This is a genomic window from Kamptonema sp. UHCC 0994 (genome assembly GCF_029167235.1).
Taxonomy (GTDB): domain Bacteria; phylum Cyanobacteriota; class Cyanobacteriia; order Cyanobacteriales; family Microcoleaceae; genus Kamptonema.
Window position 1 is genome coordinate 1 of record NZ_JARFTR010000271.1, and the last position, 57671, is coordinate 57671.

49 protein-coding genes are annotated in these 57671 nt (G+C 43.7%); 22 read left to right on the forward strand and 27 right to left on the reverse strand.

The features are described 5' to 3' along the window. Positions 1-273: 273 nt before the first annotated feature. From PY364_RS23470 to PY364_RS23495, 6 genes are all read right to left on the reverse strand, one after another. Complete coding sequence (locus PY364_RS23470) at positions 274-1023, reverse strand: hypothetical protein (protein ID WP_275526828.1); 750 nt, start codon at positions 1021-1023, stop codon at positions 274-276. A 426-nt stretch (positions 1024-1449) separates the two neighbouring features. Beyond that, positions 1450-2430, reverse strand: a complete 981-nt coding sequence (locus PY364_RS23475) for an LD-carboxypeptidase (protein WP_275526830.1) — start codon at positions 2428-2430, stop codon at positions 1450-1452. 207 nt (positions 2431-2637) lie between these two features. Beyond that, the gene (gene map, locus PY364_RS23480) at positions 2638-3399 is read right to left on the reverse strand and encodes a type I methionyl aminopeptidase (protein ID WP_275526832.1); all 762 of its coding nucleotides are present in this window, start codon (positions 3397-3399) and stop codon (positions 2638-2640) included. 17 nt (positions 3400-3416) lie between these two features. After that, positions 3417-4490, reverse strand: coding sequence for a glycosyltransferase family 4 protein (locus PY364_RS23485; protein WP_275526834.1), 1074 nt, complete (start codon positions 4488-4490; stop codon positions 3417-3419). Between the two features lie 65 nt (positions 4491-4555). Then, the gene (locus PY364_RS23490; RefSeq protein WP_275526836.1) at positions 4556-5935 is read right to left on the reverse strand and encodes a glutamate-cysteine ligase family protein; all 1380 of its coding nucleotides are present in this window, start codon (positions 5933-5935) and stop codon (positions 4556-4558) included. A 77-nt stretch (positions 5936-6012) separates the two neighbouring features. Beyond that, a complete protein-coding gene (locus PY364_RS23495) occupies positions 6013-7302 on the reverse strand; it encodes a HEAT repeat domain-containing protein (protein ID WP_275526838.1) in 1290 nt (429 codons plus the stop codon). Positions 7303-7405: 103 nt separating this feature from the next. Here PY364_RS23495 and PY364_RS23500 point away from each other — a divergent pair, with 103 nt between their 5' ends. Next, positions 7406-10324 carry a pentapeptide repeat-containing protein gene (locus PY364_RS23500; RefSeq protein WP_343278653.1) on the forward strand — a complete coding sequence of 973 codons (2919 nt, stop codon included), beginning with the start codon at positions 7406-7408 and terminating at the stop codon, positions 10322-10324. Between the two features lie 107 nt (positions 10325-10431). On the opposite strand, the gene PY364_RS23505 is transcribed toward PY364_RS23500, so the two are convergent. Next, entirely contained in the window at positions 10432-11256 is an 825-nt protein-coding gene (locus tag PY364_RS23505; RefSeq protein WP_275526840.1) for a hypothetical protein, read from the reverse strand. 73 nt (positions 11257-11329) lie between these two features. Here PY364_RS23505 and PY364_RS23510 point away from each other — a divergent pair, with 73 nt between their 5' ends. The 6 genes from PY364_RS23510 to PY364_RS23535 all read left to right on the forward strand — a co-directional run bounded on the left by PY364_RS23510 (position 11330) and on the right by PY364_RS23535 (position 15709). Continuing rightward, positions 11330-11674, forward strand: coding sequence for a hypothetical protein (locus tag PY364_RS23510; RefSeq protein WP_275526842.1), 345 nt, complete (start codon positions 11330-11332; stop codon positions 11672-11674). A 251-nt stretch (positions 11675-11925) separates the two neighbouring features. Then, a complete protein-coding gene (locus PY364_RS23515) occupies positions 11926-12891 on the forward strand; it encodes a tetratricopeptide repeat protein (protein ID WP_275526844.1) in 966 nt (321 codons plus the stop codon). Between the two features lie 83 nt (positions 12892-12974). Then, complete coding sequence (locus PY364_RS23520; RefSeq protein ID WP_275526846.1) at positions 12975-13232, forward strand: hypothetical protein; 258 nt, start codon at positions 12975-12977, stop codon at positions 13230-13232. A gap of 286 nt (positions 13233-13518) precedes the next feature. Next, positions 13519-13956, forward strand: a complete 438-nt coding sequence (locus tag PY364_RS23525; protein ID WP_275526848.1) for a hypothetical protein — start codon at positions 13519-13521, stop codon at positions 13954-13956. A 160-nt stretch (positions 13957-14116) separates the two neighbouring features. Continuing rightward, positions 14117-14722, forward strand: coding sequence for a DUF1517 domain-containing protein (locus PY364_RS23530; RefSeq protein WP_275570131.1), 606 nt, complete (start codon positions 14117-14119; stop codon positions 14720-14722). 81 nt (positions 14723-14803) lie between these two features. Continuing rightward, positions 14804-15709: a hypothetical protein gene (locus PY364_RS23535; RefSeq protein WP_275570132.1), complete on the forward strand. Its 906-nt coding sequence runs from the start codon at positions 14804-14806 to the stop codon at positions 15707-15709. Between the two features lie 231 nt (positions 15710-15940). Here PY364_RS23535 and PY364_RS23540 read toward each other — a convergent pair whose 3' ends face one another. The 5 genes from PY364_RS23540 to hetR all read right to left on the reverse strand — a co-directional run bounded on the left by PY364_RS23540 (position 15941) and on the right by hetR (position 21284). After that, positions 15941-16462, reverse strand: a complete 522-nt coding sequence (locus PY364_RS23540; protein ID WP_275570133.1) for a hypothetical protein — start codon at positions 16460-16462, stop codon at positions 15941-15943. 203 nt (positions 16463-16665) lie between these two features. Continuing rightward, positions 16666-17028, reverse strand: coding sequence for a hypothetical protein (locus PY364_RS23545; RefSeq protein WP_275570134.1), 363 nt, complete (start codon positions 17026-17028; stop codon positions 16666-16668). 179 nt (positions 17029-17207) lie between these two features. Continuing rightward, a complete protein-coding gene (locus PY364_RS23550; RefSeq protein WP_275570135.1) occupies positions 17208-18317 on the reverse strand; it encodes a saccharopine dehydrogenase NADP-binding domain-containing protein in 1110 nt (369 codons plus the stop codon). Positions 18318-18475: 158 nt separating this feature from the next. Then, a complete protein-coding gene (crtO, locus tag PY364_RS23555; protein WP_275570136.1) occupies positions 18476-20164 on the reverse strand; it encodes a beta-carotene ketolase CrtO in 1689 nt (562 codons plus the stop codon). A gap of 217 nt (positions 20165-20381) precedes the next feature. Next, complete coding sequence (hetR, locus tag PY364_RS23560; protein WP_275570200.1) at positions 20382-21284, reverse strand: heterocyst differentiation master regulator HetR; 903 nt, start codon at positions 21282-21284, stop codon at positions 20382-20384. A 362-nt stretch (positions 21285-21646) separates the two neighbouring features. On the opposite strand from hetR, the gene PY364_RS23565 reads away from it, so the two are divergent. Continuing rightward, positions 21647-21778 carry a hypothetical protein gene (locus tag PY364_RS23565; protein ID WP_275570137.1) on the forward strand — a complete coding sequence of 44 codons (132 nt, stop codon included), beginning with the start codon at positions 21647-21649 and terminating at the stop codon, positions 21776-21778. A gap of 166 nt (positions 21779-21944) precedes the next feature. Here PY364_RS23565 and PY364_RS23570 read toward each other — a convergent pair whose 3' ends face one another. Both PY364_RS23570 and PY364_RS23575 read right to left on the reverse strand, forming a co-directional pair. Beyond that, a complete protein-coding gene (locus PY364_RS23570) occupies positions 21945-22124 on the reverse strand; it encodes a hypothetical protein (RefSeq protein ID WP_275570138.1) in 180 nt (59 codons plus the stop codon). Positions 22125-22156: 32 nt separating this feature from the next. Further along, complete coding sequence (locus tag PY364_RS23575) at positions 22157-24133, reverse strand: TonB family protein (RefSeq protein ID WP_275570139.1); 1977 nt, start codon at positions 24131-24133, stop codon at positions 22157-22159. Between the two features lie 422 nt (positions 24134-24555). Between PY364_RS23575 and PY364_RS23580 the strand changes: the two genes are divergently transcribed. Continuing rightward, positions 24556-25209, forward strand: coding sequence for a MotA/TolQ/ExbB proton channel family protein (locus tag PY364_RS23580; protein WP_275570140.1), 654 nt, complete (start codon positions 24556-24558; stop codon positions 25207-25209). Beyond that, positions 25193-25594 carry a biopolymer transporter ExbD gene (locus PY364_RS23585; RefSeq protein ID WP_275570141.1) on the forward strand — a complete coding sequence of 134 codons (402 nt, stop codon included), beginning with the start codon at positions 25193-25195 and terminating at the stop codon, positions 25592-25594. The genes PY364_RS23580 and PY364_RS23585 overlap by 17 nt, the downstream gene beginning before the upstream one ends. A gap of 419 nt (positions 25595-26013) precedes the next feature. Here the strand turns inward: PY364_RS23585 and PY364_RS23590 are convergent, their stop codons facing one another. Then, positions 26014-26241, reverse strand: a complete 228-nt coding sequence (locus PY364_RS23590; protein WP_275570142.1) for a hypothetical protein — start codon at positions 26239-26241, stop codon at positions 26014-26016. Between the two features lie 278 nt (positions 26242-26519). Continuing rightward, complete coding sequence (locus PY364_RS23595) at positions 26520-28427, reverse strand: FAD-dependent oxidoreductase (RefSeq protein ID WP_275570143.1); 1908 nt, start codon at positions 28425-28427, stop codon at positions 26520-26522. A 179-nt stretch (positions 28428-28606) separates the two neighbouring features. Between PY364_RS23595 and PY364_RS23600 the strand changes: the two genes are divergently transcribed. From PY364_RS23600 to PY364_RS23650, 11 genes are all read left to right on the forward strand, one after another. Beyond that, positions 28607-29653, forward strand: a complete 1047-nt coding sequence (locus PY364_RS23600; RefSeq protein ID WP_275570144.1) for a zinc-dependent dehydrogenase — start codon at positions 28607-28609, stop codon at positions 29651-29653. A 417-nt stretch (positions 29654-30070) separates the two neighbouring features. Then, entirely contained in the window at positions 30071-30598 is a 528-nt protein-coding gene (gene cysC / locus PY364_RS23605) for an adenylyl-sulfate kinase (protein WP_275570145.1), read from the forward strand. A 42-nt stretch (positions 30599-30640) separates the two neighbouring features. Next, positions 30641-32194, forward strand: coding sequence for an SLBB domain-containing protein (locus PY364_RS23610; RefSeq protein WP_275570146.1), 1554 nt, complete (start codon positions 30641-30643; stop codon positions 32192-32194). A 126-nt stretch (positions 32195-32320) separates the two neighbouring features. Next, positions 32321-34642 carry a tyrosine-protein kinase domain-containing protein gene (locus PY364_RS23615; RefSeq protein WP_275570147.1) on the forward strand — a complete coding sequence of 774 codons (2322 nt, stop codon included), beginning with the start codon at positions 32321-32323 and terminating at the stop codon, positions 34640-34642. Between the two features lie 276 nt (positions 34643-34918). Further along, positions 34919-35248 carry a hypothetical protein gene (locus PY364_RS23620; protein WP_275570148.1) on the forward strand — a complete coding sequence of 110 codons (330 nt, stop codon included), beginning with the start codon at positions 34919-34921 and terminating at the stop codon, positions 35246-35248. Between the two features lie 86 nt (positions 35249-35334). Further along, positions 35335-37371 carry a hypothetical protein gene (locus tag PY364_RS23625; RefSeq protein ID WP_275570149.1) on the forward strand — a complete coding sequence of 679 codons (2037 nt, stop codon included), beginning with the start codon at positions 35335-35337 and terminating at the stop codon, positions 37369-37371. A gap of 2 nt (positions 37372-37373) precedes the next feature. Further along, the gene (locus PY364_RS23630) at positions 37374-38042 is read left to right on the forward strand and encodes an OmpA family protein (RefSeq protein ID WP_275570150.1); all 669 of its coding nucleotides are present in this window, start codon (positions 37374-37376) and stop codon (positions 38040-38042) included. After that, entirely contained in the window at positions 38039-39526 is a 1488-nt protein-coding gene (locus PY364_RS23635; RefSeq protein WP_275570151.1) for an EH signature domain-containing protein, read from the forward strand. The genes PY364_RS23630 and PY364_RS23635 overlap by 4 nt, the downstream gene beginning before the upstream one ends. Before the next feature lie 336 nt (positions 39527-39862). Next, positions 39863-41230, forward strand: coding sequence for an NAD-dependent succinate-semialdehyde dehydrogenase (locus PY364_RS23640; protein WP_275570152.1), 1368 nt, complete (start codon positions 39863-39865; stop codon positions 41228-41230). Between the two features lie 97 nt (positions 41231-41327). After that, complete coding sequence (locus PY364_RS23645) at positions 41328-41525, forward strand: DUF2283 domain-containing protein (RefSeq protein ID WP_007357323.1); 198 nt, start codon at positions 41328-41330, stop codon at positions 41523-41525. A gap of 29 nt (positions 41526-41554) precedes the next feature. After that, positions 41555-43192, forward strand: coding sequence for an acetolactate synthase large subunit (locus tag PY364_RS23650; RefSeq protein ID WP_275570153.1), 1638 nt, complete (start codon positions 41555-41557; stop codon positions 43190-43192). A gap of 159 nt (positions 43193-43351) precedes the next feature. On the opposite strand, the gene PY364_RS23655 is transcribed toward PY364_RS23650, so the two are convergent. The 10 genes from PY364_RS23655 to PY364_RS23700 form a co-directional block, all read right to left on the reverse strand. After that, positions 43352-43492, reverse strand: a complete 141-nt coding sequence (locus tag PY364_RS23655; RefSeq protein ID WP_275570154.1) for a hypothetical protein — start codon at positions 43490-43492, stop codon at positions 43352-43354. 1 nt (position 43493) lies between these two features. Beyond that, the gene (locus tag PY364_RS23660) at positions 43494-46826 is read right to left on the reverse strand and encodes an EAL domain-containing protein (RefSeq protein ID WP_275570155.1); all 3333 of its coding nucleotides are present in this window, start codon (positions 46824-46826) and stop codon (positions 43494-43496) included. Positions 46827-47112: 286 nt separating this feature from the next. Further along, positions 47113-47703: a CPBP family intramembrane glutamic endopeptidase gene (locus PY364_RS23665; RefSeq protein ID WP_275570156.1), complete on the reverse strand. Its 591-nt coding sequence runs from the start codon at positions 47701-47703 to the stop codon at positions 47113-47115. A 193-nt stretch (positions 47704-47896) separates the two neighbouring features. Further along, entirely contained in the window at positions 47897-48970 is a 1074-nt protein-coding gene (locus tag PY364_RS23670; RefSeq protein ID WP_275570157.1) for a DUF3326 domain-containing protein, read from the reverse strand. After that, positions 48967-49176: a hypothetical protein gene (locus PY364_RS23675; RefSeq protein ID WP_275570158.1), complete on the reverse strand. Its 210-nt coding sequence runs from the start codon at positions 49174-49176 to the stop codon at positions 48967-48969. The genes PY364_RS23670 and PY364_RS23675 overlap by 4 nt, the downstream gene beginning before the upstream one ends. Before the next feature lie 52 nt (positions 49177-49228). Beyond that, on the reverse strand, positions 49229-49552 hold the full coding sequence (locus PY364_RS23680; RefSeq protein ID WP_275570159.1) for a 2Fe-2S iron-sulfur cluster-binding protein: 324 nt from the start codon (positions 49550-49552) through the stop codon (positions 49229-49231). A 219-nt stretch (positions 49553-49771) separates the two neighbouring features. Then, on the reverse strand, positions 49772-51067 hold the full coding sequence (locus PY364_RS23685; protein ID WP_275570160.1) for a CO2 hydration protein: 1296 nt from the start codon (positions 51065-51067) through the stop codon (positions 49772-49774). Positions 51068-51153: 86 nt separating this feature from the next. Continuing rightward, a complete protein-coding gene (locus PY364_RS23690) occupies positions 51154-51309 on the reverse strand; it encodes a hypothetical protein (RefSeq protein ID WP_275570161.1) in 156 nt (51 codons plus the stop codon). Positions 51310-51338: 29 nt separating this feature from the next. Beyond that, positions 51339-52829 (reverse strand): NADH-quinone oxidoreductase subunit M, encoded by a 1491-nt coding sequence (locus tag PY364_RS23695; RefSeq protein ID WP_275570162.1) that lies wholly within the window; start codon positions 52827-52829, stop codon positions 51339-51341. Between the two features lie 196 nt (positions 52830-53025). Further along, on the reverse strand, positions 53026-54891 hold the full coding sequence (locus PY364_RS23700) for an NAD(P)H-quinone oxidoreductase subunit F (RefSeq protein ID WP_275570163.1): 1866 nt from the start codon (positions 54889-54891) through the stop codon (positions 53026-53028). A 365-nt stretch (positions 54892-55256) separates the two neighbouring features. Here PY364_RS23700 and PY364_RS23705 point away from each other — a divergent pair, with 365 nt between their 5' ends. Continuing rightward, complete coding sequence (locus PY364_RS23705; protein ID WP_275570164.1) at positions 55257-56207, forward strand: DUF4214 domain-containing protein; 951 nt, start codon at positions 55257-55259, stop codon at positions 56205-56207. Positions 56208-56279: 72 nt separating this feature from the next. Here the strand turns inward: PY364_RS23705 and PY364_RS23710 are convergent, their stop codons facing one another. After that, positions 56280-57458, reverse strand: coding sequence for a GTPase (locus PY364_RS23710; RefSeq protein WP_275570165.1), 1179 nt, complete (start codon positions 57456-57458; stop codon positions 56280-56282). Positions 57459-57671: the final 213 nt, after the last annotated feature.

Here is a 57671-nt window from a genome sequence, read left to right on the forward strand (position 1 = left end):
AAACTCCTTGTAACGCCGCCCTCTGGGCGGTAAACATACCGCCCAGAGGGCGGCGTTACGTGATTCGTGCGTAAGTCCTGTTGTATAGCAACAGCCAAGGAGGCTAGGACATTCTGAATTCATGAAACCGTTCGGCTGAGCGCTCACGGCGAAGCAATTGATTCTATTCCCTTCTCCCCTTCTCCCCTTCTCCCCTTCTTCCCTTCTTCCCTTCTTCCCTTCTTCCCCTAGCCCCTAGCCCCTAGCCCCTAGCCCCTAGCTATAATTGTCTATCTACCTGCTAATGCAGACCCCGCCTACAGACACCCGGCATCGTTCCCTGGGGTCTTCCGCCGTAACAGAGTCTAAATCTTTAGTGCGAGAATTGTAATTATAATCCCCAGCAGGGATCGCACGAGTCGGTTGAGCGCAATGGGTGGACTCGTCACGATCTTCACTAAACGTTACCCTGACCATAGTACGCCTCAAACGGCAGTCCAAAGGTCGCAGTCCAAACTCATCTTCTAGAAACTTTTCTCTGTCATCGCGACTGTTATCTCCCCGATTGTTCCGGCTATTTCTAGTATCGCGATCGCGATCGCCATCAATACCCGAAACTTCTAATGTATATCTACTATTACGGGAAGCATCTTTAGCTAATACCAGTAGTTTATAATCGCCAGATCTGGGTATGCGATAGGTAAAAGAATTCTCTTGGGAATAAGCCAATTGTTTGTTACTATCTGCATGAAACAGAACTAACACCGGAGAAAATCCACCTCTGTCCATATCTAAATTAATTTCAATTTCATCTCCGGCCTCAGCGCTAAAAGTGTACTCTTGACCGCGCAATTGCTCTAAAGGAGTGCCGGGACTCCACATATTCCGAAAGCGGTAGGTAGGAGAGTTGCTGCGAATTACGCCATCGATAGGATCGTTATTCCGCACTTCTTCGGCCCCAGCGCTTGAGGAAATGCCTGTTAGCGCCATGCCTGCAATTAATACGCTTGCAGCAATACTACTGAAAAATTTACGTCCGTTCATAGAGCCTCCAAACAGGGAAAATCTCTGCCTTTTATTCGCCTGCATCTCAATTTATAATCTAGTTTCAGTCTAATTTAGTTACTACAGTGTTTACCTCCCTCAACCGGGCTATTTACGCAATGAAAATTAGAGAAGTAAAGTTATAATTTCTAGCCATAATTTGGTCGGTGGGCGCTGCCATAATACCAAATCCGGGTTAGTCATCCCCTTTATTAGTAATTCTGTCGTCATTGCGAGCCAAGCGCAGCGCGTCAAGCGAAGCGCAGTTGCGAGGAACGAAGCAAGCCCGAAGCAATCGCAGAGACTAGGCGATTGCTTCGCTTGGCTCGCAATGACAATCAAGGGGGTAGTAAACCCGGATTTGGTATAATTTATCTCCGCAGCGATTGATATTATTCATTGGCAACGCCCACCCTACGTTCAATTCTAGCCGCAACTTAAAACTCCAGAGTCAGCGTCAAGCTGAGCGGGTATTCCCACAGGTAGAGCAGCATTGGGGCCATCGTGGCCGAAGGGTAGGTTAGAGACAATAGGAATATTTAAGTCCGCAAGGCGATCGCGCAATACTTCTTCAACGGTAAAACTAAGAATATCAGGAGTTGCCTCACAGCGGCTAAATCGCCCTAAAGCAATACCTCGAACACCTGAAAAAGCCCCCATCATCCGCCACTGAGTCAACATCCGATCGATCCGGTAAGGGGCCTCAGTAACATCTTCAAAAGCGAGAATTACATTGGTTAAATCCGGTTGATAGGGAGTTCCCAATAGGTGAGTCGCAACAGTAAGATTTGCCGGCAATAGCACGCCTGTCGCTCGTCCGCCGCCCCAACCTTTACCCTGTAAAGGTTTTAAAGCTCTGCCTTCCACTAAGTCAAACAATCGCTCAATAGACCAGTCTGGCTCAGAGGCCAAAGTTGTCAACAGCGGGCCATGAACTCCCCAAATGCCAAGATGAGCGTGATTCCAAAGTAAAGCCGTAATGTCAGAAAAGCCTATCAACCATTTGGTAGTTGGTAATTGGTAATTGGTAATTGGTAATTGGTAATTGGTAATTGGTAGTTGGTAATTGGTAGTTGGTAATTGCTCACCATCTCCCCGTCTCTCCTGCTCCCCTGCTCCCCATCTCCCCATCTCCAATAAGCGAGTGCTGCCATAACCGCCTCTAGCACAAAGAATTGCACGACATTCTGAATCTTTGAGAGCATCAGTAAGTTGGCGGAGGCGGGTGTCATCGGTGCCGGCTAAATAACCCCAGCGGGAGTCGAAACCGGGGGTAAGTTCAACTCTATAGCCGCGCGATCGCCAAATTTCAACACCTTTATCAAAAGCTTCAAATTCTCGCAAACAACCACTCGGAGCAATTACCCGCAATAAATCTCCCTCTTGCAGCCATTTTCTTTCACTCATATAGCAATTTTCAAGTAGGTACTACATTTAATTAGCAATTAGGACTTTATTAACTGTTATACCAATTATGCAAAGTAATTAACGTAACGCCGCCTTCTAGGCGGTAAAGAAACCGCCTAGAAGGCGGCGTTACAGATACTTTTGCGTAAGTCCTGCATTAGCAATTAGCAATTAGCCATTAGCCATTCCTACAAAGATTGCCATATATCAAGGCAAAGTTAGAATTTCAACACCAGATGCAGTAACAGCTACAGTATGCTCAAATTGAGCGGTAAGTTTACCATCTTGGGTGACAGCAGTCCAACCGTCATCAAGGATCTCAACTTCCCAAGTACCCTCATTAATCATCGGCTCAATCGTAAATACCATCCCTTGTCTGAGACGTTTACCTGTCCCCCGTTTGCCATAGTGTAAAATTTCTGGCACAGTGTGGAAAATGCGATGAATTCCGTGCCCTGCGAAATTCTGCACTACAGAAAATCCTTCAGCTTCAGCATATTCTTGGATAGCTGCGCCTATGTCACCGATGCGAGCTCCTGGCTTCACTTCCGCAATTCCTCTTCTGAGACATTCCTCTGTTACTTCTACCAGTTTCTTTGTTTTCGGTGCAGGTGTTCCTACAAAAAAAGTTTTAGAAGTATCACCATGAAAACCTTCAACAATTGGCGTTACATCGATATTGATAATATCGCCTTCTTTGAGAATTTGTTTAGAATTGGGGATGCCATGACATACTACTTCATTGACGCTAGTGCAGATAGATTTAGGAAATCCCTTATAGCCTAATGGTGCACTTTTAGCGCCATGAGCTAAAGTCCAGCGTTCCGCTTCGTCGTTAAGTTCTAGAGTGCTAACTCCTGGTTTTACCATCGGTTCGAGATGGTTAAGAAGTTCCGCCGCTAAGCGTCCGGCGTTACGCATTTTTTCCAATTCTCTACTCGATAAAAGCACTAAAGTATCACTTGTCATAGTTGTTTTTTCCTTGATTAATGCTTAGCCAACTTTGAATCTAAAATAGATTTGAACCAATGTTCAAAACGCGATCCTAAAGCTTCTAGTGAATATTCTGCCTCTGCTTGTTGTCGGCAAGCGCGGCGGTTAATCTCATCTAAACGCGCGATCGCACCTACCAATCCATCTACACTATCAGGTTCCACCAAAAACCCCGTCTGTCCATCTCTAACAATTTCCCCAGGGCCGCCTCGACTGTAGGAAATTACTGGCACTCCGCAAGCTAAAGCTTCGATCGCGACATTCCCGAAAGCTTCCACCCAGCGCGGTGTCATCAATAATGCTTTGCACTTACCGAGTTCGGCTTGTAGTTTAGCTGTTGTCAGAAATCCTAAATATTCTACCGGAGCTTGGGGGTAATCTGCACAAATTTTCTGCCAGTAATTTTCATCTTGGATTTTGCCCATAATTTTTAGGGGAATGCCAGTAATTTGAGCTGCGGCCACTGCATCTTCTAAACCTTTTTCGGGAGCAATACGACCTAACCATGCTAATTGAAATTCAGGTTGAGAGCAGAATTGGTACAAAGATAAGTCAATCCCGCTGCCCAAACATTTACACTCGCTAGCAAAAGGAAATGTTGCGGCTTGTGCTTCTGTGTAGACTCCTATTGTACCTGGAAATTGACTTGCTATTTGTCCGGCTATTCGATCTATTGTATCAGAGAGGGAACCCATGCTGATAAAATGAGCTATGGGAGTAATAAAAAATGGTGTTAAATAAAACGGCAACCAATCATAGGCAAAGTTAACGATTAAATCGTATTCAGCTTGATTTTTTCTCGCATATTCCCACATATTCGCGAGGACAGAATCTCCTGGCATCACAATAGGAATATTGCGGTCTAAGGTTTGGGCTGGGATCTGGAGTTCTCCCGCAATTTCGATGACGGTAATTTTTCCTAAAACAGAACCCATAGGAGCTACTACGTCTATTTTCATGCCACGTTGGTGCAATTCAAAGGCTATGTTTAATACAGTTAGTTCTACGCCGCCGCCTAGTCCCGAACCGAGCGGGCCGACTGATGTTGACATTAATAATAGTTTCATACAATTGGGTGATTGGTAATTGGTAATTGGTAATTGGTAATTTCGAGTTAAAGACACTTAAATGTTCAGCATTTAATTGTTAAATAGTCTAGTAGCATCTCCATTCCACGATCCTCAAAAATCCTACTTGCATCATCCCCTGGAGAGCAATATTCTCTACATCTGAAATCAAGTTTGGACAAATATTGTTCATACATTTGGAAACTATCTTTGGGAATTTTTGCGAGTAAGTCTAGTCCGATTTCTCCAAGATTCTTACCATTAATACTTTGCCTCAACCCATTATTTTGTGCGGCAATTACAGCAGATTTTACATCTTGGTACGTCCATAGCGAAGCATATTCAGATATTGATTCTAAATTTTCTATAATTAGATAACTAAATATCATCCAACTCAATTCTTCTTCATTACTTTGCATGGCGATCGGGCGCACTTCTAAAATCATATATTCTATGAGTTCTAGCAGTTTTTCATCGTTGTTTGAATGCACCGCACTCACTAAATCTGCATATTGAATTTCTGGATAAAAATTAAACTTTAAACGGAAATCCGGCCAATATAAGTATATAGCTAATTTTAAATCTTCCAACTCAATTTTTTGCTGAGATAATATACCATCCAAACTATAAAAATAAGCAGATTTCTCATTGATAAATTTGTTGGTTGTCAAAGACATATCTTGAGGATATAGATTCCTACCATCCCGGATTATTTCAAATAGAGAAACACTCCAGGTTCGGTTAATATAGTCACACAAACTTAGATAGGGTTTGATCGTTAATCCGCTCCTACAGTACATTCTTCCCCTAGCTATTTTTAAGTAGGCATAAAAACGCTGGCTTTTGTATGGCAGCTTTTTGCTGGCAGCTATAGAATCATTTGCACTTGCAGCCCACAAAAATGCTAGTAGCTGTAAAAATGTATTGGTAATCTCAAGAGTTTTTTCCTTAGAAACTTGAAAGTTAAATTGAACCGAACATATTCCGGGAAAGTTCTGAAAAATCCATTCTTTAGAGTCTTCTTCAATCATATTCTTCCAGATGATGTGATGACCCTTCTTGGATATTAAATCCTGAAGTTGAGCCGATATTGGTTGAGTGCCATAACCAAGTACCTTAAGATGATTATTTTTGATCTTTGGTAACAACACAGAAGACTTGAAATCATGCCAATATTTTATTGCTTCATCAATGGAATTTACTGGTGCTAAAGCAACTTCAAGGGTACATACTCCAACATCAGTGCTAACTACTTCCAATCCCTCAGAAGTTTCTCTACCTACACTTATTAAAGCTTCTGTATTTGGATCGAATTTTTTACTCCACCCCTGTTCTGAAAAATCCTGTAATAGCTTTTCTACATCATCAAAGCCAGCAGCTAAACCATCTTGCTGAACCAAAGGCATTTCTAACTCAAGACCAATTTTTTTAATTAGTTTGTTCATTATGTAACTCTCGTATTTTTGTTGTGGTTGTACACTTTAGCAAATAGTCGAGACAGCCTTAGCGATTGCTATAATAGCTAGCTATCATCTGAGTTATTGTCAGTTAAATTGGTGAAATTTGACCGAGAGGGTCTGTCATTTCCAGAAATAGGACGATTGCGGTTTAATTGAGTTAATGCCCAACGGGCTGTTTCCTGAACTTCTACATCGGGATCGTCGGCGGCACGTTGCAATAAGTGGCTAACTTGATTGAATAACTCATAAATCCGCGTTAGATCCCGAATGGCATTTTTACGGACTTCGGCGTTTTCATTTTGTAATGATATCAGCCAAGCGCGATTCATGGGTTTGAGAGTTTTAATGCCGATTTCTGACAAACTTGACAAAATTAAGCTGTGCTGCTTGGAGTCTGAGTTAAGTAACAGATTCACTAAGGGGCCAATGGCTCTAGAATCTCCTCGATACCCTAGTTCCCAAATTGCTTTATGCCGTTTGGTGGGATGGGGGTGAGCTAAATCTTTGATCAGTTGGTCAATAAGATTAATTTTAGTTGGATCTGAGGTTTCTTCAACAAAAATATTTGCTGTATGATTAAATGGCTCTGTGGGATTGAATTTTTCCGAAAAGCTCACATCAGGATCGCTGTAGCTTTTACTATGATTTCCTGGGGAAAAAGCCCCTGAATTGTCATCCGGGATCGCTGCTTCGGATTCGCTATCGTCAGGATCGACGATCGACGATGAAGGACGATCCGAGTTGTTGATCGCGCGATTCCTTGGTATTGCAGAGGTATAGGGTGGCGGATAAATTCCATTGGCTGTATTCGGAAAAACGGCCTCCTCTGGGTCATCTTGAGAGTTGTTTCTGAGTTGATTTCTTTGAGGCTTGCGTTTGCGAGCGATCGCGACTTTTCGCTGCAAATTCTCAGATTCACCGCTACTAACAAGTTTGAGCAAAATAAACACTGCCGCACCTGTTACTAAAAATGCTGCCAAACTCAATAGAAATAAGCTCCGCTGCCTTAGCAGAACCCGAATTATGGCACTTACTGATTTAGGAATTCGAGAATTAGAAGAGTTAGTTTTTTCTTGTTTGGGAGCTGGAGTAGGTTTCCCTTTATTGGGGGTTGAGGTAGGTTTTGGTTGCCCAGGAGAAGGCTCCTGAGCGGCAACAGAGGCAATCGCGAAGACAATCGCTTGCGAATTGATAATTATGCCCTGAGTCCCGTCAGCCGCACTTGCGGAGGTGGGAATTTGATTGTACAAACCTGTAGAGGAGCGATCGCTCCCTCCCCTGCTCGGAGTAGGGGCAAAGCTTAGACAGACAATGCAAGTAAGTAAACACAAACTGGAGCGGTAGTGCGCCATAAGACTCAATCGGGGTTTTGAGGGGCAACGCCGCGTGACGGGCTTTGGTGTAACCTTGAGCTAGCTCAATCCTAGCTGCTATGCACCCAACTAACTAACGAGCGTGAAACGATATAGAACAGTGGCGGTTGGTAAGAAAGTAGAATGCAGAAAGTTTATTACCACTGAGCCGCTGGGGAAAAGTGGAGAAACGGCTGAACAAAAAGTTTGGGATGCCGCCCGCCTTGCCTTTGCCGATCGCGACTGCATTGCCTACTGGCGCTATCCTATTTTTTCTAAGGTAGGCGAGTTTCGTAAAGAGCCTGATATTCTCATTGCTGATTTGAAACTGGGCTTAACTATTATCGAGGTCAAGTCGATCGTAATTGACCAAATTGTAGCGATTAATGGTCACAAATGGGAATTCCAAAATTTTTACACTACTGGTGGCAATCCTTATCAGCAAGCTGAAAATCAATTATTTGCAATTCTTGGGTACTGCGATCGCGAAATGGCTCTGCGCGATCGTGTCAGGGGGCGCGCGATCGTTGCTTTGCCCCTAATTACTCAGCATCAATGGCACGAAAAACAGTTTAACAAACTTCCGAGTTGTCCGCCGATCATTTTTAAAGACGATCTCGAAAGCGATTTAGGATTGGGGACTAGAGACTGGGAACTAGGGACTGGGGAAGTGGGAATTTCTTCCCGTGCAAAACAATCGCTAATTCAGATAATTGAACAAATCACTCCAGTTATTAAGGGAAATAAACTTAGCGACGAACAGTGGAAACTATTGCAAGCTGTCATCAGCGGCACGCCGATTTTTCGTCCGCCCCCTCGAAAATTTTATTTAGGAAAAACGAGAGCATCTGGAGAAGAATCAAATTCTATAATCCACAATTCACCCTCTTTATCTCTTCTTGTTAAAGGCGAACAGAAAACTTTAAATCCTATCCCTCGCGCAGAAGTTTTAGCCAAATTACAAAATCAGTTATTAACACTAGATTTACAGCAAGAACACATCGGCAAAGAAATTCCTCCAGGGCCGCAAAGAATTAGGGGCATTGCTGGCTCAGGCAAAACAGTTTTGCTCTGTCAAAAAGCGGCTATTATGCACTTAAAGCACCCAGATTGGGATATTGCCTTAGTATTTTTCTCCCGCAGTTTATACGAAACAATTATCGAAATACTGGATAAATATTTGCGTCGATTTAGTTATGGTGAAATCGGATATAACCAAAATAATGCAAAGTTACGAGCTTTCCATGCTTGGGGTGCAAAAAATCAACCGGGACTCTACAGCACTCTTTGCCGAGCAGCAGGAGTCTGGTCTTTGAGCGTTAACGATACTGAATTTCAGCAACCCAATGAAGCTTTAGCTTATGTTTGCAGTCATTTATTGAAATCGGCAAAAATTCCTCAAATATTTGATGCGATCTTGATTGATGAAGGTCAAGATTTGATTGTAAACGATGAATTAAAGTTTGAGGGTAAACAGCCTTTTTATTGGATGGCATACCAAGCTTTACGACCTGTAAATTCTCCGATGATTTCCCCAGAAATAGGCGGATTTTTTAGTTCAGATTTACGGCGCTTAATTTGGGCTTATGATGAAGCCCAAAGTCTTGAAAGTCTAAATATTCCAACTGCAAGCGAGTTATTTGGCGACGATTTAGGACACTTGGTCAGTGGCGAGTATGGCAACGGTATTAAAAAGACTGAAGTTATGCACAAATGCTATCGCACTCCCGGCCCAATTCTGACAGCGGCTCATGGTATTGGGATGGGTTTGTTACGGTGGGAGGGAATGCTAACTGGCATTACTCGCGTTGAAGATTGGGAAGCGATTGGCTATGAGGTAATGGGGGATAATTTAGCAATGGAAAACTTGGAAGATTTAACAGATAATTCATCAATTATTGGCACAAATAATTTATCGATTGACAAATTTAAAAATGGTCAAAAAATCACTCTTTACCGCCCTTCTAAAAATTCTCCAAATCTAGTCCCTGAGTTGTGGGGAAGTCCAGTTTTAGAGTTTCAAGCTTATCATTCTCGCATCGAAGAATTGACAGCGCTTGCCGATAATATTCTCTATAATTTAAAGGTGGACAGTCTTCGACCTTCGCGGGAAATTTTGGTAATAGTTTTAGGCTCTAGTTTTGAAGCAATGGAACTAGAAACCTATGTTGCTAATTTCTTGATGGAACGAGGAATTGATGTCTATATTCCTAGTACGCCAGAGTGCAATATTTTGAAGCCAGATAAAGAAAGTCGCGATCCAAATCGCTTTTGGTGTGAAGGCGGCGTAACCGTGTCTCGGATTCATCGCGCTAAGGGAAATGAGGCTGATATGGTGTATGTTATTGGCTTTGATAATGTAGCTAAAGATGAGAGTAATTTGAGTTTGCGAAATCAGTTATTTGTAGCTCTAACTAGGGCAAAAGGTTGGCTAAGATTGAGCGGTATTGGTGCTTATCCAATGTATGAGGAAATGTGGCGGGTGATGGAGAGTGGGGATACTTTTAGTTTTACTTTTAAGCGCAAGCCAAAGCGAGAGATAAGTGTTACAGATACCGGGGAAATATTGCGCCGCTATGGGGATGGAGATAGAAATTTTCAAGGGATAAATTTGGCTGGTGTGGAGTTAGTGGGGGTGAATTTACAGAATGCCAATTTGATTGGTGCTAATCTTCAGGATGCCGATTTAAGGAATGCTAAGTTAGATGGTGTAAGGTTGGTAATTGCTAATTTGAGTGAGGCGGATTTGAGTGGTGCTAGTTTAAGGAAGGCGAAGTTGGTCGGGGCAATTTTAAATGATGTACAATTGAATCATGCTGATTTAAGTCGGGCGGATTTAAGTGATGTTCAGTTGATGAATGGGCAGTTAGTTGGTGCTATTTTGAAAGAGGCTAATTTGAGTGGTGCCGATTTAAGTGGGGCTAATTTACAGGGTGCTAATTTAGAGGCAGTTAATTTTAGTGATGTAAATTTGACGGGGGCGATTATGCCGGATGGAACTATTTTTAGTGGTTTTATCTAAAAGGAGTTGATATGAACTTACGACCAAAAACAACAGCGATGCCTGCGGCTGGCTTCGCCTACGCGCCTTGGGAAAGGAAGGGCGATCGCACAATACCTACAAAAGAATTAAAGCTGGCTGATAAACTCATCCAGAGTCGTACAAGTCCAAGCTTGGCGAAGCAACGCCCGCAAATTTTCAGGCGTTAACCCCTCACCCTCAAGTTTTGGGTTTACCTCTGGTGGTACAGAGTTAAACCTGACTTCTAAGGCATCGAAAATAGAAGTTTTCAAGGCTTGTTTTTGTCCTTTTTCTACTCCTTGTTGAATGATATCCTGATAAATGACTGACTCGCGCATAATGTCCTCCCGGAACAATTGTTTGATTAAGCTTTTTTCAAAGCGCAAACCTGCTAAGATTTCGCTACAGGCTGCAATCTGACCCCGTTCTGCTGATGGCTCAATTTTAGCTAATTCTTCCCCAACTTTACTGAGCAAGCGTTCTGGGGTGTCTGTCTGGCACAGAGCCGCTAAGGGCAAGAGAGCGGGATTGTGTAATAATGGTTCTGGGTCTTGCTGCCACATTCGGATGATTTGATAGCGATGTCTCGTGTTTTCTACACGAAATTGGTCTTTTAATCGATTAGCAGCAGAGGTTTCTTTGAGGATGACGAGTGCTTGTGTGATGGGCACTCGATACCGCCGATAAAGTCTTACCCAGTAGTCTAACATTCTTAGGGGTAAAGGTGTTTCGCCAGCTACGTTGACCTCGAATTCTAAGTGGAGAATTCGTTCTTGGGTGCGTAAAAAGGTGAGATAATCGGCTCGGATGGGTTCAATTGCTAATTCGGTTTTTAGGATTTCAACAGATGTCGGGGTTTGTCCTAATATCCAGGTGGCAAATTCTGCTGGGTATTTTTCCGAGAGATATTTGCAGGCATTGTCATAAGACATTCAAGGAATTTAAGTTGTGATTGGTACGTTTTTATTATTAGACTAATAAATATGATATTCAGGAGAAAAATCTATGAGTGTAGAACGGTGGGATGACGATCGCTTAGATCGTTTAGCTAATACAGTAGAAAGTATTGGCGATCAGATGAGTGCTTTCGGCGATCGCATGAAAGCTTTCGATATTCGCATGGATGCTCTAGGTGCTAAATTAGAAGTCACGGCGAGTATAGCAGATAGTAATGCGCGGGTGATTCAAGCTTTAGCAAATGTGGCAGCAGAGGCCAGGGAAGAACGACAACAATTATTTGAGAGAATGGAGCGACATGAGGCGAAGATGGAGGGTTTAAGAATTGAGACAGCACGGATGCTTGATATTCTATTAAATCAACGGAATCAGGGGGATAATCCTACTGCTTAATTTAATAATACGTGAGTTCGACGGGGGTTAAAACTCCCGCCTCAAAGATTAAGTCCTCTAAAGAGGACTAAGGAAAAATCATTAGTTTTTTAGTCCTCTTTAGAGGACTTAAATTATTAGACAGGGGTTTTAACCCCTGGCGGCTTTCGGATGGCGGTTGACACCAATGGTGAGAACAAAAATCAGCCTCAAAGTTAGCTAAACTAAAAGTGATTGCTTCTACCTAAAGTTTGAGATTGAGGTTGTATTCTGTGAAATCACCCCTCCGGTTACTCGCTCTGGTGTTAACTTTGTCTCTGGCTGGGACTCTAAATGGCTGTTCCCCAAGCATTGACCAGCTATTTCAACAGGGGAATGCTGCCCTAAGTGCTGGTAATTACACTCAGGCTGAATTGATCTGGCGTAGGGTAATTCAACTTAACCCCAAATCTGCTTATGCTTACTTCGGTCTGGGTAATGCGCTGAGTAACCAAGGGAAACTAGAAGATGCGAGCGCCGCCTACCGCCAAGGCATACAACTTGACCCCAAAAATGCCGATGCTTACATTGCTCTGGGCAATACGGTGTATAACCAAGGGAAACTAGAGGAAGCGATCGCCGCCTACCGCCAAGCTATCCAACTTAACTCCAAATCTGCCGTAGCTTATTACGGTCTGGGTGTTGCGCTGGGAAAGCAGAAGAAACTAGAGGAAGCGATCGCCGCCTACCGCCAAGCTATCCAACTTGACCCCAAATTTGCTTTAACTTATTACGGTCTGGGTGTTGCGCTGGGAAAGCAGGGGAAACTAGAGGCAGCGATCGCCGCCTACCGCCAAGCTATCCAACTTGACCCCAAAAATGCCGATGCTTACATTGCTCTGGGCAATGCGGTGTATAACCAAGGGAAACTAGAAGAGGCGATCGCAGCCTTCCGCCAAGGCATCCAACTTGACCCCAAGTCTGCCAGAGCTTACAACAATCTGGGCTTTGTTCTCACAAAGCAGGGGAAACTAGAGAAGGCGATCGCTAGCTTCCGCAAAGCTATTGAACTTGAGCCTAAATTCACCCCGGCTTATAGCAATTTGGGCAGTGTGCTGATAGATCGGGGGAAACTAGAGGAAGCGATCGCCGCCTACCGCCAAGCTCTGAGTTTGCCAGACGATAAGTCTGGAACTTCACTACAGCAGCAAGACGATTTAGAAGCAGCCATTGAAGAGTATAAAAACCGCTCCAAATAGACCCCAATTTTTTCTCTGCCAGCAACAACCTCAAAGAAGCAGAACGGCTGTTGATCCTACGGTAAAATCTCCAAGTAGAAGCAATGGACGATCGCCAATACTTGCCTAAAAACGACCCATCCTTCCCCATTTTGCGCCCAGTCCTACTCATCAAAGCCGACTTTTCCAGCCGCGAGAGACAGGGAAGCGAGTATGGCACTGGCTTAGTCATCCAGCGAGACGGCAACCGCACCTTAATTATCACTAACCGCCACGTCATCTTTGACCAAGCCACACGAAAACAAGGCCAAAACATTCAAGTCGAATTTTTCCAGTTTCCCGCATTCAAGCGAGTTGGTTAGATGGAATTTTACCCCGCGATGCCATTATTGCGCTGATTTCTTTCTGTGCTGCTTCCTTTAGTTACCTGTTATATTTCATCCTTGATAATATTGCTAAATCAAGTACAAAGCCATGATTGAGCGAGCAATCTCCAGTTTTTATCATAGCGATCGCAGCAAAGCAATCTCCAGTCCTTGTTATTGCCAGAGAGGAGCGAGAAAATTAGTCTCAATTGCAAACGTTGATACATTTGTCAATGGCCTGTTACCATTATTGTCTTAATAATCTTTACAACCCCACAACATCATGAAAAAATTTAAAGTCTTAGCTACGATCGCCACTGCAACTGCGCTATCAGGCGCGATCGCTTTCGGTTCGGCAAATTCCGCCGCAGCCTGTCCATTCAGCGAATTAGGCGGTTCTAAATCTGCTGCTGGGCCAACATTTCCCGGTTCGGGCTCCGATAAAATGCACCCTTGGAATAAAGCTGCGATCGCGTTTGCAGGTATCGCCGGTATCCTGGGATTAGGTGTCGGCTATATGAGTTGTCGTGCCGGCCAGCAAGCAAAAGCTGCTTGTGCTGCTATGACTGACTCTTTTGACGATATTAACGAGCCAGAGGAGTTCGTTGCAGATGAACTTGTTTACAAACACCCGGAAGCGCCCGGAGGTGAACTTGATTTAGTTATACAGGAAGTTGTCAGCGATGACACTGCGGAAAAAGATGTTGCGATCGCAAAATAATTACTTTCATGCCAAAAAAACAGGCTATTTTCTCTCAAGCCTCCAGTTTGTAAGGCTGGAGGATTTTTGTATTGTCTTTAAATCAATCTCAGGGTAGACGGCAACTGTTCAACTCGCCGTTATAGTATAATAAGTAAAATAAAAGTTAAAATACTGGGTAATGAATTCTTGGCGCGATCGCTTTAATCAAATGACAGGTCAAACTCGACTCGTAGTTTGCCGCTTATTCGTTCATCTAGAAGGCGAAGAAGTTGCACCGCTATTAGGAGTTCTGAACCGCACGGCAAGACAAGCAATTGATGCCGAAGGTGACTTAGAAATTTTAGGACAAGGACTCGTAGAAATTTGCACTCAGCTATTACAGTATGATACATACTGGCGCTCTGCGGCTAATGAAGGTGACGTTTTTTATGATGAAAGTCAAGCTGCTGACTATGTAGATGAATTGTTTACTGATTCTGCTCAACGCTACTTGAGCGAACCAGATTTTAGCGGATATAATCAAGGGAAAGATGCTACTTTATCGTTGCCAGTAACTAAAAATTTGATTGCGATTATTACAGTTGCTTACGAGGGTGAAATACCTACTTTAGAAAATGATTTGGCGAGCATGACTGCTCTGAAAAACGGTTTAAAAGCACTGATTAACCTGCACTATCAAGAAAAACTACGGGCGATACAAGTTCACTTTTCTCCAGCACAGTTTGGAGATGAATTGACCGACGACCAAGTTTTGATGAATTTCCCTGAATTAATTCCCCTGTAGGGAGCAGAGGGAGCAATTAGCAATTAGCAATTAGCAATTAGCAATTAGCAACTAACAACTAACAACTAACAATTAACAATTATGCTGCGTAAGTTGACAATTTTTTTTATGGCCGTGAGCTTGTGTTTAACTACTATCGGCTGCGGTTCTTCTAATCCAAAGCCTAATGCAAATCAGAACATTAACAATACTTCCGCGCCTAATATAAATCGGAATGCTAACGGTAATTCGGCGGCAAATCGCTTAGCTCAGGGGCAATATCCCGTACAGCAAGCTACCTACAACGATGCCGATGGAGAATATACCCTAATGTTACTCAATACACCACAGGGAAGTGCTTCTACTTATCGGACAACGGATTTACAAATGGCTCGGCTAACTGATGAAGAAATTGCCGGCGGTAAGAAAAGTTATCTAAGTATAGAGGGCAATCAGCCGAGTTTGCACTTGACAGAAGACTTCAAAATTGAATACGTCCATAATGTCACTGAAACTGTGAGTAATCCTCAAACTGGTCAGACTGAAACTGTTGTAGTTAGGCAACAATCTAACTTCTGGGCACCGTTTGCAGGAGCCCTAGCAGGTCAAGCTTTAGGTAGTTTATTATTTACTCCCCGCTACTATGTTCCTCCTGTTTATCAGCCCGGAGTGATTATGACAGGATACGGCGGCTACGGTAATAGCTATCGGGAAGCTGTTCAGGGATACCAAACTCGCTACCAAGCGCCGCCTCCAGCAGTCAAAAACCGCCAAACTTTGCGGACAACAGGGGGGTTGCGATCGCCTTCAGTTAATAGACCAACTACTAGACCATCCTCGCCGGGAAATCGTTCTACAGGTTCCGGTTACGGCGGTAGCAACTTACGCCGATCGCCCTCTTCACAGCCTAGCCAAAACAACCGACAACCTAGTTTTGGTAGTGGTGGGCGATCTCGTCCCGCAACTCCCGCACGGCGCGGTGGTTTCGGTAGCGGTAGGCGGCGTTAAGTAGGACTTTGGGCGATCGCACTGCGGGCTAGGGCGTGTTTTCAAACTATAAATTTGATTTAGGGGCGAAGCATTCGGGCGATAAATCAGGGATTTGCGAACATCCTCATAGTCCAAAAAGACCAGAAAATACCTCTCCCTCTTCTTCCCTTCTTTCCCTAGCCCCTAGCCCCTAACCCCTAGCCCCTAACCGCCTTGGCGGTTGCTATACCAGTCTCACCGCGATCGCATTTAGCGTCCGTCTCTGTCAACATCCCCCGGAATTTTGCGCTCTACCTTATCCCACGCATCGCGGGCTGCATACTTCGCCTTTGCCCAACTTAAATTAGACTTACCCCGATTGCTTTCGTAATCCCGCTGTAAATCCGCCTCAGTCTCATCAAAACTCTTGCCACTAGCGCCGTAGCGGCTGTATCCCTCATATCCCGTGCGGTAAGCCGGTTGATAGTATTCATACTCTGTGTCTGAGTCTACATAAGGCCGAGTGTTATAATTCTGTTCCCAGTAAGCCTCTTCTTCCGTTGGATTAACCGATTCAGCCGCACCCTTACCCACCAAACCTCCAGCTACAGCACCCACAGCAGCGCCTACTACCGCCCCCACAGGCCCACCGATCGCGCCACCGATCGCAGCACCCGCAGCACCTGCACTGGCCGCACCAATACCCGTCCCCACTGGATGAGCTCCCGGTTCCCCAGAAATAGGGTCGAGATTTGGTTCTGGTTCTTTTGTAGTCTGTTTGATATCTGCCATGATATTTTTTCCTTTTTTGTAAGTAGAATCACTTTTCTATAATCTACTTTTCTAACCATGATAAAATCATCTTCCTCAAGGATGAATTAGCTCTACACTATTAGGAATATCAATTACAAATCAACCTTGAATTTCACTAATTCAAGGTTGATTGAAGCTAGCACATTAAATCTTGATACTGCAATCTACAGATATTGGATTTATTACTTACCCGTCAGTTGATCGATCGCTTCTTCCGCTTTTTCTAGTATGCCTTCTGGAGGATTTTCTTCCTGGTAAGACTGTAAATCATGTTCGTAAATCTTCTCTATTCCTACTAAAGGTCTTTCGGTCGCCTTAACCGCCTCTTCGTAAGCTTGATCTCGATTCGTGACCTCGCTATCTTCTGTAGAAAAACCATCGATTGTGTATTCTGTTTTCGTCTGGTTGCTACTTATGTCTACTATTGCAAAAGCAGGCTGTCCCGGCAATATCATTATACCTGCAAGACTGATTAAACTCATCATACACACCGCCAAAATACTTTTGCGGAATGCTTGTCCCAAAGTTGATAAAATTCCCTTCATGTAAATTATTCCTCGTAATTTTTCGTGATTTGCATTTATTACCCTATAGTATCTGCGAAGCTGTCTCAGTTGCTTCTATCTTTAGGCAGATCAAAGCAATCAGAAAAAATACGCACAAAAGAGTATTCCCAATTAAAACCAACAGTTAACAATTAAAACCAACAGTTAACAGTTAACAGTTAACAGTTAACAGTTAATAATTCTTGCTCAATCTTAAACCCTCGGCTTTCCATAGCTTGTTCAAACAAAGCAGTCGAAAGCGCCTGTTCTACAGGCCAAACTCCTGGCTGAGAGAGTTTACCATCTAATATCAATTGAGCAATTGTCCCCGTACCTACGCCAGTAGCTTCTGCGGCATTTTGATGTACTACTGTCGAGCAAACTTTAGCCTCATGACCATTTTTAATACCAGTTACTTCTGAACGCACTGCTACCCCAATCCCGCTAAACCGATTGCTGAAACTGGTCATAGCATAGCTGACGCGAGACAAAAATTCGATCACATTATTATTCTTAAGCCAACTATCCGGCCAGTAGTTAGCAACAAACCAGGTAAGGTGATTGTAAAGGTCAGGATTAGTACCGAATTTGGTAATTACAGTTTTAACTGGGAAGGATTCAGGTAAAGTAATAGATTCTGGCATATCAAACCAGTAAACACCTGTTTTGTTGTAGGGTTCGGGAAATTCAACTGTTTCGCGATCGCTATAAGGTTTAACAGTTTTCCACTTGCTATCTAACCATACTTCAAAAGGAGTTTGTAAACCTAAAAATGTAGTTCGCATTACGGTAACGCCAGCACCACCTGAACCTCCGACAACATAACTCAAGTGGATGCGTTCTGCCTCATCCAATTGTTCCACATCTCGGCGCACCATACTATTAGAAACTCCTGGGAAAATTCCTGTATTAATAATAGCTGTAATGCCAGCATTTTTAGCCGCATCCCGGTAGTCTAAAGCTCTGCGAGTGAAGCTGCGACTGTCGCTGACATCGAGATAGTTAACGCCTTCATCAATGCAAGTTTTGAGTACCGAAGCGTCGCGGTGGTGAAAAGGGCCCGCAGTATGGATGACGAGATTAGAAGCAGCAACAGCTTTTTGCAAAGCTTCTTTATCCGCTAAATTTAATAGCAGATATTCCGTCTCTGGTGCAGGCGTATTAGCAGCTATTCCCGCTGTATCGCGTCCAGTAATAGTAATTTGCGCCTGAGTATGGGCGGCCAAATCTAATGCCACGCTGTTGCCAATTCGCCCCCGGCCTCCAATAATCAAAACCCGGTCTGTCATTTCTCAAAAATAGGTAACGCCAATCTTATCCTCTCAAATTTTGGTCAGCTTTTTCATCTGCATAAAGGCTGATTATGACTTCATAACTAAAAGTCCGCCTATGCGGACTTTTTTTCTGTAGTTACGCTTTGAACTGCCGAGTCTTATTCAGTGAGTTTTTAACTACCAAAAACAGACTTTGCCGTAGATTTCAGCGAATTAGCCGCATCTGCCAAAGTCTGTACAATTGGTTGCTGCGAGTGCAAAAAAACGCGAGCACAATTGCGTCCCGGCATCCCCGAAATCGAACCGCCGGGATGCGTTCCCGCACCTGTTAAATACAACCCTTCAATCGGCGTTTTGTAATTCGCTAACTCTGGCAAAGGACGGAAAAATATCATCTGATCCAGCGTCATATCTATATGGTAATAATTACCTTTCAAAGCCCCCAATCTCTCTCCCAACTCTGCCGGACTTTCCACATGACGGCCGATAATTGCATTCTTGATATTGGGTGCATATTCTGCTAACTTATCAATGCAACGATCGGCTACTTTGTGCTTCAATTCATCCGTCCAACCAGTTCCATACAAACCAGTACCCTCAGCATTTTCTATCTGATAAGGAGCAAAAAACTCAATCCAGACAGTATGTTTACCAGGAGGGGCCATTGACGGGTCTAGCATCGTCGGTACTACCACATACATTGAAGGATCGGAGTCAGGAATTTTGCCAATAGCGGGTTCAGTGTGAGCAATTTCAACGTGCTTCACGGAATCAGCAATTAATACTGAACCGATCAGATATTCATCCTGATGATTGTACCTTTCAAACCGGGGCGCTTCACTGAGAGCTAAATCTATCTTGAGAATAGTCTCATTGTTATTAATTATTTTGCGCTCTAGGCGTTCTCGCAAATTGCGATCGGCACTATCAACATCCCTGTCATCTATTAAGTGCAAAAACAAGCGTTTAGCATCTATATTAGAAATAACACCTTTTGTAGCTCGATATTCTACGCCTCCGGCAACTCGAACTCCTACAGCGCGGCCATCATCAACTAAGACTTTTTCAACGTGCTGGTCAGTGAGGATTTTACCTGCGTAACTCTGCACTAAATTAACTAATGCTTTCACTAATGAACCCGTACCTCCTCGCGGTCTGGCCATGCCGGGATTGTGCCGCATTGCCATCATAATTGCACCTACAGCAATGGTTTTTTGAGAGGGAGGTGCGCCGAGTTCTGCTGCGAGTCTTGCTAAGGGTGCTTTCAGAAATTCCGAATCAAACCACTCGTTAAGAATGTCCTCCGCGCTGTTGAGCATAGTACGGATAAAATCAAAGGTTTTATCTGGGGAACCGATGACTGAAAACAAGTCTTTGAGTTTTTGAATGTCATAGTTACCAGCAATATCTACTATTGATTTTGGTGGTGCATTAAACATCGGAATCATAGCACTTAGCGCCCGCTGCCAAAAGTCAGTATATTCAGCATATTTTTGAGCATCGCGAGTGCTATATCGGGCTATTTCTGCACAGGTTTTTTCTATAGATTTATGGGCTAAAAAGTATTTGCCATCTGGGTTGGGGCAAAATACAACTGGATCGCAAAACAGATATTCTAATCCATATTTACCCAGTTCTAATTCTTCAATAACAGGCCCTAAATGGATAAATTCGTGGTCGATCGCACAGAGATTGAATTTAAAATCTGGTAGTTCAGGAATGGCGGCTTCGGTTGTAGCGGCCCCTCCTGGTACGGAGCGTTTTTCGAGTAGCAGGACGCTATATCCTGCCTTAAGGAGGTAAGCAGCACAGGTTAGCCCGTTGTGTCCGGCTCCGATGATAATGACATCATAGGTTTCCATAGTTGAAGTTCTGGGGGTGGTAAATTAAGTTAATCTTACAAAGTTTAATAACTTTATAAACTCTACCACGCGATATAGATCGGTTTTCCGCCATTTGTTTATAGAACCTGTTTTTCCAAAAACCTGGAAAGTTGCAATTTCTCTAATTTATCTAATCACCAAAAAGGAGTCAGAATTGTTTCTGACTCCTTTTTACCCCTAACTGAGTATTAAGAAACTACTCCTGTTTCGGGCCGAAAACCATTTGTAACACCATCGTCGGCTCACCTCTTTTATGATAGCGATCCGCCCACTGGCGAATCACCTCATCCAACTCCTCAAGAGCTTGGTCAAGGCGTTCAGGGGGAATATCCAACTCCTCCAAAACTCGCATTACCTTGGGTTGTTTTTCCGCCCAATCCTGCATCAGCTTAAAGTACCGTGCAGTATCCTCTACCATAATGAAAGTGCGTTCTTCCTGCTCCGCTGGAGAATAAGAAGAGCGAGTTAGAGCATAAAAAGGCATTCCCCAAGGAGAATCAATTCTAGTGACAGTTCCCGAATAGATTAGGCGACGCTTAATGTGTTCTGCGAGAGCTTCACTCAAAGGCATTCGCCGATCGACAGATAACTCTTCCTGCGATCGCCTATGCAGAAACTCGATCAACTCCATAAACTGAAAAGAATTGATCAATTGAGCATCAGGCAAATTCTGAGGAAGTTTACCTTCGAGATATCGTTTTTCCTCGGCAGTCAAATTGTTGCCCGGAATCCGGGCCCGCCCTGGTTGCCAAGGATATTGTTCTAACCAAACATAAGGAAACTGAATTAAATAGCGAGGCTCTTGAGAACCAAGCATTTTCAACAACTTGCCCTTAGTCAGGGCTTCCCGGACTTCTTCAACTATCACCTTCACCCGTTTGGGTTCAATGTGATGCAAGTGTCCAGTCATTCGCAGGTTTTGATCCTGTTCGATATAAGTTGTATAAATGGCACACTTAGCCGCAGTAGCAGCGGCATCAAGAAAAGCCCCGTGCCTATGCCCACTTGTCCTCATGGCACTGAATGCCAAATAAAGCATGATCTGATCCATTGCGCTAGGGCTGAGGCTCTTGATCAGATCCAAAGAATCATTACTCATCACAATCCCCGAAATAGCCAAACTTGGAGGCATGGTATCATCCTCCGTTAATTGTTGCGAATACGCCATTAGGCGATGCCGATTTTTGCTTGCGCCTTTTGGCAACCCTATTACTCACGCCAGTTACTTTCCCTGAGACTATTGGGGCGTTGGCGTGGAGGCGATCGCACCCAGAAGTGCGAGTTATTGGCGAATTCAAGTAGATTGTTGCACCCTATGCACTCAGGGTTTACCCACATATTATGTTAAGTATCACAAATTTATTATAGTCCAACTATAGAAGAATCATCCCTATTGGAGAATAACATAGATAAAAAATTTTTATCTGCCTGGGAGCAATCGAGTCAGGTATGAAAAAAGCTATGCCAGTCAGGTCTTACAAATCAGCGACAATACCATTAACCTGCGGCTTAAGCGATCGGCTAGTACCGATGATGGAACGAGTGCATCGGGTGAAGGAGGCAAAGTTGGCGATCGCACCTCAAAAACAGTAGTCCCAAACATCGCTTCTTCCTCAGAGAGCTACTCGCAAGCTTCGCGATCGCACTTCTGGCTTCTGCGCGATCGCACTTCCAATATCTCCAAACTCATCACGGTTAATTTAACTATCAATTTTATTGAGAGTATAATTTTTGCGTTTTCCTTGCATATATTAATATTTTAATTCAGAATTTTAGCTCTGCTAAAATTTGAGAATGAAACAGCCCTGCCTTCAAAGGGATTCTCCGCCTTAAATTCTTCACCTTCAGGTAGGGCTAATTGAGCATTAGAAATCTCTGCAATCAAAGTTTTGCCTGAAGTTTTAGTATTTGCTCGTAACACTTGCCCTGCTGTTCTCATCCTTCATAATTCATCCTTCCACTGATAGCGTCTTAGCCACCTTCACCATTCGTAGGTTCGGGTGCAGGTTCTTCATAAGCTGGTTCGGATGCAGGCTCTTCATAAGCTGGTTCGGATGCAGGTTCTTCATAAGCTGGTTCGGATGCAGGCTCTTCATAAGCTGGTTCGGGTGCAGGTTCTTCATAAGCTGGTTCGGGTGCAGGTTCTTCATAAGCTGGTTCGGGTGCAGGTTCTTCATAAGCTGGTTCGGGTGCAGGTTCTTCATAAGCTGGTTCGGGTGCAGGCTCTTCATAAGCTGGTTCGGATGCAGGTTCTTCATAAGCTGGTTCGGGTGCAGGTTCTTCATAAGCTGGTTCGGATGCAGGTTCTTCATAAGCTGGTTCGGGTGCAGGTTCCGGTGCGGGTTCCGGTGGTGGCGCTTGCTCAACAGGTTCCGGTGGTGTCGCCGTATCAGGTGTAAAACTCCTGGGTTCGGGAGGAACATCAACTATTTCAGAAGAAGGAGACTGCCTCTGACTGTTAGCTTCTGCTTCTGCTGCTTGACGGCTGGCTTCTTGCTGCTGCTGCACGCGATCGCGATTTTCAGCTTCACGAGCGGAGCCTTCCATACCGTGATTAGCCCTAACTCTTTGCCACCGTTCCTCACCGCCCGTTGAAGGAGCATACCGTGCCTCCCGCGCAGCTTCAATAGCAGCTCGGTCTGCTTCTTCGTCACCGCTGGAGCCTAACACTTCCACATCAACGGCTCTACCTCTGGAATCTACTTTTACTCTCAAACGAGTATCGCCTACGGCTTCACCGAGCGAGTTCTTGCGTTCGTACTGATATTCGCAGGAACCCTGACAAGCCCCCCTACCTCGTCCTGAATTTGTACCTAAACCGTCTCTGTTTCCTTCTTGGTTATTGCTTCTGGTGGCAGTATTGGTTGAGGTTTCACCAGTCGAAGCACTTTCGCTACTAGCACCCGTGCCTGTACCTGTTGTGTTTGCCGTGCCTGTACTTGTAGCTGTGCCCGTGCCCGTACCTGTGGCTGTGCCCGTACCCGTACCTGTGGCTGTGCCCGTACCCGTACCTGTGGCTGTGCCCGTACCTGTAGCTGTGCCTGTACCTGTGGCTGTGCCCGTACCTGTGGCTGTGCCTGTTCCAGTAATCGCACCAATACCCTTGTCCGATTGGTTATTTAGATCGCCCTTTGTTTCTGTGGCTGTGCCTTTAGAGCTAGTTGAGGCTTTAGATAAGTCTCCCACCTTTTCCGTATCCTGCGATGCAGTTGATGCGGAAGGAGCGATCGCTGCGGGTGTTGCAACTACAGTTGGTGCTGGTGCTGATTCTGGCGATGCTACTACAGTTGGTGCTGGTGCTGGTGCTGATTCTGGCGATGCTACTACAGTTGGTGCTGGTGCTGGTGCTGATTCTGGCGATGCTACTACAGTTGGCTCTGATTCTGGCGATGCTACTACAGTTGGCTCTGATTCTGGCGATGCTACTACAGTTGGCTCTGGTGCTGGTTCTGGGGATGCTACTACAGTTGGTTCTGGTTCTGGGGATGCTACTACAGTTGGCTCTGGTTCTGGGGATGCTACTACAGTTGGTTCTGGTGCTGGTTCTGGGGACGCTACTACAGTTGGCTCTGGCTCTGGTTCTGGGGACGCTACTACAGTTGGTTTTGGTGGTAAAGCTTTCGCTAGGGGTTCTGGTACAGTCGGCTCAGCATTTTTAGAGGCAATAGGACTCTCTGGAACAGAACCTTCAACTGGCTTGAACTCTTGCGGAGGAATATCTTTGGCAATTTTGGACTCAGGCTCTAATTGGACGTTGGTATCCTCAACTACAGCAATCTCAATTGGCTCTTCTGCTAGTTCCTGCGATCGCGCCAAAAAACTTCTAGCGCCGACAGCTAGCAATACAACGTGCAGCAATGCTGAACCTGCGAGGCTATAGATCAGAAACTTCTTAAGAGCGTCCAGCTCTTGTTGTCGGCGTTCTATACAAATACTTGACAAGCTCATATTCTCCAAACCCTCGCAAACGGGACATTGCCTTGAATGGCTACCAACTTAAAGATTTCAGCCCCAAATGACTTTTATCTTTAATAAGCCCAACTTAAGCACAAATTTGTTGCTTTAGATATTCTCATAAAGATTATAATTATTGCAAGTCAATTGCAAAAAAAATACTGCCATTTCTCCAAATCGTTACATTAGTTTACATGATTTTACAGTATTGATTTTTTAAAAAGAGGATTTTATTGACTTGTAAGCTCTCAAAGCTTGTTAGACAAGGGATTCTCAGGCTATAGCCCATAGTTAGCGATGTAAATATTTTAGCGATCGCCAAAATATTAAATTTTATTAAATCTGAAATAATTGCGAATAACTATCATATACTCTTAGGAGTATTGACAAAATTCTCAAAATTTTAAACGACTGTAATGGCAATAGATACATTATTTACAGCCGGCGGCGCAGTCATCTGGCCGTTGTTAGGATTTTCGGTAGTGGGAACAGGACTGATCGCAGAGCGCGTGAGATTTTGGTTTCGAGTGATGAAACGTCAGGGTCGTGTCATTCAAGAAGCACTCAGGTTCTACCAATTGGAAAATTTAGTGGGCACGATTGAACTGCTCAAACAAAATGCCGACCTACCGCTACCCAGGATTTTTCTGGCCGCATTGGAACTTGAAGACCCCAATCCAGAAGAATTTCGCTTAGCGCTAGAAAGTGAAGCTCAAGCTGAGATCCCGATTTTGAAGCGATTCAATAACACTTTCGATACCATCATCAGCCTTGCACCTTTATTCGGGCTTCTCGGCACTGTCTTGGGGTTGATTACCTCCTTTGCCTCTCTGAAAGTAGGAGATGTAGGAGGTAGTAAAACAGCGGGTGTCACCTCTGGGATTAGTGAAGCTTTGGTTTCTACTGCATCGGGATTAGTAGTGGCTATTTTCATAATGATGTTCGCCAATACATTCAGAGGATTTTACCTCCGTCAAATTGCGCTGATTCAAGAATACTGCGGTCAGCTAGAACTGATTTACCGCCACCGCTACGAACGAAAAGAGAGGTCTTATGCGTCTACAAGATGAACCGGATCTACCAGCACAAATAAATATTGTGCCGATGATCGATGTGATTTTTGCGATTTTGACGTTTTTCATCATGTCAACTTTGTACTTAACTCGTTCTGAAGGGTTGCCAGTGAACTTGCCAAAGGCGGGGACAGCACAAAGTGGACAGCCGGCAAAAGTAACGGTGACAATTGATTTGCAAGGGAAGTTGTGGCTGAACCGCCAGCCAGTTCAGTTGGAGAATCTTGCAGGTGCAGTCGGCCAGCAAATCAAGCCTGGTGAAGATTTGTTAGTGGTGTTAAATGCCGATAAAGGTGTTTATCACGGTAGAGTGATTGAGGTGATGGATCGAGTGCGTCAGGTAAAAGGGGCAAAGTTAGCGATCGCAACCCAAAAACAGTAGTCCCATCAATTTAGAAATATCAATAAGGATTCAATATATAGCAACCGCCTTGGCGGTTAGGGCAACTTCAAGTCTTACCTGGTTCATAATCCGTTACTTCGTCAAGCTTTTCCCTTTTCTCTCTTCCCTAGCCCTGAGCATCGGAGCATCGTAGCCCCTAGTCCCTAGCCCCTAGTCCCTACCTATACAAAACCGCCAGACGCTTATATTTCTAGGCGGTTGGCGGTTCGGATTTTTTATGGTAGAATTACTCAGGCACAAAAGAAACTCCTAAATTTGGTAACAGCAAGTAGAATCGCCGTTGAGCCTGAGATGGTAAAAGCTCAGAACATCAGATAGAGCTAGGGTGATGACCCAACCCAGACCAACCGCAAAACAGTGGAAATCTTGAGTTATCGAGCAAGGCAGTCGTAGTCCCATTAAAACTCATCAGCAGGATTGCTGTAAACGTTAGGAGCGACAAAATCTCTGCGCCCGCTGCCTCTTTCAGGAGCACGCTCGCCCTTTTGTTGGGTTTGCGCTGAAAGCATCTGTAGGGCAGCGCTGGATTGGAAGTCTTGTATTGACTTGTATTCAATCGCTTGAGCATTAGCGGCGAAGCCGATACCGAACAAGCTGAAGAAAATAATTGCTGTGTAGTTTTTCATGGGTAGTGTCCGTCTCTGTGTCCAATACCTGATACGGACAATCCCCTAACCAATCCGGGCACTATTTATCTAATTCTAGGGGCTAGGGGCTAGGGGCTAGGGAAAGAAGGGGCTAGGGGCTAGGGGCTAGGGGCTAGGGAAAGAAGGGAAAGAAGGGGAAGAAGGGGAAGAAGGGAAGAAGGGAATAGAATCAGTGGAGTTCAGTAATGAGCGAGTGTCCTAAACGCCTTGGCGGTTCCTATAATCGATTTAATGATGTCTTCCTAGTCGATCTAATTCTATTGTGTGGCTTCGATCAGCAGCCAACCGCCGGCAAAATTGAGCCTTCCCCAGACGGTGAGAGGTTTTTCACTTTCGCAATTCTGTAAGAAACTGTCAATTTCAGGGTGTAAGGTGACAAGCTTCCAAGTTTGATTAGCTAAAGCTGAGGGATGTGCGATCGCGAGTTGATAATCCTGTTCGCTACGACGATAAAAAATTCCTGAGAATTGGTAATTGGTAATTGATGATTGGGAATTGGTAATTGGTAATTGGTAATTGGTAATTCCTTCTTCCTTCTTCCTTCTTCCTTCTTCCTTCGTACAAGGGCAATTACCGCTAGCTGTATACTCTGTGGGGCGATCGAGGTAGTAGCGTTGCCAATAGAGCCAATCTGGGTGATTAGGTGTCAAATTAAAGAGGGGAATGATCGCGGCGGGAGCGATCGGATCTTGTAATAGTGCCTCTTGTAGCATTCTCACAGGCAATTCTCTGGGCTGAATACCTCTTTCTATACATAGTGCGGCAGCCATCCCTGCGGCTTGTCCGATGACCATAACTGCGGGTTGCAGGCGGGTTGCACCGTTGGCGATGTGAGAGACAGATATATTTTTTTCGCACGTAAGCAAGCCGTCTGTTTCAGCGGGAATTAGGCAAGTATAAGGTATGGTAAAGGGTGTTCCCGTCCAACGGCCACCCCAACGGAGAGATTTAGGTTGTAGGGGGATGCTACCGCTGGTGTAGTGGTGATCGTTGGCGTAATTGGCGATCGCGATCGCTAGGCATTCTCCGTTAGCATTGACTGGTAAGGAAGCGGCATTTCCAGAAGCGATCGGCAAAATATCCTGTTCCTTAATTGTATCTAATCCTTGCAAACGCCGACTTTCTCGATAGTAAGGATGCAGTGCAAAGGCAGAATTGGTAATTGGTAATTGGTAATTGGTAATTGGTAATTGGTAATTGGTAATTGGTAATTGGTGATTAGCAAAATTTTCCCCATCTTGCGATTTTACCATTTTGAAAGTGGGAAAAATATCCTCTGCTAAACCGTAGCGGCTACCTAATTTATTTTGAATAAAACGGGCAAAACTTTGGGTATGCCACAGACTTTCTTGGAGGAATTCTCGCCTAGATGATTCCGATTCTATTAAACGGTTAACTCCTTCGCCGTAGTCATTCCCTCGCAGCGGCCAATTAATCATAAACCGATTACCTGGTAGTCGGCCATAATTGAGAAACTTCTCTGGGCCATAGTTATCCCAAGCACCTACAAATTGACTCGGATTATCTATCGGTGGTGGGGTAATTTCTGGCGCAATAGCATCTGCACCAAAATCTTGCATAATTACAACCCAAGTGGGTGCTTGTACCGGATAGGTTTCTGTTAGAATATTAGGAGCAATTGGGGCGCTGGTTTCTCCCCATTCAGCTTGAAATTCCCAACCCCATCGATAGGGAATTTCCGCTATTGCTAGTAAGTCTCCCAACTCTGTTGCATCGAGAGTGATTTGAGCGTGGATGGTAAAATCTTCAAAGCGAACGCCGACAATTTTATTGTCTTTTTTTAACACTTCTTGGGGCGTTTGTCCAGCAATCCAATATAAGTTTGGCAACTGCTTCACCCAATCAGCAAAAATTTTAGCGCCGATGCGAGGATCGTAAGTAAAAAAGCTGACCCAGGCACTATCTAAGCCTCCAGGTTGTTGTTGTTGAAGTTCTTTGAGAAATGCACCCCATAAACCAGTTTGAAAAGCTACTAATTCGTTGCCATCTGGGGCCGATACGCCTGCTGTTGTGAGCATTCCTCCTAACCAGGAAAATTCACTTATTAAGATGGTTTTAGCTCCTCTGCGGGCGGCTTGTATTGCTGCCGCAGTGCCACCTGTGCCACCCCCAACTACTAAGATATCGGCTTTTAGTTCATTCATTAAAAATTGGTAATTGGTAATTGGTAATTGGTAATTGGTAATGGCTAATGGCTAATGGCTAATGGCTAATGGCTAATTACCCATTTTCCCCATCTTCCCCATCTCTTCCTCTTTCCCTAGTCCCTAGTCCCTTCTTTAGTGTTAAATTCTAAATATCGCTGGACAATATAAGGAAAAATATGAAAGCACAAGTGTTCCGAGGTGTCAATCAGCTAAGCTACGAAGAAATTCCCGTACCTGAACTTGAAAACGATGAAGTCCTCGTACAAGTACAAGTTGTGGGACTATGCCAATCGGACATAAAAAAAATTCGCTATCCTCTCTACGAACCGCCGCGCATTTTTGGACACGAAACTGCTGGTATAATTGCTAAGGTAGGCGATCGCGTCACCGGTTGGCAAGTAGGCCAGCGAGTAGTCGTCATGCACCACATACCCTGTATGCACTGCGACTACTGCCTTAATGAGAACTTTTCCATGTGCGAAACCTACAAAAATATCACCACAACTGCTGGTTTTTCACCCAGCGGCGGCGGTTTTGCCGAATATGTGAAAGTACCAGGCCATATTGTTCGCAATGGTGGTTTAATTCCTATACCAGAAAGTGTTACTTTTGAACAAGCTAGTTTTGTAGAACCTACTAACTGCTGTCTGAAAGCAGTTAAAAAAGCTCAAGTTTCCCCCGGACAAACGGTGTTAGTGGTGGGAGCTGGGCCGATTGGGTTAATGTTTGTTATGCTAGTGAAGTATTTCGGAGGAAGAGCGATCGCGACTGACTTATTGCCCTCTCGCATTGAAAAGGCTTTGAGTGTAGGTGCAGAAGCAGCTTTTGACGCGCGAGATCCCGATTTACAAGCTAAGATCGGGGTGCTTACTGGTGGGATGGGTGTTGATACCAGTATTTTAGCAGTACCGAGCGAAAAAGCCTTTTTTCAAGCTCTTGACTGTACCCGCAAAGGCGGGAAAATTCTATTTTTTGCCGAGTTTCCTGACGAGGTAGAAATTCCGATTAATCCGAATGTACTCTATCGCAGAGAAATTGATTTGATGGGCAGTTATAGTTCATCTTTTCGGGTACAATCTCTGTCTGCTGATATAGTATTTAATAAGCGGATTGATGTTGATGCTTTAATTAGCGATCGCTACCCTCTGCAAGACTTGAGCAAAGCAGTAGAACTTGCAGTTAAACCCACAGCAGATACTTACAAAATTCTGCTTTATCCTTAAATTGGTTAGTTGTTAGTTGTTGGTTGTTAGTTGTTAGTTGTTAGTAGAATTAGGACTTGCACGCGCCTCACGTAACGCCGCCATCTTGGCGGTGACTTGACCGCCAGGATGGCGGCGTTACGTATACTTTTGTGTAAGTCCTGTAGAATGTAGGATGGGTAAAGTGCACTGCAAACCAACTCTTTCAGGACTTACGCACTGTACTATAAACCCATGCTTGAGATTGCTTCCCTGCGGTCGCAATGACATAATTACGCTGTCTCTAGGCAAGTCCTATCTTTATTAACAGTTAACAGTTAATAGTTAACAAAATTTTGTTATCGATTGCACTAAGTTATCCACCTATCCTACAATTAATTAAGTGGATAAACCACCAACAACTAACCACCAACAACTAACAACTAACCACTAACAATAATGACAAAAAAAGGTTTGATTTTATGGTTTACTGGACTAAGCGGTTCAGGGAAAACAACAATTAGTAAAGCTCTAGAAACGGAACTGAAAGCCAGAGGTTGTAAAGTAGAAATATTGGATGGCGATGTTGTCAGAACGCATCTGTCAAAAGGATTAGGTTTTAGCAGAGAAGACCGCGATACTAATATTCGCCGCATTGGATTCGTAGCTCATCTTTTGTCACGGAATGAAGTTGTGGCAATTACCGCAGCCATCAGTCCCTACAGAGTGGTACGCGACGAGATTCGAGTAATGGAACCTAACTTTGTTGAAGTATATGTAAAAGCTTCTCTGGAAATCTGCGAAGCGCGAGATGTAAAAGGGTTGTACGCTAAGGCGAGAGCAGGCGAAATTAAGGGATTTACTGGCATTGACGACCCTTACGAAGAACCCCTCAACCCTGAGATAATTTGCTCTACAGCAGAGGAAAGTGTAGAGGAAAGTGTTCTTAAAATTCTCACCAAACTAGAGGAGTTAGGTTACATTTGAGTTTGATGGGCAAAATGAGGCTAAAAGCTAAAGGCGATCGCAATGATAACCAATCAGACAATAAATATCGTCAAAAGTTTAATAGCATCAACTCTGATGGCAGCGATACCTACGGCTGGCTACACCTACGCATCTTCTCCTAGTGTAGCCCAGTTGCCACCTCCCCCTCCTCCTTTGCCCGTGCCCGCACCATTTCCCGTTCCCGTACAGCCTGCCATCCAAACCTCTGAAGCATACACTTTAGGAGCAGGCGATCGCATTCAAATTGACATCTTCAACGTCCCCGAATACAGCGGCCCCAACGGTCAGCACCAAATCCTCGCCGACGGTACTCTCAGTCTCCCCTTAATCGGCAACCTCGGCGTTCAAGGCATGACCTTAGAACAAGCTGCTGACGAGATTAAACAGCGATATGGCAAATACCTCAGACGGCCGGTAATTACCCTGAAATTGCTCGCACCGCGACCTCTACAAATCGCCATTGCCGGCGAAGTTCACCGTCCCGGTTCTTATACAGTATCCCCCTCATCTGGCCCCGGTGGCTTCGCAGAGCAAGTAGGAACTCAACTTCCAACAGTCACGCGGGCCCTGAAAATGGCCGGCGGTATTACCCCCTCCGCCGACGTTCGCCAAATCAAAATCCGTCGGCCTCAACGCGGCGGGCCAGAACAAATTATTAATGTCAACCTGTGGGAATTATTGCAGAGTGGTGACTTACGTAGTGATATTACCTTACGAGATGGAGACGCTATTTATATCCCCACTGTCACTGATATTAACCGCGAAGAAAACCGCACTTTAGCAAATGCAAATTTTTCCTCAGAAAGTAATGAAGCTATTAATATTGCAGTAGTCGGTGAAGTGGCCCGTCCCGGTACTTACACTCTAGGTAGAGATATTCAAACCAATCAAATCACAGCCATCGAGGCTAATGGAAATCAAACACTGCTCAGCTCAAACGAACCTCCACCAGACACTAGCGGGCCAAGCACTGTTACTAAAGCAATTAAACTAGCTGGAGGCATTACGCAACAAGCCGACATTCGCCAGATTCAAGTTCGCCGCATCACCCGCGCCGGCACGGAACAAACGATTAGTGTTAATCTTTGGGAACTATTACAGGCGGGAGATATAACCCAAGACGTAATGCTGCAACAGGGAGATACTATTATCGTCCCGAAAGCAGATAATACAAACTCGATTGAAAATGCAGAAGTCGGAAATTCCAGCTTCTCTCCAGATACAATTAATATTAGCATAGTTGGGGAAGCGATCAGACCAGGAGCTATTGCTGTCCCGCCGAGCACTTCTTTAAATCAAGCCTTATTAGCAGCCGGAGGATTTAATAAAGCACGAGCCGATATGAGTTCAGTAGAATTGATTAGATTGAATCCGAACGGTACTGTTTCCCGGCGGACTATCTCTATTAATTTTGAGGCGGCGGTGAATGAAGAAACTAATCCTTTGCTTCGCAGTAATGATGTAATTATGGTAAAACGATCCGGTCGTGCGGCTTTCTCAGATAGAGTAGGTGGAACTATCGCTCCTTTAAGTCCATTCTTGGGAATACTAAGAGTTTTTGATTTATTCCGATGAGTACAAAATAAAAGTTAATTTACTAATCCTAGTCAAATTTCTCAACTCGAAACCGCGAACTATTGCCAGACCGATTAACAATCTGACTAACAATCTAAAATCCCCTTAAAAAGTTGTAGGTGAAAAATGAAGCCAGAACCAAATTCACAATTAACAGTAATTAATTCTCAGAAAACACAAGCATCACAGCCAAAATTAAATTCTGTTCTTTATCCAGACGAGTTTTACAGACAGCAAGATAAAACTGAAATAGAACAGACAAGTATCTGGGATGTTTTTCGACGCAGAGCTATTCTAATTGTGGGAGTCACAGCCGCACTAACTACGGCAGTTTTTAGCTGGACTTTAACTCAAACAAATGAATATGAAGGTAAGTTTCAACTATTAGTAGAACCTGTAATTACTGAAAACACCTTAGCAAAAATTTACTCAGGAGAGCTGAAATTACAACCAGCCGCACCCGTCAATCAAGAAAAATCTGGCTTTGATTATAACTCTCAGATTCAGGTTTTGCAGAGTCCCCAAGTCATGTCTCCCATTATTAAACAACTGCAAGCCAAGTATCCCGATATTGACTATAAAAGTCTGTTCGGAAAAACCACTGATAACGTCCAATTTGGAGAAGACAAACTCTCGATTAAACGCCTTAATAATACCAAAATTTTAGAAGTGCGTTATCGCGATGAAGACCCGAAAAAGATCCAATTTGTGTTGGATAAAGTTGTTGAAGGCTATCGCCGTTACAGCCTGCAAGATGGCAAAACAGATATCCGCAAAAGCTCTGATTTTATTCAATCCCAAATTCCACTCTTGAGGAAACGAATCGACGGCGCACAAGCAGAATTACAAAAACTACGGCAACAATATAATTTTATCGATCCTCAAATCCAAACTCAACAACTTGCTCAGCAAATGAGTCAACTTCAAACTCAGAGGTTGGACACTCAAACGCAGAAAAATCAACAGGAATTACTCTACAAAAACCTGGAAGCACAGCTAGGATTAGATCAAAAACAAGCATTGATGGCATCTGCACTTACCCAAGCGCCGCGCTATCAAGCTTTACTGACTCAATTGCAACAATTAGAAGCAAATATTGCGATTAATTTAGCTACTTATACTCAAGAAAGTCCGCAAATGCAATCGATGTTAGAGCAGCGCAAAAATTTGCTACCTTTATTACGACAAGAAGCTGAGCGAGTTTTGGGTACTGACTTAGGTAAAGTTAATCCACAAGTTTTGGCTTTTCAGGATTCTGTGCGGATGAAATTAATCGAGGAATTGGTGAATACTGCTAATCAAATTCAAGTATTAGGAGTACGCAACCAAGTTCTCGAACAAGCGGAAAAACAGTTAAGTCAATACGCACAAGTTTTTCCTGTGGTTTTGCGCCGCTATGCTGATTTGCAACGGGATTTAGAAACCAGTAATAATACGCTGAATGGTTTATTAGCCAAACAACAAGCTTTACAACTGGAAGCTGTGGGTGTCAAAGATGTGGCTTGGGATGTGATTGCTAAGCCAGAAATTCCTCGTTATCAAAATGGGGAGTTGATACCAGTTTCTCCAAATATGCCTTTGAATTTGGCTATAGGTGGAGTTGCAGGATTGCTTTTGGGGATGCTTTTAGCGCAGTTGGCGGAACGGTTTCAGCATAAGGTTTTCCACACGCCAGAAGAGGCTAAATATACTTTACAATTGCCTTTGTTGGGGGTAATTCCTGTTAGCGATAAAGTTTTGCGGCTTCCTTCTGCTGAGAATGCGGCGATTGATTTGGAAAATCCCCCTACTCCTACAAATGCCTTTCAGGAAGCTTTTAGATCGCTGAATGCTAATATTCGGTTGTTGAATGTTGATAGTCCGATTCGGTCTTGTGCAATCACCTCTTGTCAAGTTGCAGATGGTAAATCTACTGTAGCGGTAAATCTGGCAATGGCGGCGGCGGCGATGGGTCAGCGAGTGTTGTTGGTGGATGCCGATTTGCGACGGCCGCAGGTGCATGAGATGTTATCCTTGCCAAATTGGAAGGGTTTGAGTAGCGTAATTAGTCAGGATTTGGATGTGGAAGAGGCGATCGTGCGATCGCCTATAGAGGATAATTTATTTGTGCTTCCATCTGGCCCATTTTTTCCCGATCCAACTAAGTTGCTTTCCTCTCGAAAAATGCAACATTTAATGGAGAATTTGTCAAGTAAATTTGATTTGATTATTTACGATACTCCGCCGCTTTTGGGTTTAGCAGATGCGAATTTGTTGGGTGCTCATACTAATGGGTTAATGTTGGTAGTGGGATTGAATCAAACTGAGCGAGAGGCGTTGCTTTTGGCCTTAGAAGATTTGAAAATGGCTGGGATTCCGCTGTTGGGAATGGTGGCGAATGGGGATAAGGGAAGCAGGTATTATTATCAATCTTATGGTCAGAATTATTTTGAGCAAACATCGGCTTGAGTTGGGCGGTTGAAATCGCAGCTACACAAACAAAGTCCGCCTACGCGGACTAAAGAATAAAAATGGTATTTACAAAGTCTTAATCAATAGTTTAAGATTTTACAGAGATAGATACTTTGTGTCAAAAATGTTGAAAAAAAAAATCAACAAAGCGAACGCAGCAATAATAGATGGACAGCCTGATGTCCAAACTCCCATCGAATACTCTTGATTACAACCCTAAAAATATCAACCGAGTCGCTCTCACAAGTCCTCAATCATATCAAGGTCTTAACAATGAAAAATTTTACTCCAAAGTTTGATCAGTTAGTCCGAGAAATTGTTGCAATTAATCAAGCTTGGAAAGTGTCAGATGAATTGTCTCTTAATTTGGGCAATTCGCTAAAAGACTTAAAAAATCGTTTACAGGTGCGCCTCCTACGCAGCTATGCGCCACAGGAAGTATGTCTGGAATTAGACACAACAACTGAAAGCGAAGAACTACTCTACAGTCTACGACTTTTGCACCCCATAGATAACCGTTGCTACGCGGAACATTTGCCCGTGCGCGTGGCTGAAGAATTATTGTCAATTGAAGAATTACAACAGTGGACAAGCACAGAATAGTTGGGCTTTTAAACTGCTTATTTTGGCAATAGGGAATGATTGTATTAGTCAAGAGAATTTTAAATCAACGCTAGGAGAATAAGACAATGGGTATTTATAAACTATTTTTTGGGCAAGGTTGGGAACAAAGTATCTTTTTTTATCTTGCTGCTGTGGGGTTGCTCGTGTTTGCTATTGGGCTAGAGTGGAGTGATGTCCTGAAATATAAACGCAAACTCAAAAATAGCAATACATTTCTTCAACAGCCAATACCCCGCAGTCATTGGCGCTTTGTTCCTGGCATCCTGACTGCCATTGGCGTTTTGGGGACTTTCTACGGTATCACAGCAGGACTGGCTGACATCTCTCTAAATAATATTGGGGGGGATAGTCAAAACTTGCTGAAATCTAGTGTCACCTTACTTGAAGGCATGAAAACAGCTTTTGCCACTTCGCTAGTAGGACTAGGTTCTTCTAGTATTTTCACATTATTTTTAGCTTATTGTGATGGGGAAAGGCGAAAAGCCAAAGACAGTTTGCGAAATGAATTAGCCAACAGGAACCCCGATGACAATCAAGGAGCATCTCAATCACTAGCTGACGCTGCAAAAAAAATGGGAGATGCTGCCGAACAGATGGGAACAAAATTTGCTGAATTGATAAAAATTCAGCGACAACTGAGTCCGCAAGCTATCGGTCAAGAAGTTGGAAATGTAATGAAACCTGTGTTTCAAGAAATTCGAGTTGAATTAAAAGCACTGCGAGAGATTAAAGCGGATCAAGGTCAAGAGATACTCAGAAACTTAATTGAAGAACAGCGCGAACAGTTAATTAAACCGATAATTGGAGAACTAAGGAATAGTGCAACACTAACAAAAGGAGCCTCGGAAGCTGTCATGGATCTGAAAAATGAGCTAGGCGGTATTTCCCGCAGTTTATCAGAATCTATCGTTACCATTCAGCAATTCCAAGTAGATACTATCGGTCAACTTCAGCAATTTGCACTTAATTTAGAATCAATTTTAGGTGAGTTCCGAACGGATACTAAAGATGTCCTTCAACAAGTAGCAACAGAAGTTAAAGAGGCAGTTAATCAAAGTATTGTAGCAATGAAAAATCAGCAAAATGCCTTTGATGCAAGTGCCAAACAAGCGGCTACTACTTTTATCGGTATTCGCGAACAACTAGAAAAATCTCTGGAAACTCAGGCACAAATACAACGGGATTCAATTCAAGAATTTCAAAACAGCAGCCGTGAAATTTTTGCCGAACAAAGTACAAATCTCAAACAAGTAGGTGAGGAAGCTTCCCAGGCGATGATATTACAGCGTAATGCTTTTACCGCTAGTGCCAAACAAACGGCTGCTACTTTCAGAGGTGTTCGTGAAGAACTAGAAAAATCTCTGGAAACTCAGGCACAAATACAACGGGATTCAATTCAAGAATTTCAAAACAGCAGCCGCGAAATCTTTGAGCAACAAGCTAACAATTTAAAGTTAGTTGGCAACGCAGCTTCTCAGCAGATGAATGAAGCCAGGGAAAACCTAACTGCTACCCTCACAAATATTGATAATGTGCTGCAAAATACTCGCCTGACTGTGCAGGAAGAGTTACAGACGTTCCGCCTAAACTATCAAGCGGCTTTGCAAGAATTTTTTATGCAGCAAAATCAATTACTAGAGGGAACATTAGGCGAACAGCGCCAAGGTTTAGCTGATGTAGTTACAAACTTTCAGAAAGTTTTTGAGGAAGAATATAATCGACGCAAAGATATCTCACAAGAAATGCAGGAAAGCCTGATAAAAATCAAGGAAACTACCGCACAGGTGAACAAGTTCGCTCACGAAATTGGCTTGATTTCAGGTGAGCGGTTTGCACAACTGCAAGAGTTAGCTCGTACTATAGGTAAAGAAGCCTCCCATGTCGAAAAAGCTTACGAAAATTTGAGTAGAGAGTTCAATGGAGGTTTACAAAGCTGGAATCAAGAAATGATGGGTTATTTCCAGCGCAAATCTGAATCAGACATGAAGTTTTTTACCCAAGCTGACGAAGCAACTGCAAGAGTTTGCAACCAATTAGTACAGGCAGCGAACTATTTAGTGGCAGCAGAAAGCACTCGCAGAAATAGCAACGAACAGGATTAATTATGTTTGATTTCAATAGTTTTCAACAGGAACCAGAAATAGAGGAAGAAGACTCTAACGTTTTGCTCTCGATTGGCGATTTGATGTCAGGGTTGCTGATGATTTTTGCCCTTTTATTCGTTACCGTTCTCGTACAGCTAAAAGATCGGGAACAACCGCGCCGAGTTCTGATTGGCACTGTAGTTGGAGCTATGAAAGCCAATAATATTAAGGTAGAGGTTAACCCCGAAACTGGCGATGTGACCATTCAAGACAAGATTCTTTTCGATCAAGATAGTGATGAATTAAAACCCGAAGGTAAAATATTTCTCAACCAATTTATTCCTGAGTACAGTCGTGTTATTTTCTCAGATCCTTCGTTTGATAAAGAAATTACAAGAGTGGTGATTGAAGGACACACTAGCTCAACAGGAGATTACGACAGCAACTTAGAACTTAGTTTATTAAGGTCGCTTTCTGTTTCTAAATTTATCTTCTCGAATGAGCTTAATTTTCCAACTAAATCAGACTTGAGGCAGAAAATTATCGCCGCAGGTAGGGGGGAAATGGATGCGAATCAACAGAAAGATGACGCTAAAGATCGCAAGGTAACTTTCCGGTTTCAGTTTCGCGGTGAAGATTCTTTGCAATTTTTTCAAGAAAACCAATCTTTACAAAAAAATAAACCATGAAATTTCACTTTCGCAGACTATCTATACCACCTGTATCTGAGCAACAGCCAATCAAATTAGCTGAACTTGCAAGTAAATTAAACGATCCGAGTGCTTATCCTGAATTAGATAATCTAGGAGAAATTTCTGCAACTCCACCCCGTCCTCTTGATGAGATATTTACCGACATCCAAAACGGTCAAGCTGACAGAGTAAGTTTGTTAGATTGGGCTTTTTGCCTTTATAATAAAATTGATTGGGATCGGGAAAATCCAACACAAAGTAGACAAACTTCTGAGGCAATTTGGGAAGAATCAACGCGCAATTATTGGCTAAAAAATGTCTTATTTTGGCGATTGGCACTCTATCTTAGCAATTCTAACTCTGACAACTTCGCCCCCTCCTTAGCAGATTGTTTTCCTGATTTTGCACTTTGCTTTGCTGACCAAGGTTTTCTGCCAGTAAAAATCCTGCTCAAACTCAGCAAGAATGAATCTGCTCGCGAACTTGCTCAACTCAGTTGGCAGCATTTACTCACTCCCGAAGAATTATTAAATACCGCTCAATTACCCTCAATGATTCCTACTGCGAATGCGGCTTTAGACTATATTGCCAATTTTTTTATCGCCGAAAAGTATTCTACTATTAATCAATTGGATTTACTGATAAAGCTCTTAAACCAAATGTCGGTCGAACAGCAAATAAGAGCGGTGGAAACTCTACTGAGTAAAGTTCCTACTGAAATTAGTAAGACGCTTTCAAAGTTAGTTGAATGGCTACGCCTAAACTACGGCCCTCGCACCGCTAATTCTCTATGGCATCAACTTTCTCCCGCAGCTAAATTAGCGTTGACGAAATGGATTCATGCTGCTAGTTACCGCGATTTTGAGAGATTGGTAGATGTACTTTTAGCACACTTGAATCCTGACAATAAACAGCACAATCAACTGAGTCGGCGCAGAGATTTTTGGTCAAACTATAGCGAACGTTTTGAGCGAATTCGTATTTTATTGCCTCAAGAATCTGCTAATACACTGGGTTCCCATTTACAGCGAGATGTGGACATTCTGGATGATGACGGCAGCGAGGCCACAGAAATCTGTATCTTTGATTTTGGTGATTACTTTGTAGTCGAATTTTTTCGGGGAAAGGGCAGCGAAATTCGCCTTTTTAAGCACCATCAACAACCTGATATTGAGCAAAAGCTTTTTGACTCTCCCACCTTGTCTATCAAGAAACTTCGCAGCTTTGGCGGCGAAGTTCACGATCACGTTTATCTTTGGCTGACTGCTTGCGAAAAATGGTTGAGAGACTTCGGCATTTGCCCTAACTCTGGAACTAAAATATTCAAAGGTCTGGGCGCTAGATATGATGAAAATACTGGACTTCCTACACCTTCAATAGAACAACGTCAAGATCGGGAAAAGCATTTAATGCGCTGGCGCTGGGAAATAGAAAAACTAGAACGGGAAGCAAAATCTTACTGTAAGAATATTATCAATTAGCTGCGATCGCGCTTAAGTCTTCAATTTTCCGATTCAAACTGAAAAAAGTAGTGTAGGGTTAGCTAGGGCGCGTTTTCAACCCCACTTGAGGACGATTAACAGGCTTGGGGACTCTCTTATGCGATCCCACTTCCGATCGGAAAAAAATCAAAAAAGCTCGTGGCGACCCCCCAGAAAAAAGATATAATAAAAGTTTGAGAGCTTTAAGCTCGATCGCATTGAGGAATACACGGCACCAGCCGCAAATGACAATCTTAGATTTACTCAAGTACCACCCCCGCCTAAATCAAAGCTTAGAGGGGGTTTTTGCATCTTTTTTGCAAAGGAGATGAAGGAATGGCTATTGCAACAATCAACCCCACAACGGGGGAAACACTCAAAACTTATGCACCAGACTCGGATGCAGAAATTGAAGCTAAGCTGGAATTAGCACAGCAGGCATTTACTAAATACCGCCGCCTGCCATTTGAACAAAAAGCGAAGTGGATGCAGGCAACTGCGGATATTTTAGAACGCGATCGCGAAAAATTTGCCAAAATTATGACCCTGGAAATGGGTAAAACTTTGAAATCAGCGATCGCAGAAGTCGAAAAATCGGCTTTAGGTTGTCGTTATTACGCTGAAAATGCGCCCCAATTCCTCGCCGACGCACCAGCAAAAACCGACGCTAGCCAAAGTTTTGTCCGCTACCAACCCCTCGGCCCCATTTTGGCCGTCATGCCTTGGAACTTCCCATTTTGGCAGGTTTTCCGCTTTGCCGCACCCGCACTTATGGCCGGCAATGTTGGCTTACTCAAACACGCCTCCAACGTGCCACAGTGCGCCTTAACGATCGAAGAAATCTTTACAGAGGCGGGTTTTCCCCCCGGAGTGTTTCAAACCTTACTCGTCGGTGCCGATAAAGTAGCAAAAATTGTTACCGACGATCGCGTTAAGGCAGCAACCCTGACAGGAAGCGAACCAGCGGGTGCAAGTTTAGCGGCGGCGGCGGGAAAAAGTTTGAAGAAAACAGTGCTGGAATTGGGGGGAAGTGACCCGTATATTGTAATGCGGAGTGCCGATATCGCCGCCGCCGCGTCAACTGCTGTCACCGCCAGGACGATCAATAACGGTCAGTCTTGTATTGCCGCAAAACGCTTTATTTTGGCAGATGCGATCGCTGACGAATTTCTCAAACATTTTGTCGCCAAAATGGAGGCTTTAAAAGTTGGCGATCCCATGCTTTCAGACACAGATATTGGCCCTTTAGCAACCCCAAATATTCTCCAAGAATTAGACACTCAAGTGCAAGCTTGCATTCAGTCGGGAGCAAAACTCTTGACTGGTGGTCGCGCTTTATCTGAGCAACCAGGAAATTTCTATCAGCCTACCATTTTAGCAGAAATTCCTGTCGATTCTCCCGCCCGCCTTGAGGAATTTTTCGGCCCAGTAGCCTTAGTATTCCAGGTATCTGGAATTGACGAAGCTATTGAGTTGGCAAATAGCACATCTTTCGGGTTAGGAGCATCAGCCTGGACTGCGGAAAAAGCAGAGAGCGATCGCTTTATTTCTGAACTAGAAGCCGGATCTGTATTTATTAACGGTTTAGTCAAATCTGACCTTAGATTGCCCTTTGGTGGCATTAAACGTTCCGGTTACGGTCGCGAATTGAGCGTCCAAGGAATTCACGAATTTGTTAACATTAAAACAGTGTGGGTGAAATAAATTGAAATAATCGGGAGGATAGGTGAAACCTATTAGGTGGACAGTTCATGCGCTGCAAAACCTCGCAGATTCAAAGATACTTGAGAGGACTTTAGTTATGAAAGTAGCTTACGATCCAGAAACAGATTCACTGACAATTACAATGCGAGAAAGTCGGATTAAAGAAAGTGATGAAGTTTACCCAGGTGTAATTTTAGACCTGGGCTATGATGGTGAAATCGTGCGATTTGAGATTTTGTCAGCATCTAAAGTTGTCCAAAAACTCCCCCAAATTCCAGTTGTTTTAGGCGAATAAATCCCAATTTACTGAGGAGAAAAACGGAAATGAACACAGCTCAATTATTAGTGAAATGTCTCGAAAATGAAGGCGTAGAATACGTCTTCGGACTCCCTGGCGAAGAAAATCTCGAAGTTCTAGAAGCCTTGAGAAATTCTTCAATTAAGTTTATCACCACTCGCCACGAACAAGGCGCAGCCTTCATGGCTGATGTTTACGGCCGCTTAACAGGAAAAGCTGGCGTTTGTTTATCTACCTTGGGGCCAGGCGCAACTAATTTAATCACTGGCGTTGCTGATGCTGACTTAGACGGTGCTCCCCTAGTAGCAATCACTGGACAAGTCGGCACAGACAGGATGCACACACAATCTCATCAATATTTAGATTTGGTGGCAATGTTTGCTCCCGTTACTAAATGGAATGCCCAAATTGTTCGCCCCAGCATTACTCCAGAAATTGTCCGTAAAGCATTTAAACTTGCTCAGAACGAAAAACCCGGAGCAGTTCACATAGACGTACCCGAAAATATTGCTGGAATGGAGGTTGAGGGCGTTCCTCTTAACAAAGATGACCGGGAAAAAACCTATGGTGGCTTCCAGAGTATCAATAAAGCAGCAGTCGCAATTTCTAAAGCTAATAATCCCCTAATTTTAGTTGGAAATGGAGCAATTCGGGCTAATGCAAGTGCAGCTTTAACGGAATTTGCCACTCATCTGAATATCCCGGTAACTAATACTTTTATGGGCAAAGGAATGATTCCTTATACTCATCCCTTAGCCTTGTGGTCGGCGGGTTTACAAAAACGGGATCATATTAGCTGCGCTTTTGAGAATACTGATTTAGTGATTGCCATTGGCTATGACTTAATTGAGTATTCACCGAAGAAATGGAATCCTGAAGGCAAAATTCAGATTATCCACATCGGGGCCGATCCAGCAGAAATTGACAGCAGCTATATTCCGATTGTAGAAGTTTTAGGTGATATTTCTGACTCTTTGAATGAAATTTTACGGCGGACAGATCGTAAGGGAAAACCAGAGCCATTTGCCGTGCAATTACGAACTGAGATTCGTGCTGATTACGAGCGATATGCTAAAGATGACGGTTTTCCAATTAAGCCCCAAAAAATAGTTTACGACTTACGGCAGGTGATGGGGCCGGATGATATTGTTATATCAGATGTAGGCGCTCATAAAATGTGGATGGCGCGACACTATCACTGCGATCGCCCCAATACCTGTTTAATTTCTAATGGGTTTGCGGCGATGGGAATTGCGATTCCAGGCGCGATCGCAGCTAAACTTGTTTATCCCGACAGGAAAGTAGTAGCGGTAAGTGGTGACGGCGGTTTTATGATGAATTGCCAAGAGTTAGAAACAGCCCTGCGGGTAGGTACTAATTTTGTTACCCTTATCTTTAATGATGGTGGCTATGGGTTGATTGAGTGGAAGCAAGAAGATTACTTTGGCAAGTCAGCTTTCATTAAGTTTGGCAATCCAGATTTCGTGAAGTTTGCTGAAAGTATGGGGTTAAAAGGCTATCGAGTTGAAGCTGCAAGTGATTTAATTCCTATACTCAAAGAAGCTCTTGCTCAAGATGTACCTGCTGTGATTGACTGCCCTGTAGATTACCGGGAAAATGCTCTTTTTAGCAAGCACGCTGGAGATTTAAGCTGCAAAATGTAAATTAGGTAATTGGTAATTGCTAATTGGTAATTGCTAATTGCTAAGTAGCTGGACAAAAATAAAGAATGTCATTGCGAACGAAGTGAAGCAATCGCAAGGCTTTGAGATTGCTTCACTTCGTTCGCAATGACATGGCCACGTTTATTTATGTCCGACTACTTAATTGCTAATTGCTAATTGAGGAAAAATTCTCCCAGTCTCTCCTTCTTCCTTCTTCCTTCTTCCTTCTTCCTTCTTCCTTCTTCCTTCTTCCTTCTTCCTTCTTCCTTCTTCCTTCTTCCTTCTTCCTTCTTCCTTCAACTTACCATTGCATGGCAGGACTTAGCAAAGCTGTTGCTGCTTCGCTGTCAACAGGCCTAGAGAAAAAATATCCTTGACCAAATTCACATCCAAGCGATCGCAGTTGAGCAAGATGGTGGGAAGTTTCTACACCTTCCGCCACCACATCCATACCTAAACTGTGAGCTAGCATGACGATCGCACGCACGATCTCAGAATTATCGCCATCTACACCCATTCTGCTAACAAAAGACCGATCTATTTTCAATGTGTTAATTGGGAAACGGTGCAGATAGGAAAGAGAAGAATAGCCCGTGCCAAAATCATCAATACATAAATGAATTCCTAAATCTCTTAATTGCGAGAGCATCGTAACGGCTGATTCTCCATCTTCCATGACGACGCTTTCTGTAATTTCTAACTTCAAATATTGACCATCTAAACCTGTTTCATCTAATACTTGTTTGATTTGTTCTATTAAGTCAGCTTGAGCAAATTGCCTGCCTGAAAGATTCACAGCTATGGTAAGTTGAGAATTGGGAACAGGCAAATTATAGTTAGGAAGAGGTAATTTGCAACTGGGAATGGGGACATTTTGTTCCTGCGATCCTTCGTTGATGGGTTGGCAATGCCGATGCGACTGGCTGTCGCCTACGCACATTTCCAAGCCACAATCAAATAAAGTGTTATTTAATTGTGAACTAGGATGTATATCTCCAAGTTGGAACTGCTGTGACCACGATTCAAGATTAGATGTCAAACCTGTATCTCTAGATTTGATCGCAGACTGCCCTAGTGAACGAGACTTTAAACTCTTTTGCCATTTAACCATCTGACCGCAAGCTTCCCGTAGTACCCACAGCCCTAACGGTACGATCAATCCAGTTTCTTCTGCCACAGAAATAAACTCTCCGGGTGCAACTAAACCCCGCTCTGGGTGCAACCAGCGAACTAGAGCCTCGAACCCGACTACAGTACCATGACTCAGGGAAACGATCGGCTGATAGTAAAGGACAAAGGGGGAAGAAGGGGCTGAAGAAGGGGTTAGGGTATAGGGGCTAGGGGCTGAAGAAGGGGCTAGGGGAGAGGGGCTAGGGGCTAGGGAAGAATTTTCTTCTTCTCTTTCCCTAGTCTCTAGTCCCCAGTCCCCAGTCTCGTCTTCTCTTTCCCTAGTCCCTAGTCCCTGTCCCCTAGCCCCTTCTTCTCTGCAAGTAAGCTCCACAGATCGCCGTAAGTCGCTCTCCAACTGCATTAACGCTACAGCGTGGGTGTGCATAGCAGCAGCAAATACCTGATAGCGAGCTTTACCTAGAGCTTTTGCTCGATACATAGCAATGTCTGCGTCTCGCAGGATGTCTCCTGGCCACTGATATTCAGGGGTACTGAGGGCAATGCCCATGCTAGCAGTGATAGTAACTTTGTGACCTTCTAAGTTTAGGGGTTGTTCGAGGGTCTTCTGTATGCGGTTAGCTGTGGCGATCGCATCGCTGATATCTTCAATTTCCTCTAGCAGGATGATGAACTCGTCGCCCCCCAGACGCGCGACGGTATCGCCAGAGCGCAGACAACTTACTAATCGGCGTGCGATCGTGTAGAGTAGGCGATCGCCAGCCTGATGTCCTTGGCTATCATTAATCACCTTAAACCGATCCAAATCTAAAAATATGACTCCAAAGTGATAATTTGGATTGCGTTTGGCGCGAGCTAAAGCTTGTCCGAGGCGCTCCATCAACAAAGCTCGATTTGGCAATTCTGTCAAAGCATCCTGTAGAGCATCGTGAAGCAATTGATCTTCAGCCGCCTTGCGCTCAGTCACATCGTGGCAATTCACGACAATCCCTTGCACCGCCGGCTCGTCAAGCAAATTTGTCGCCACCGCCTCCAACACGCATTCCTTCCCATTTTTGTGTCGCACGCGGTACTCCGCCAACCCCAAACCTACGCCGGGGTGGTTAATTACTCCTTCCAGCACTCGGCTCACTAGATGAACTTCATCAGAATGAACCCAATTCAATACAGATTCCCCCAGCACTTCTTCCCTGGAGTAGCCTAAAATCCGCTCTTGGGAAGGCGAGACATAACGACAGATGCCATTTTCATCCACAATCAAGATAATATCTGTAGCATTTTCAATCAGGGATCTGAATCTTTGTTCGCTTTGGCGGAGTTCTTGTTCTGTACGTTTGCGATCGGTAATATTTGTTGAGATACCAATTAGTCCCACAATTTTGCCAACAGCATCCTTAATCGCGTCTGCACGCATTAAAACCTGGATAATACGGCCGGTGCGAGTCTGCTTAGTGACTTCACCAAGCCAAGAATTACCGCTCATAATCGTTGTCAGGACATCCTCAGCAACGGCTCGATCTGCAAAGACAATCGGTATACCGCCAGCGGCATTAAATTCCTCTACGGTTTCGTATTCAAATAACTCTGAGAAGGCCTGATTTTGATAGATGTGAGTACCTGTAGCATCAGCCATCCCGATTGCGTCGCTGGAACTTTCCACAGCTTTGCGCTTGAGCATTAGTGATTCTTCTGCTAGCTTGCGATCGGTAATATCAATCCCAATCGTGAAGGCTGCCGTGCCGTTATTGTACTTTTGAGCCACAATCAGATAGTGTCGCAGACTCGGCCCGTTTTCTGTTTGCACCGTTGCAGTCATTTCTTGTATTGCTTCGGTTTGCGATCTGGCAAAAAAAGAGCGTACAAAGTGACAAAATTCAGAACTTGAACCTAGAAATCCGATGTCTTTGCCAGCAAATGCCTCTGGAGACAAGCCGTAAAGTCTAGCTAAATGGTGGTTAACTCCTAGGTAGCGTAAATCTGAGCTAATCCAAGAAACTATTCCCGGTACTGCTTCTAAAATTGTTTGTAATTGAGATTTTGCTTGCTGTAGGGATTCCTGGGCTTCTATGCGGTACGAGATATCTGATTGTACGCCGATGAAGTGAGTTAATTTGTCATTGTTGTCCCGGACGGGAGAAATTGCCAGTTTGTTCCAGAAAGCCGTTCCGTCTTTACGGTAATTTTTTAATACTACTTGGCAAGAACGCTCTTCGCGTAAAGCGTTGCGAAGTTCTGCTATCGCCGCTGGATCTGTATCTGGGCCTTGCAAAAAGCGGCAATTTTTCCCCTCTATTTCTGCTTGGGAATAGCCTGTTATTTGCTCGAAGGCGGGATTGCAGTAGATAATAGGACAGTCTGGCAGTCTGGCATCAGCGATGACGATGCCATTGTTGGAGGCGGCGATCGCGCGATCGCGCACCCGTAGCGCCTCTGAAACTGAAGAGCGATCGCTAACATCTTTGTTGTTATCTAAATTAGAGAGTAACCGCTCTTGTCTATCTCGCATTACCCCAACCTTTAACCGAAAGTTAAAAATTTCTCTGCTTTTCTTACTTTACAGTAAAACTGGCTGAAATCTTCTGTGTTGTAACATCACTATCTTTGCGGTCAAAAAACCGCCTCGACGGCGGCGTTACAAAAAGTTTTGCGTAATTCCTAATAAGAATAATTATTCATTAAGCAAATCTTTCTTGCCTCTTCCTTCCTCCTTCTTCCTTCTTCCCTCCTCCTTCTTCCTTCTTCCCTCCTCCTTCTTCCTTCTTCCTTCTTCCTTCTTCCCTCTTCCTTCTTCCTTATTTAAACCCTTTGCTTTCCAGTTTCCAAATGCAGCTAGAAATTAAATTTGTGCAGATATGAGCTACAATTGGCACTAATAAATTACCCGTCTCTAAAGCACTATATCCAAGTAAAAATCCCACAGCCGTTGCCCAAACTGCATAGGGCCATTGTTGCCAACCTCCCAAGTGCAAAATGCCAAAGAAAAAACTAGATAATACTAAGGCAATAATATTAGACCCGAAAGCAGGCAACATTACACCTCGAAATAGTAATTCTTCACTCATTCCAGGTAGAAGTCCCAGCCAAATTAAGTCAGGCCAAAACAGGGGTTTAAGCACTAATTCTAAGTAAGTGTCTGCACTACGGCGATAAGCTGGCCATAAGCGGTAGATGATTGTACTTGCACCTGTAATTGTGATGCCGATCGCTAGCCCCCAAATTAAGGCTAAAGGTGTTAACTTGACAGGTAACAGGGAAACAGATCCAAATTGCAGCCACAACTTAGCAACAGTCAGCAAAATCACTGCTGTCACTCCCATTGCTACTAGAATTTGAGTGCGTGTTAAGGGTTCGAGTTCGGGGTTGTTAGGAAGTTGTTCTGGCACTTTGGAAGAAGGGACTAGGGGCTAGGGACTAGGGAAAGAGAGAGGGAGAGGGTAGAAGGGGAGATGGGGAGGATGGGGAAGGTAAGTAGGAGGGATTAGCAATTAGCCATTAGCCATTACCAATTACCAATTACCAATTACCAATTACCAATTACCAATTACCAATTAGCAATTAGCCATTAGCAATTAGCCATTAGCAATTAGCCTGAATAGATAGACGACTTAAGGGGGAGATTTCGGGGCGTAGAATAGCTGGATTAATTCCGGCTCTGTGAGCTACTAATACTCCTAATGCTTCTAAATATGAGTTTACCTGTAAAGCTTTAATTCCTAACTTCTCTGGGGTAGCTTGCATTTGGGTTTGATTTTCGCCGACGGCGATAATTTGCACTGCCGATCGCTGACTTAGACTTAGGATAGCACTACCGCCGCAAGCTGTTGCAGGTACTACTACTGCATCTATGCGATCGGCAGTTATTGGGGACTGGGTAAATTTTCCCTCGGTGACAAATTGGGGGGCTTGACTTAATCCCGCAAGTATGCAAGGTAGGAAAGTATAACCGATTTCTTCGGCTGCCGATCGCGGCGAAATCTGCGAATCTAGGGGAAGTGGTAACAGGGCGGGGGCGTGGGCACAAGGAATTTGAAAGGTTTTGACGATTAAATGGCTGATTACGGCTTCCGCCCCGGCTAGGGGGTCAACTCCTTGGCCATACCTGTATTGTTGCAATTGCGTGCTACCTTCGTCGTCGGGAAATCTGGCAACAACTGCGATCGCTTCCACTTTTGCTGTTTTAATCAGTGCTTCTGCTGCCCGTAGTAAACTGTCGGGATTGGCGATCATACCCCATGATGCCCCAGAATTAGAGATGCGTAACTCTACCTTCAGAGGGATATCTGTGACCACATAATCCGTAATATTAATACCTAATGTTGCTCTAGCAGCATCCGCAGCTTGTAAGTGGCGCAGTTGCAAGTCTGCTTCCATGCCTGAGTCGAGGATTAAACCGATGCGGTTTTGATGAACGGGCTGCAAACCCCAGCACCCAGAGGCAAATTTGTCAAGTGCATAGCCTTCGACATAGAGAGCGTTAGGTAAGGGCCAATACAACTGAGCGCCGTTGAGAACGTTGGGGTGAGTAATCAGTGTATCGCAAATTTGGGCGATCGCTCTGGCCACTGGTAGCGCATCACCAGCATAGCCCCCAATGGACGCGCCAACCCCTGTGGGGACAATCAAAACCACTGTAAAAGGGCGTAACTTCACGCCGTAACAGAGGTTTCAACTTCTACTTTTGTCCCCTCCACCAGCACATAGCCTTCAATCGTAGCCTTTTGCCGTGCCACATCAACGTCTGTGACAGCCCAGCGCAGGGGTTCCCCTTGTTTTTGGAGTTCCGCCTCAATTGCTGCGTGCAACTCTTCCGCAGTTTCCGGGAGGTCAATTTCTGCGGTAATGAAATGGGTTGTCATGGAAGGCTCCATAGTATTTGCAACCTTTAGGGGTTCAGTTGTTGATTCTAGCTTACTTTGAGGATTGACCGAATTGGCGATTGTACACAATCTCTTCCTTTTCTGTTTCAATTTTCAAGTTAGAGCGAGGATAGGCGACGCACAGCAAGACAAATCCTTCTTTCTGAAGTTCAGGACTTACCCCCATACAATCATCTTGCTCAACTTTACCTTCGATAACTTGAGCAGCACAAGTGGTACAGACTCCTGCATTGCAAGAATTTGGCAAGTCTAGGCCAGCTTTATCCGCAGCGACAAGAATTTTTTGATCTTCTGGCACTTCTATGGTATAGCTCTTGCCTTGGTGGAGAATTTCTACGGTGTAAGTGTTGGACATAATTAATCATTCGTAAGCCTCAAATTATTGTACAGCTCAAGAGCAGAAAAATGAACAGAAATTAAGCACCACGCTTGGTAACGCCGCCCTCTGGGCGGTATCCTCACCGCCCAGAGGGCGGCGTTACAGATACTTAGACTTGTTAGTCAATATTGATATTTTTGGGAGGTTTCAGTTGGTCTGCTTTCAAGATTTTGGGCCCAGATTTCTAGAAAGATACTAGCGATAATCCTGTCGCTGAATATCTCGCAAACGAGCTTCTGGACGCTTAAATCGATCCATTTGAGCCTCAAAGAAACGGCGATTAGCCATTAAATTCGCAGGATTTGGATCGTCCAAAGGATATGAAGTAACCGTCCGCAAAGCTTGAATTACAGCCGAAGTTACATTATACATCGACCGCTGAAAAGTAATCCCTAATTGGATTAACATATCATCTTCGCGCCGGCAATGTTGGCGATAGTAATCCACCAAATAAGGCGGTAAAAAATGTAACATATCCTGCATCAACAATGTTGGTGGAATCCCCGCAGTTCCTACGGGAAAAACATCAGCATAAAGAATGCCATAATGGAAATCTTTTTGCTCATCAGGAACCTGTTTTGCCTGAGCATTATAAGACTTTGTACCCCGAAAAGGTGAAGTGCGATAAAAAACCGCTTCCACATAAGGAAGTGCCGCTTCATGCAGCCAGGTAAAACCCTTTGATTTCGGAATAATTTCGTAGCATTCCCCGCGAATGTAAACATGATGGTAAATAGGGCGGTTAGCTACCGCAAAAATCCCATTTACTAGAAAATTCATTGCATCTGGGACACCTTTAAATCCTCCTTCATCATAGATATCTGACATTTCAAAGAAAACCGGAGCCATCACTTCCCAAAACAAGCCTAAATTTGAGAAGTAAGACATCTGACGGCACTGTTCCAAAAACATATCTGGAAACAGTTTATAAAGCGCCATCATCGGCGGATTGTATGTGAAATAAGCCTTAATGGCTTTGTCAGCATTCGCCTTATATTCTGGGCTTTCCAGATAATCGTTAAATCCCCCGCCCATGCCTTGATGCCAAAGCATCGAACGCATACATTCTTCGGCGAATTCCATATTAATGCGGTCGTGCCACAAGTGATGAAATAAAGTCGGCATTTTGCCGATTTCGCCCTTCTCCATAAATGCCAAAAGTTCTGGGTGTGCCGTAGCCGGGCCGCGCCAAACCCGCAAATCTGCATCATCACCAGCGTAGTGATTGTGCAAATCTAAATACTCCTGGGGGATGAAGTATTTAAAGAAGGGAAATGGGTCTAAAAATACGCGCTCAGCAATATAAAGTAAATCCCGCCAGTAGAAATCCATCGGTACAGCATAAGCTTTGTAAATGCCGATGATTTGCATGAGATTTTCTGGGGTATCTGGCAGCATTGACCCGCCCGCTTCTAATCTGTGAATGACTTCGGCAAATTCATGCTTAGAAGGCGGAATTATTGTTGTGGATTTAACAGGATTTTGTACCATTTTTGTTTCCCTTTGAATGTCAACTTGAAAATTTTAGTTATGGCTTACGCAAAACTATCCGTAACGCCGCCATCCTGGCGGTATCTTTACCGCCTAGAAGGCGGCGTTACGTAATAACCAACCATGAACCAAATACTTATTTTTCCGTCAATAGCATCCCATAGTAAAAAGGGGGCAATTGCTGCACGAAAAATTACTAAGGAAAGGGGAATATATTTGAGCATTATTGGTTCATTGTTCATAGCTATTTCCTTCTTCCTTCTTGCTTCTGTTAGTGAATAGCTACTTGAGAATTGTCTGTAACTGGAAGCGTTGTAACTATCGCATTTGTCGTGGCTTCAGTCCAACGGACTAACCAAGTAGGCTGCACTCCTAAAAAGAAAATTGTTACTACCAAAATCAGTGCCGGGATGGTTTCAGCCAACTTAACTTTTGGATAGTAAGCTAGCTTATTATCCAGTTTACCAAAACAAGTACGATTGAGCAGAATCACAAAATAAACTGCCGTTAAACCAGAGGCAATTATGCACAGCAAAGTCTCGATTGGAAAGGCGGAAAAACATCCTTGAAATACCAGAAATTCTGCGATGAATCCTACTAAACCTGGAATACCAGCACTTGCCATTCCACCTATAACTAGCAGAGCACTAATTAATGGTAAACCCCGAATTGGGTTCATTAAACCGTTGAGAATATCTAAATCGCGAGTGCCAACTTTAGTTTCAATTACACCTACTAAATAAAACAGCAAAGCCAAAATTAAACCGTGACTAACCATTTGGGCAACAGCGCCCACCATTGCTAATTTTGTGCCTGCGGCTGCGGCTACTAAAATATAGCCCATGTGACCGATAGAACTGTAGGCAACCATGCGCTTAATGTCTTTTTGCGCGATCGCACTCAAAGCCCCATAAAGTACGCTGAAAGTCCCAATAATTGCCAACCAAGGAGCAACTATTGTCCAAGCTTCAGGAAACATTTGTAAACCAAATCGGATTAAGCCATAGGTTCCCAATTTGGCGAGAATACCGCCTAACATAATTACAACTGGTGTGGAAGATTCCACATAGGCATCTGGTAGCCAAGTGTGTAAGGGAACTAAGGGAATTTTGATACCTAATCCGACTAACAAAACTGTTAGCAGTATTAGTTGTGTCTTCAAAGATAGTCCTTGAGTTGCGATCGCATCGTAATCGAAATTAGCAGAACCTGTCAGCCAAGCTACGCCCAAGAAAGCGGCCAAAACTAGAATCCCGGAAACAGCAGTGTAGAGCAGAAACTTAATCGCTGCGTACTCCCGTTTCTTGCCTCCCCAAATAGCAATTAAGAGGTAAAAAGGGATCAATTCTAGTTCATAAAACAAGACAAACAGGAGCAAATTTTGAGCGATAAAAGCTCCTGCAACCCCAGCATTAATTACTAGCAACAAAGGATAGTAAAGCCGGGGGCGTTCTATCGCATCACCGCTACCATAGATCACAATTGCTGTCAGAAAACTGCTTAAAGCTACCAGGGGCATTGATAAGCCGTCAACTCCCAATTTATAGCTCAAACCTAATTGGGGAATCCAAGGTAAATATTCTTGAAACTGTAATCCTGAAGCAGTTAAATCAAATTGGGTCAATAGCCAGACAGTCCACAGAAAGATAGCAGCAGCGAAAGCTAATGCTAGGTAACGCAATCTGTTTGCAGTTTGGTTTCCTGGTAAAAATCCGACGACAGCGGCACCCAAAATGGGCAACCAAAGTAATGTACTGAGCATAGTTTCAGTTTGGTTTGTAATGTATGATATTAAGCTGCGGACTAGCATGGCCGGGGCGGGTTTATAAAATTTGTTGGTACTTATGTAATATCTAGGCGAACCCGCCCCTACACAATTTAACAAGATACAAGTCCAATCGTTAATTGTTAAATTTAAGATTTAAGATTTTAAATTACATCTCAAATCTCAAATCCCATTAACCGCCAACTATTAGCGAAAGCCGAGACAAGATTGGCAAAGTTAGTAACAGTATCAAGCCAGCGACTCCAATCAAAATTGTCAGAGCATAAAACTGAGTTTGACCGGAAACGTTGTACTTTAAACTTTGTCCGCTGAAAACAGTTGCTAAACCTACAAAGTTTACCAAGCCATCAACGAGAAAGCGGTCAATCCAGAAGATGATTTTTGATACTAGATCCACCACAAATACGATGCTGACGCGGTAAAGTTGAGCGGTGTAAAGGTCATTAGCAAAAAAGTTTTGCAATCCTTGGGAACCTAAGCGCACTGGTTTGGCAATGTTGTCATTTAGGTAAACAAATACTCCGCTACCAAAACCGATGGCTGTTGAGGCGATTAATAAGCCAGCAATGACTATATTAATGTTTGCCCCAACTGGCAATAATTGCCACTGAATTAACATCAGGGGGACGTGCAAGGTAAAGCCCATTAAAATTACCATTGGCAAGATAAAGGGCCAATGTAATTCGGGCGATCGCGCTGTCATTGCTGTCCTTGGTTTGCCGCCAAAAATTAGGCTAAACTCCCGCGTTAAACTGAAAGCGGTTAAGCCATTTACGGCTAAAACAACTAAAAATAGCCAATTTCCATCATTCCACAGGCGATCGCACATTTTCAGCATTGACCAAAAGCAGCCAAAGGGTGGTACTGCTACTAATGCGGCTGCGCCCACCACAAAGGCTATTCCCGATATTGGCCGCCGCGACCACAGACCGCCCATTTGGGTAAGATCCTGAGTGATGTTATTCCAAATAATGTTGCCAGTGCTCATCACCAGCAGACTCATGGCGAAAGCGTAGGTAAATAGCAGTGTTAGCGCTGTCTCGGTTTGCTGCGTACCCACCGCGATAAACACCAAACCCATGTAAGCGCTGACGGAGTAAGATAGAGCGCGTTTGGTGTCAATTTGCGCGATCGCAATTAAGGAAGCGCCCACAGCAGTCACTCCCCCCACAAAAATCATCGCTGCCACACCCACAGGGGACAATGCAATCACTGGTTGCAACTTAATTAGCACCCAAGCCCCCGTTGACACTACGACAGTGTTACGCAAAATCGTCGCAGGCATGGGGCCTTCCATCGCCTCGTCTAGCCACAGGTGCAAGGGAAACTGAGCGCATTTGCCCATCGGCCCAGCGATTAAAGCTAAACTCAACAGCGTGGCGACTGTGGGATCGATAGTTGCAGTCTTGGCCCATGCTGCCAACTCGGTAAAATTCCAAGTTCCAGCCATTGGTAAAAGGGCAACCACTCCCATCAGCAAAATTAAATCTCCCACCCGCTTTGTTAAGAAAGCATCGCGGGCACCGGTCACTACTAAAGACTGGTTAAACCACAACCCAATTAATAGATATGTACCTAAAGTGAGAATTTCCAGAATGATGTAGCTGAAAAACAGAGAATTGCACAACGTCAGGCTGCACATCCCCGCTTCAAACAGTCCCAGCATGGAATAAAACCGCGCCCAACCCCAATCCATCTCCATGTAGCCGACAGCGAAAATTTGAGCAATCAGGTTCAAGCCTGTGACCAAAACTGTTGCACCGACAGTGATTGAAGAGATTTCGAGGGGAATAGTCAAGTCTAGGCCAGCTACGTTCAACCAAGGTATCAGGATTTGCTGTGACGGCTGGTTCCAAGTCGCAGACAAAGCTAGTATCCCGTGTACAAAAGCGATAAAGGTCAGGAGCCCATTCACGTAGCCCGCAGGTCGGGGCCCTGTGAGGCGGGTGATTCCGGGAAACCACAGTGCAGATAAGACTGCACCGATGAGGGGATAGCAGGGTATCAACCAAACGGTCTGGAGGAAGATTTGGGCCATTGGCATTACCTGTCAAGGGTTACAAAAAGTTAAAAATCTGAGAATCAGCCTGAGTTGCGATCGCAAAAGCAGGCGCATCAGAATATTGTTCTTAATTTTAGATTAAGTTTTGCCTTACTTTTTCATCTTTGATTAGACAAATTTGTAATGACCCCACTAAATTTCGCTTATATATAACATTTGCTTATACAATATGAAATCAGCATTAATCTTGCTGCTTAAACAAAGGTCAAAATCTTTTTCTGAAATAACTAATTGCAATTTCTGGCCAGTTTACTAATAGATCGGTGCGCTTTTATCTGGAAACTTTAAGTATAGAAATAACGTCTGCTTGTGAGTAAAGTTGTCACCTTTATATATTTGCCATGAACAATCAATCTTTTTTACAAGTAACTAGCCAACTCAAAAATGAAGATTTTTTAGAAAAAGTTTACTGTACTTATTTAAAACGAGATTCTGATATTCAAGGGAAAAAATTTTTTCTTTCTCAATTAGAGAATGACAAAATTACACGACCGGAAATCCTCACATCATTCTTGACTTCACCGGAGTTTCATTTGATACATAACTGGGAAAAAAGTATTTTAGAAATGCCGGATTTGGAAATCATTTTATATCATGTACCTAAAACAGCAGGCACAACTTTTTTCATAGCTTTAGTACAGGTTTATGGTGCAGAGAAAATTGCTGGTTACTTGAACGAAAGGATAGTATTAAGTGAAGGTGTAGAACCCAAAACAATTAAGGCGATACAAGGTCATGTGCCTGCAAGAAAGTATTTCCGTCCTGGTAAGGCTAAAGAAATAATTTGGTTAAGGCATCCCATCCAACGATTAATTTCATTATATTGTTATTGGCTAAGTACGCCACCTGCTGAAGAGGGGAATAATTATCAAAGTTATCTACGAGAAAATAACCTAAATATTGTGGAGTTTGCCCAGATTCCTGAGATCCGCAATGAAATGTCTACCTATATTGGAGGACGCAATTTAACAGATTTTTATTTTGTGGGTATCCAAGAATTTTTTAAAGATGATTTAATAGATTTAGCAAAAATGTTGAATTGGCCAGAATTTCAAATAACTTATGAGAACAAAAATAAACATCAAGACTATAACTTTTTGCTGAGAAGTATTCAAGCTGACAGCAATATCATGAAACAACTGATAGCGCTGAATAGTGAAGATTTAAGGTTGTATCAAACTGCATTAGATATGAGACTTAAGCGAAAGCAGTCCAATAAGCAAGTCCAAAACTTGGAAATTGCTGGGATGGGCTGTAATACTACGTCTGGAAAATGGCGTTACATAGAGTAATTATCCGAAATTAAGTGCTTGGTGCGATCGCTGATATTAAAACATATAGGAACTTAAGACTTACGCACGAATTCAATCGCCCTCAATATTTATATTTTTCGGAGGTTTAGGTTGGTCTTCTTTCAAAGTTTTACGCCCCGATTCTAGATAATCTTTGTATAAATCAACAAACATTTTACTGAGATCGGATAAAGAAATCTTTTCTCCATTGATTTGAGCTTTAATATAAGCCTTCAGCACTTCAATGTAAGCTAAACCGAGAGCAAGTGTTAAAGTTGCGGCCGTTGCGCCAGAAATCGCACCTCCGACTACAGTACCCGCACCAGGGATCATTTTAAGTAAATTAGTGACAATATTTCTACCAACCGCCGTAACTCCGCTTGCACCTGTAATTGTGGAAAACATAGCAGAGATAAAGCCTTTATCAAAGGGCAATCCAAAGATGACAGTAATGTTAGCAATCATCGCTGTTTGGACAGTAACAAGTAGTGGTGCATCTGCAAAAGGTATGGGAGTTGCACCAATAATGGCAGAACCAGTAACATAACCAGTTACATACTTAAAAGCTATATCTGCTTTGAGAGCTATACTCGCAATTTGCTCTTTAACAAATGCTTTTTTAGCTACTTCTGGCAGTAACTGAAATGTATAATTTACTAAACGGTCTAAACTGTGTGCTTTAATAGTGTAGTCGTCGTCAAGTTCTTCTGGTTCTGCCAGCACTGGTATGATTTGGCTCACGGGCAAATTCATGCGATCTAATACTTTGAAAAACTCACTCGGTTTTTTAGTTGCTGTCTGAGTAAGTACCAAGATCGTTGGCACATCTTTAATTTCAAGTTCTTTAAGCCAGCTTTCTTCAACAGGCTCTATTCTATTTGTTCCGTGATTGATGCAGTACCAAACGACGTGAATGTGTTCTACTGGGTGTAGCAGTCTTTGGTCATCAATTAGTTTATCAACATTTAGCTGAACAATTTTAATTTGTTCTGCATTTAGCTCTAATCCTGGGGTATCATAGACGGTTATGGGACAATTAGGCTTAGTATATTGGCGAATTCCTTGGGTAATCGGTCTTCCGACACCTGTTTCTGCTAAGCGATCGCGAAAAACTGCGTTGATGAGGGTGCTTTTCCCTACGCCGGTTTTGCCGATGACTAAAACGTTACACTGTCCGACTTGATTTTCGGCTTCTGTAAAGGCGGCAAAACTTTTGTTCAAGAGTTCGTCGAAGGAAAAATCTTCTGACATGGCTTTGCTCCGAGAATGGCGATCGCTCATATTAAAACATACCACAAAGGCGAGAGCTTTTGCTACAATGGTGCGCCAAGGTTTAATCTACTTAAGACTTACGCACCGATCGTAACGCCGCCCTCTGGGCGGTGAATTTAAATTATGAGGGCGGCGTTACAAATACTTTTTCGGAAGTCTTACTACTATTTCAATACTAGGTTTAGCATCTAC

What these genes read in the sequence shown, in the direction of transcription:
- PY364_RS23470 (WP_275526828.1), bottom strand. Translation starts at nt 1,023, where the DNA reads ATGAACGGACGTAAATTTTTCAGTAGTATTGCTGCAAGCGTATTAATT.
- PY364_RS23475 (WP_275526830.1), bottom strand. Translation starts at nt 2,430, where the DNA reads ATGAGTGAAAGAAAATGGCTGCAAGAGGGAGATTTATTGCGGGTAATT.
- map (WP_275526832.1), bottom strand. Translation starts at nt 3,399, where the DNA reads ATGACAAGTGATACTTTAGTGCTTTTATCGAGTAGAGAATTGGAAAAA.
- PY364_RS23485 (WP_275526834.1), bottom strand. Translation starts at nt 4,490, where the DNA reads ATGAAACTATTATTAATGTCAACATCAGTCGGCCCGCTCGGTTCGGGA.
- PY364_RS23490 (WP_275526836.1), bottom strand. Translation starts at nt 5,935, where the DNA reads ATGAACAAACTAATTAAAAAAATTGGTCTTGAGTTAGAAATGCCTTTG.
- PY364_RS23495 (WP_275526838.1), bottom strand. Translation starts at nt 7,302, where the DNA reads ATGGCGCACTACCGCTCCAGTTTGTGTTTACTTACTTGCATTGTCTGT.
- PY364_RS23505 (WP_275526840.1), bottom strand. Translation starts at nt 11,256, where the DNA reads ATGTCTTATGACAATGCCTGCAAATATCTCTCGGAAAAATACCCAGCA.
- PY364_RS23510 (WP_275526842.1), top strand. Translation starts at nt 11,330, where the DNA reads ATGAGTGTAGAACGGTGGGATGACGATCGCTTAGATCGTTTAGCTAAT.
- PY364_RS23520 (WP_275526846.1), top strand. Translation starts at nt 12,975, where the DNA reads ATGGACGATCGCCAATACTTGCCTAAAAACGACCCATCCTTCCCCATT.
- PY364_RS23525 (WP_275526848.1), top strand. Translation starts at nt 13,519, where the DNA reads ATGAAAAAATTTAAAGTCTTAGCTACGATCGCCACTGCAACTGCGCTA.
- PY364_RS23530 (WP_275570131.1), top strand. Translation starts at nt 14,117, where the DNA reads ATGAATTCTTGGCGCGATCGCTTTAATCAAATGACAGGTCAAACTCGA.
- PY364_RS23535 (WP_275570132.1), top strand. Translation starts at nt 14,804, where the DNA reads ATGCTGCGTAAGTTGACAATTTTTTTTATGGCCGTGAGCTTGTGTTTA.
- PY364_RS23540 (WP_275570133.1), bottom strand. Translation starts at nt 16,462, where the DNA reads ATGGCAGATATCAAACAGACTACAAAAGAACCAGAACCAAATCTCGAC.
- PY364_RS23545 (WP_275570134.1), bottom strand. Translation starts at nt 17,028, where the DNA reads ATGAAGGGAATTTTATCAACTTTGGGACAAGCATTCCGCAAAAGTATT.
- PY364_RS23550 (WP_275570135.1), bottom strand. Translation starts at nt 18,317, where the DNA reads ATGACAGACCGGGTTTTGATTATTGGAGGCCGGGGGCGAATTGGCAAC.
- crtO (WP_275570136.1), bottom strand. Translation starts at nt 20,164, where the DNA reads ATGGAAACCTATGATGTCATTATCATCGGAGCCGGACACAACGGGCTA.
- hetR (WP_275570200.1), bottom strand. Translation starts at nt 21,284, where the DNA reads ATGAGTAATGATTCTTTGGATCTGATCAAGAGCCTCAGCCCTAGCGCA.
- PY364_RS23565 (WP_275570137.1), top strand. Translation starts at nt 21,647, where the DNA reads ATGCCAGTCAGGTCTTACAAATCAGCGACAATACCATTAACCTGCGGC.
- PY364_RS23570 (WP_275570138.1), bottom strand. Translation starts at nt 22,124, where the DNA reads ATGAGAACAGCAGGGCAAGTGTTACGAGCAAATACTAAAACTTCAGGC.
- PY364_RS23575 (WP_275570139.1), bottom strand. Translation starts at nt 24,133, where the DNA reads ATGAGCTTGTCAAGTATTTGTATAGAACGCCGACAACAAGAGCTGGAC.
- PY364_RS23580 (WP_275570140.1), top strand. Translation starts at nt 24,556, where the DNA reads ATGGCAATAGATACATTATTTACAGCCGGCGGCGCAGTCATCTGGCCG.
- PY364_RS23585 (WP_275570141.1), top strand. Translation starts at nt 25,193, where the DNA reads ATGCGTCTACAAGATGAACCGGATCTACCAGCACAAATAAATATTGTG.
- PY364_RS23590 (WP_275570142.1), bottom strand. Translation starts at nt 26,241, where the DNA reads ATGAAAAACTACACAGCAATTATTTTCTTCAGCTTGTTCGGTATCGGC.
- PY364_RS23595 (WP_275570143.1), bottom strand. Translation starts at nt 28,427, where the DNA reads ATGAATGAACTAAAAGCCGATATCTTAGTAGTTGGGGGTGGCACAGGT.
- PY364_RS23600 (WP_275570144.1), top strand. Translation starts at nt 28,607, where the DNA reads ATGAAAGCACAAGTGTTCCGAGGTGTCAATCAGCTAAGCTACGAAGAA.
- cysC (WP_275570145.1), top strand. Translation starts at nt 30,071, where the DNA reads ATGACAAAAAAAGGTTTGATTTTATGGTTTACTGGACTAAGCGGTTCA.
- PY364_RS23610 (WP_275570146.1), top strand. Translation starts at nt 30,641, where the DNA reads ATGATAACCAATCAGACAATAAATATCGTCAAAAGTTTAATAGCATCA.
- PY364_RS23615 (WP_275570147.1), top strand. Translation starts at nt 32,321, where the DNA reads ATGAAGCCAGAACCAAATTCACAATTAACAGTAATTAATTCTCAGAAA.
- PY364_RS23620 (WP_275570148.1), top strand. Translation starts at nt 34,919, where the DNA reads ATGAAAAATTTTACTCCAAAGTTTGATCAGTTAGTCCGAGAAATTGTT.
- PY364_RS23625 (WP_275570149.1), top strand. Translation starts at nt 35,335, where the DNA reads ATGGGTATTTATAAACTATTTTTTGGGCAAGGTTGGGAACAAAGTATC.
- PY364_RS23630 (WP_275570150.1), top strand. Translation starts at nt 37,374, where the DNA reads ATGTTTGATTTCAATAGTTTTCAACAGGAACCAGAAATAGAGGAAGAA.
- PY364_RS23635 (WP_275570151.1), top strand. Translation starts at nt 38,039, where the DNA reads ATGAAATTTCACTTTCGCAGACTATCTATACCACCTGTATCTGAGCAA.
- PY364_RS23640 (WP_275570152.1), top strand. Translation starts at nt 39,863, where the DNA reads ATGGCTATTGCAACAATCAACCCCACAACGGGGGAAACACTCAAAACT.
- PY364_RS23645 (WP_007357323.1), top strand. Translation starts at nt 41,328, where the DNA reads ATGAAAGTAGCTTACGATCCAGAAACAGATTCACTGACAATTACAATG.
- PY364_RS23650 (WP_275570153.1), top strand. Translation starts at nt 41,555, where the DNA reads ATGAACACAGCTCAATTATTAGTGAAATGTCTCGAAAATGAAGGCGTA.
- PY364_RS23660 (WP_275570155.1), bottom strand. Translation starts at nt 46,826, where the DNA reads ATGCGAGATAGACAAGAGCGGTTACTCTCTAATTTAGATAACAACAAA.
- PY364_RS23675 (WP_275570158.1), bottom strand. Translation starts at nt 49,176, where the DNA reads ATGACAACCCATTTCATTACCGCAGAAATTGACCTCCCGGAAACTGCG.
- PY364_RS23680 (WP_275570159.1), bottom strand. Translation starts at nt 49,552, where the DNA reads ATGTCCAACACTTACACCGTAGAAATTCTCCACCAAGGCAAGAGCTAT.
- PY364_RS23685 (WP_275570160.1), bottom strand. Translation starts at nt 51,067, where the DNA reads ATGGTACAAAATCCTGTTAAATCCACAACAATAATTCCGCCTTCTAAG.
- PY364_RS23690 (WP_275570161.1), bottom strand. Translation starts at nt 51,309, where the DNA reads ATGAACAATGAACCAATAATGCTCAAATATATTCCCCTTTCCTTAGTA.
- PY364_RS23695 (WP_275570162.1), bottom strand. Translation starts at nt 52,829, where the DNA reads ATGCTCAGTACATTACTTTGGTTGCCCATTTTGGGTGCCGCTGTCGTC.
- PY364_RS23700 (WP_275570163.1), bottom strand. Translation starts at nt 54,891, where the DNA reads ATGGCCCAAATCTTCCTCCAGACCGTTTGGTTGATACCCTGCTATCCC.
- PY364_RS23705 (WP_275570164.1), top strand. Translation starts at nt 55,257, where the DNA reads ATGAACAATCAATCTTTTTTACAAGTAACTAGCCAACTCAAAAATGAA.
- PY364_RS23710 (WP_275570165.1), bottom strand. Translation starts at nt 57,458, where the DNA reads ATGTCAGAAGATTTTTCCTTCGACGAACTCTTGAACAAAAGTTTTGCC.